Below are 57,671 nucleotides of genomic sequence, written 5' to 3'. Positions count from 1 at the left end.
TATTCAGGAAAGTAAAGCAAAGTATGAGCACGTTCCCGAAACATTGAATGTTACAACCCCAAAGCTGATAGAATCATTTCACAGAGCCTATATTGAAGCAGGCTCTGATATAGTGTACGCCAATACTTTTGGCGCAAATTCATATAAACTTAAGGACAGCGGATATTCGGTTGATGAAATCATAAAATCCGGTGTGGCAATTGCCAAAAATGCGGCAAGCGGAACTTCGGCACTTGTTGCACTTGATATAGGCCCGATAGGCATGCTGCTTGAACCCGCAGGTTCGCTTTCTTTTGAAGACGCATATGAGTATTTTAAAGAGCAGATTGTTGCGGGAATTGATGCGGATATAATAGTTTTTGAAACTATGACGGATTTGTATGAGCTTAAGGCTGCAATTCTTGCCGCCAAAGAGAACTGCAATAAACCAATTATTGCAACAATGACGTTTGAGCGTAACGGCCGTACTTTTACGGGTGTTGCACCTGCTTGTGCTGCTGTAACGCTTTCGGGGCTTGGGGTTGACGCTATCGGAGTGAACTGTTCGCTTGGTCCCGACGAGTTGGAACCTGTTGTGAGCCAAATGACAAAATACACCGATTTGCCGCTTGTTATAAAAGCCAATGCGGGCTTGCCTGACCCGAACAGCAATAAGTATGATGTTATGCCCGACAAATTTGCCGACTGCGTTTTGTCGCTTTTAAAGTATGGCGTAAAATTTATAGGCGGCTGCTGCGGAACCACTCCCGAATACATTAAAGAGATAAAAAAGGTTCTCGCTGACAAAACATATCAGCCATGTGCAAAAAGTGTTGATACTATGGTTTGCAGCTCAAGCATGGCTGTTGAGATAAACGGTCCGAGAATTATCGGTGAACGAATTAATCCGACGGGCAAAAAGCTTTTTAAGCAGGCGCTGGTTGAGAACAATATTGACTATATTCTTACTCAGGCTTTAAGTCAGGTGAGCGGCGGTGCCGAAATTCTTGACGTTAATGTCGGTCATCCCGAGATTGATGAAAAAAAGATGATGGTGCGTGTGCTTAAGGCAATTCAAAGCGTTTGTGACGCACCGCTTCAGATTGACTCAACAAAACCAGATGTTCTTGACGCAGGCTTGAGGTGCTATAACGGCAAACCGATAGTTAACTCGGTAAACGGCGAAGAGAAAAGCCTTTCGTCTGTTTTGCCATTGGTAAAGAAATACGGAGCCTCTGTTGTCGGACTTACACTTGATGAGGGCGGAATACCGAAAACCGCAGAGGGCAGATTTGAAATTGCCAAGCGCATTGTAGAACGTGCTGAAGCAATCGGAATTGACCGCAGAGATGTTTATATTGACTGCCTTACACTGACGGTTTCAGCCGAGCAGGAAGCTTGCAGAGAAACGCTTAAAGCTTTGCATAGGGTGAAAACGGAGCTTGGTTGTAAAACCTGTCTTGGAGTTTCAAATATTTCTTTCGGTTTACCTAACCGAGAACTTGTAAACCGTACATTCCTTACAATGGCACTTGAGGAGGGTCTTGACCTTCCTATTATCAACCCGAACATTGACTCTATGACAGGCGCTGTAAGGGCGTACAGGGTGCTTTCGGGCATTGACAAAAATTCAAATGAATTTATTGAAAAATATAACGACGCTGCGTCTGCGGTAAAAGCGCCTAAGCAAAACTCGGAAATGGATATTCCGACTGCCGTTTATGGCGGCTTGAAAAGCGAAGGTGCGTCGGCGGTGCAAAGGCTTCTTGATGACAATACCGACCCTATGGTAATTGTCAATGAGATGCTTATTCCTGCGCTTGACAGAGTAGGAGAAGATTTTGAAAAGAACAAAATCTTTTTGCCGCAGCTTATTCAGAGCGCAAATGCGGCACAGGAGTGCTTTGAGGTAATAAAAAAGCACATTGCCGCCACAAGCGGTTCCCCTGTCAGCAAAGGCAAAATTATTCTTGCGACCGTAAAGGGCGATATTCATGATATAGGCAAAAACATCGTTAAGGTGCTTTTGGACAATTACGGATATACGGTTGTTGACCTGGGACGTGACGTGCCGCCCGAGCTGATTGTTCAGACGGCAGTTGAACAGGATATAAAAATGATAGGACTTTCGGCTCTTATGACCACTACCCTAAAGAGTATGGAAGATACCATAAAGCTCGTCAGAGCAACAAAAGAATTGCAAAATCCGGACGGCTCAAGCAAATGTGTGGTTTTTGTCGGTGGTGCGGTGCTGACAAAGGAATACGCAATGAAAATCGGTGCGGACTACTATTGCAGAGACGCCAAGGAAAGCGTAGACACAGCCAAAAAAGTGTTAGGGTAAAATTAATTGGAGGACAATATATCATGAAAAACAATTCTGTTAGAAAATCCGGAAAAATAACTAAAGTAAGGGAGAATAATTATGATTTGCTGAGAATTATTTCGACATTTGCTGTTATTTTAATTCATGTTAATGCATTTTATGTTTCAAAAATAACAGATTTTAATTCAAGTTTATATTGGATTGGAAGCGCAATTAATATAGTCACAAGATTTTCAGTTCCGTGCTTTGTTATGCTTTCGGGTGCGTTTTTGCTGTCAAACCCGAAAAACAAGGATTATAAAACTTTTTATAAGAAAACATTCTCAAAGATATTTTTACCGTTTATTGTAATTTCAATTTTGCTGTTCCTTTTTTCGGAAGGTTCCCGAATTATATCGCATGCTTCTTTATGGCCACCTCTTGAAAAAATACTGATTGGCGATTATTACAACCTGTGGTTTATGTTTATGTTATTCGGTCTGTATATTTTTGTTCCGATAATTATAAGGGTAAAAGAATCTGTAACCAATAAGTCCTATTGTATTGCAGCTGTTATTTGGCTTATATTCTCAATTATAAATCAGCTTACTACCGCATATAAACTGTCATATGCATTTGGAGTTGTATTTTCGTACATGGGATACTTTATTGTCGGAAATGTAATATATGAAAATTTAAGAGGCAAAAAAAATGCCATAGTATTTTTTATATTATCAATGGCATGTTTTTCAGTAACTTTTATATATAGATATTTTACAGGAAGCAGTTACTATTCATACAGTAAGTATGCAAGCTTTTTTGTGCCTTTTGTAGCGCTTGGTTCTTTGTGTATATTTATTGCATTCAGCAATATTAAAATAAACAGAAGCTTTGCAAAACTTTCGTCAAGAACATTTTATATTTATATGTTTCATACAGTAATATACTATGCAATACTAAATTTAATTAAAGACAGAATTCCGCTAAATTCGTTGATAATGACGTTGCTTGTCACAGTTGTAACATTTTTGTTGGCGTGGTTTGCTTCGGTAATATTTATGAAAATTTGGAGCTTTTGTGAGAATAAAATAAAGGACAGGGGACGTACTGACTGATTGGTCGATAATTGTACGTAATTAAGTAAATTTGTGTTTTTGTTTTACATAAGCTTTCTCATAACTTATGACCGATTTTAAGTGGGGGAAGTCAGTATGGGAAGTGACGTGAGTACTTTAAGGAGTAAGAACTATAATGCTGTGGATATAGCCAAATTTATTGCGGCTTTTTTGGTAATGACGGTTCATTGTTCGCCGTTTGCTTCATATAACAGCGAATTTAATCTTTTTATTATAAGCACGTTTTCAAGATTTGCTGTTCCGTTTTTCTTTGCCTGTTCGGGTTTTTTCTTTTTTAAAAAACTAAAATGGCAGGACGGCAAAATAGTAAACTGCAAAGAAAACAGAAGTGTATTGTTTAAATACATAAAAAGAGTAACTGCTTTATATGTTTTATGGTCGGCAATATATTTGATTTGGGATGTGTTTGAGTGGCATAAATCGGGCTGGCTTTCTTTACACGCATTTATTGATTTTGGAATAGCGTTTGTTAAAATAGGTTCTTACTATCATTTGTGGTATGTTATCTCTCTGATTTATGCTACAATTTTCGGTTACTTGTTACTGTCTTTTTTAAACAAAAAAGCCGTAGCGGTTTTATCTGTTGTTTTGTACTTAATAGGTATTCTTACATATTCATATAACTGGATAAATATCTTACCGATTAATATTTTAAATTCAACGGAAAATCATCTTGACGTGTTTTGGACATCGGTCTTCAGAGCATTTCCGTTAATATTCATCGGTTATATTGCCGGAACATACAAACCAAAAAGAAAGGTTAAGGTTGATGCTTTTTTATTTGCAATATCGCTTGTTTTTCTGCTGGTTGAGTATTTTCTGCTTCACAGCTTTACAGATAATAACGAAAAATATTCATATATATTGTTCACAATTCCGTGCGAGTTTTACTTATTCAGAATATTGATTAATACAAATGTCAATATTAAAGCAAACACCGGAAAAATGCTGAGGGGAATGAGCACTTTCATTTATTGTGTTCATCCGTTGATTTTGGGTGTTATGGGTCTGGTTTATTCGATTGACAGCTTTAACAGTTCGCTCAATTATTTAATTCTGGCTGTGATTAGTGTCGGCGTATCTTACTGTGCAGTAAGTTTATCTCACAAAAAGGGCTGTCGTTTTCTTGCATACCTTTACTGATATTTGAGTGTTTTTGGATTAATTAATATTTATTACACAAATTTCTGCGCAGTTGTTTATTCTCGGAAGAAAATTTGAATTGCCAAGTCCTGCGGTTATTATCATTTTGGTGTTTTCAAAGTCAAATTCTCCTTTGTCATACTTTGGAAACCATCCTTGATTTGGAGCGTACATACCGCCCACAAAAGGAATCCTGACAAGTCCTCCGTGCGTGTGACCGCAAAATACCAAGTCTATGTTGCTGTCGTTTAGTATGTTTGATATATATTCAGGTTCATGATTAAGCAAAATAGAATAATATTCGTTTGACAGATTGCAAAAATTTTTCCAAAATACTTTTTCGGGAGTATTCTCGTTGCCGTCGTTAAATTCATAATATGGATAATCCGAAAGTCCTCCGATGAGAAATTTTTCGTTATCTTTTTCAAATATCACACTTTCGTTATCAAGCAAGACGGCTCCGGTACCGGTTATGTCATCTTTTATATCAAGTTGGTTTAATAAATTTCGCTCGTGATTGCCGAGACAACAGTATGTGGGTGCGATGTTTACAAGCTTTGTAAGTAAGTTTTTCATTACATCGTCATTGGCGTAGCTGTCCGTTACCATATCTCCGCATACAGCAATAATGTCGGGCTTTTGTTCACTGATTTTTTCGACAAGTCTATTGTCATCTTTGCCGAATTGATGGTTGTGCTGGTCGGAGATTAAAACAATTTTTATGTTTGTTTTAACACTTGAGTTTGTGAGATTGTAATTTTTTGCTTCAAGTACATTATTGCAGTATATTGCATTGACCACAATGAGCAGCAATGTTATGAGTGCAGCCGAAACAATAATTTTTAGTATCTTTTTCATAGAAAATCACTCCGAAAGCAATAGATTATCTTTTATACATATTTTAGAATTTGAAGTTGCAATTGTCAATTTTTATTAATTAATTTACAATACGGTGTTAATATTTGTATTGTAATAAAAAATGCAAATATTGCTTTTAACACGTTAATATGATATAATATATTAAATATGGAATACTGTACGATAAATGAGGGGTATTGATGAAAAAAAGGGAATTGTCTTTTTATAACCGTGTTATAAAAAGGGCTATTGATTTATTCGTAGCTTTGGTAGGTATCATAATTTTATGCATACCGATGCTTATAATATCTGTTTTTATAAAATGTGATTCCAAAGGTCCGGTTTTGTTTAGACAAAAAAGAATCGGCAAAAACGGAAAGGTTTTTGAGATACTCAAATTCAGGAGTATGTGCGTCGGCGCCGAAAAAACCGGAAGCGGAGTTTATTCAGGTAAAGGTGACGCAAGAGTTACAAAGGTTGGAAAAGTACTCAGAGCAACCAGCCTCGATGAGATCCCTCAATTGTTTAACATATTTATCGGTGATATGAGTCTTATAGGTCCCCGTCCTCCTCTTACATATCATCCGTGGCCGTACAGCGAATACACCGATGAGCAAAAGAGAATGTTTAATGTCCGCCCGGGAATTACCGGATGGGCTCAGGTTCACGGTCGCAAAGATGTCGAATGGCATAAAAGAATAGATTTGAATGTTTGGTATGTTGACAACGTGTCGTTTGTTTTGGATGCAAAAATATTTTTTATGACTATTTTTAAGGTTCTTACAAACGCCGATAACGAAAATGTTGGAAAGACAGTAAGTACAGAGAATACAAATGATTGAGTGGGGAATATTATTATGCCGTTGAAGCTGATGTACATAACTAATCAGCCCGAAGTAGCTAAAATTGCAGAAGTTGCCGGTGTTGACAGAATCTTTGTTGATATGGAATACATAGGCAAGGCTGACAGACAAGGCGGAATGGATACCGTTCAGTCAAAGCATACGGTTGAGGATGTGCAAAGGATAAGGGAGTCCATACACAGTTCTGAGCTCTTGGTTAGAGTTAATCCGATTCATGGTGCTACACAGGACTACTGTTCGTCAAAAGATGAAATTGACGAAGTTATTTCAAGGGGAGCAGATATATTGATGCTTCCGTTTTTTAAGAAAGTTGAAGAAGTTCGGGAATTTGTCAAATTGGTTGGCGGAAGGGCAAAAACAATTCCGCTTGTTGAAACCCCTGAGGCTGTTGAGAATATTGACGAAATACTTAAAATTAACGGTATAGATGAGATTTTTATCGGACTTAACGATTTAAGTCTTGGATATAACAAAAAGTTTATGTTTGAGCTACTGGTTGACGGAACGGTTGAAAATCTTTGCTGTAAATTCAGGCAAAAAAATATTCCGTTCGGGTTTGGCGGTATAGCCTCAATCGGAAAGGGCTTGCTTCCCTCCGAGTATGTTATCAGGGAACATTACAGGTTGGGGTCGACCTGCTCGATTCTTTCACGCAGCTTTTGCAATGTGAACAATGTTAAGAGTTTAGATAAAATAAGTGATATATTTGTAAACGGAATTGCTGAAATCAGAAATTTTGAAAAAGAATGTGAAGTTCACAGCAAGTATTTTTTTGATAATTTAAGCGATATTAGAAACATAGTAAAATCGGTAACAGACAAATAATGGGTGAATTTCATGAACATATTGGTAACAGGTGCCTGGCATGACGCAAAAGAGCACATCGGTCAAATTGAGAAATTAGGGCATAGCGTACGGTTTATGCAATACGAAAAAGAAGCACTTCCGTGCGATTATAATTGGGTTGAGGGCGTTATTTGCAACGGTCTGTTCTTGACACACCAAATACAGAATTTTACAAATTTAAAATACATTCAATTGACAAGTGCAGGTCTTGACAGAGTGCCTATGGACTATGTTCAAAAAAAGAATATACACATTTTTAATGCGCGTGGCGTGTACAGCATACCGATGGCTGAATTTGCCGTTGGGGGCGTTTTTCAGCTCTATAAAAGGTACAGCCTTTTTTATTGCAATAAAAATCTGCATAAATGGGAAAAACAAAGAGATTTAATAGAACTTTTCGGCAAGACAGTGTGTATTGCCGGCTGCGGAAGTGTAGGAACAGAATGTGCCAAAAGGTTTAAAGCATTTGGCTGTCGGGTAATCGGAGTTGATGTGGTTAAACAAAACAATGACAATTACGATGAGCTTTTTCTGACAGACAGTTTTGATGACGTTATTAAACAGGCGGATATTGTTGTTTTGACATTGCCGTTGACAAAAGAAACTCACCATATTTTAGACAAAAGTATGATTGATAAATTAAAACCGAATGCGGTTCTCATTAACATATCAAGGGGCGGAGTGGTTGATACACAGGCACTTATTGAGGCTCTTAAAGAAAACAAATTTTTGGGTGCTGTATTAGATGTATTTGAAGAAGAGCCCCTTGCAGAGGACTGTGAATTATGGGATTTGCAAAATGTGGTGATTACTCCGCACAATAGTTTTGTCGGAGACGGAAATAACAACAGACTGAATAACGTTATAATGAAGAATTTGATGTCTATGGGAGAGATTGTTTAATGGCTTATTATTCGGCAGCGGAAATGGAGAAATTGTTAGATAATTATCCGAAGTTCAAGGGAAAATTATATTGTAAAGGCTTTTTGTTAACCGATAAACGTGTAGACAATCTTGCCGACTATCCTTTTTATAACAATTGGAAAGAGAACATTATTGTAAGCGGCGGAATCAGTTATTATATGTATATCAACAAGGAGGCATACTTCTATACATATCAAGCCGATAACGGAAGCATCCTTTTTTTGGTAGGACATGCTTATAATCCGTTTACAATGCAATATGAGGAATCGGAAATTCTTAAAGATTTGTCTTTGGCTCTTGAAAGCGGCGAGGATGCCTTTTGGGACAAAGAGGGCGAACTTACCGGCGTGTTTTGCCTGGGTTATTTTAAAGACGGCGACATTGTTTATACCACTGACTGTGCAGGCATGCAGCTTGTTTATGACGGAGTAATAGAAGGAAACTTGTATGTGGCGTCTCACAGCAAAATAGTTGCCGATTTCTATGACCTTAAACAGCCTGAGTATATAAAAAGACTTATCAGCAATAAATTTTGGCATTATTGGGGAAATTGGCTGCCGGGAGATTTATCGCCGTATAATGAGCTGAAGCGCTTACAGGCAAATTGTAAGGCCGTTTTTTCTAAAGATTTACGAACCGTTAAAGTTACAAGATATTACCCCACAAAGAAAATTGAGGAGACCACTACCGAAGAAGAATATCGCAAAACAATAGAAAAATTAGGCGATATAATGTCTAAAAATATGACTTTGATTGCTAAGAAGTGGCCTGACAAAAAAATCTCAATATCTGTTACAGGCGGCAGAGACAGTATGACTACGCTTGCCTGCACAAACGGAAATTACGATAAATATTCTTATTTCAGTTATATCTCAAACAACGAAGAATCTTATGACGCATATGCTGCAAGGGATATTTTAAAGGCCTTGGGTTTAAAACACGAACTATACACCATTCCGGATGAATGGGAGGGCTATAAAGATATTGACGCATTCAAAAAGGTTATGGAGTGCAATGCAGGTTGTATCGGACCTAACAATCCTAACGATTTGAAAAAGAGACTGTACTTTTGCACCAATCCTCCTTGTGATATTGAAGTGAAATCTTGGGTCAATGAGATAGGAAGAGGAAGATATTTCTCAAGATTTAACAAGAAGTCGTTTCCAAAACGTCCAACGGCAAAATATTGGCGCACATTACACAAAGCATATATTTATGATTTCAAGCTTATGAGACAGACCACAAAGGTTTTTCAGGATTATCTTGATAATTACTACGGAGAAGATGTTTTTGATAAGATATCATGGGTAGAGCTGTATTATTGGGAATTTTCCTGGGGCGGCGGCGAAGGTGTGTTTATGACATCCGAACACAGAATACCGTATGATATAACCGTGCCGTTCAACAATCGTAAGTATGTTGAATTAATGCTTACCGTACCACTTGAAAAGAGAAAGCAGGATGCTATACCAAAAGACCTGACTGCATATATGAATAAGAAAATATCTGATACCAATATTTTGGTAAAGGATGTTGCACATACTGATTTCAGAGCATTTGTTGAGAGGGTTCATCTGGCAATTTATTCAAAAATTTAGAGAGTTTAAAACGGAGTAATGTTTTGCTGTGCTTGCGATTGATTGCAGGCAATGCAATGAGCATTTGCTCCTTGGGGTTTCAGTATGAAATTTAAAGCAGAACCCACCGCCTTAGAGGAGGGAAATATCTGCACATAGATTATAAAAACAGGGAAGATATATGAAAAAAGTATTACTTACGGCTACTGTTCAAAGTCATATTTGTCAATTTCACAAACCGCTTGTTGAGGTTTTACACAACCATAATTGTGAAGTTCATGTTGCGGCAAGAAATAATCTTGCAGAAAAGAACGGTATGAAGCTTGATTTTGTTGACAAGGTGTTTGATGTCCCTTTCTCGCGTTCTCCGAAAAGTTCCGATAATATCAAAGCTTATTCCCAACTGAAAAAAATAATTGACAGCGAACATTATGATATAATCCACTGCAATACTCCTATGGGAGGAATTGTTACAAGATTAGCAGCAAAGGGTGCACGCAAGGGCGGAGCAAAGGTTATCTATACGGCACACGGCTTTCATTTTTATAACGGAGCGTCAAAAAAGAATTGGCTGGTTTTCTATCCGATTGAAAAACATTTTGCAAAGCTTACGGATAAGCTGATTACCATTAACCACGAGGATTATAAACTGGCGAAAGAAAAATTTAAAACCGATATATACTATATTCACGGCGTCGGAGTAGATGAAGCAAGGTATTACCCGGTCAGTCAGGATGAAAAGCTTGAGATTCGCAAAGAATTGGGCTTTAGCCCTAATCAAAAGATTTTGTTGTGTGTGGGTGAATTATTGCCCAATAAAAATCAAAAAATGGCAATAAATGCGGTTAAGAAGCTTGTCAGAGATTTTCCTGACATTGTTTTGCTTATTGCGGGAAACGGACCCGAAAAGGAAGCTATTGAGGAAGAAGTTAATCGACTGAATTTAAATAATAACATTAAAATGTTGGGATACTGCACTTGTCTTGAAAAATACCAAAGAATCACCGATGTTTCGGTTTCTTGCAGTAAAAGAGAGGGATTGCCTTTAAATATAGTTGAAGCTATGCTTTCGGAAAATCCTGTCGTTGCAACTGCAAACAGGGGACACTGTGAACTAATCGAAGAAAATAAAAACGGCTTTATAGTGCAGGTTGATGACGTCGATTCTATGGCGAATCACATCAGAGAGCTGTTAAATGATGACGATATGCGTATGAAGTTTGGCAAGAATGCAAGAGAATTTGCGGTTCAGTACGGATTTACATCTGTAAAAAAGGAATTGGAAAAAATATATTTTAATTGTTAAAAATTATTTTCTGAGAAAGTTTGGAAGTTCAAATGACTTTTGACATTTTTTTATTTGTCTGGGTTCTGATTACCCTGCTGATATCAACTTCACCAAATTTAAAAGTAACCGAGACAGTTTTAGGCAAGCAGGAAATGCGCCACAATATGGGGTTTGCAATAATGATCTTTTTGCCTGTCTTTCTTTGCGTTGTATTCGGAGACCTTAGAGGCGATCTTGGGGTTTATGTAACAGGGTATAAATTATTAAACTCATCAGTTTCCGATGTCCTTGCAAACTGGTCGCAATACAAGGGCGGAGGCTTTGAACTTATAGAGGTTTTTATCAAGCAATTTTTTGGCGATAATATAACCGCTTTCAGAATGATTATTGCACTTATTCAAAGTATTCCGATTGTATTAGTGTATAGAAAGTATTCCGAAGACTATGCATTATCAATCTTTTTGTTTGTTGCCAACGGATATTATGACGGCTGGATGATGAATGGCGTAAGACAGTTTTTAGCGGTTTGTATTATTTTTGCCGCAACACCGCTTATGCTGAAAAAGAAATATCTTCCTTTGGCAGTCGTTGTAATTTTGCTGGCGTATACCGTGCATCAATCTGCAATTATGATGTTAGCCGTAATTATATTAGCGCATTTTAAGCCGTGGAAATATCTTACTCTCTGTTCGTTTGTAGTATTTACCATTGTATTATATCTGTATGTAGAACGTTCCCTGAGCGATGACTTGCTAAGCAGCAGCAGCGGCGCTAACCCCGTGCGTATATTAATAAGTGCTGTTCCGGTTGCTTTGGCGTTTTACGGAAGAAAGAAAATTGAAGAGCAGGATAACCAGCTTATCAATATGTGCATAAATATGTCGGTTATTACAATGCTTATTTATGTAATTGCAACTTTAACCAGCGGTCTGTTGACAGGAAGACTTCCTATTTATACAAGTATGTACAACTTGATTTTGTTGCCGTACCTTGTTAACAGAGTTTTTAATGAGCACGATTCAAAGGTTTTGAGAACCACAATGATAATTGTGTATAGTTTATATTTTATATTGGATATGTTCCTTTTGTAGAGTTGTAGGGTGGATTTTGTGGATATAAAGATTAGCGTGATTATTCCGGTGTATAATGCCGAACAATATTTGAAAGATTGTGTTGACAGTATAATAAATCAGTCATATCAAAATTTTGAACTGATTCTTGTTGACGATGGTTCTTCCGATAATTCTCCGAAAATTTGTGATGATTATGCCGCAAAAGATAACAGAATTATTGTTATCCATAAGTCTAATAACGGTGTTTCTGCGGCGAGAAAAACCGGTCTTGACAATGCTTCCGGCGACTATATTATGTATGTTGACAGCGATGATTGGCTTGACATCAACACAATGGAAAGATGTATCGGTGTTGTACATAAAAATCCGAAAATCGGCTGTGTGATGTTCTCATTTACAAAGGAAGTTAATGATACGTCGCAGGTTATGCATGTGTTTGACGGTAATTGTGAATTTTTGGATTCCGACAAGTTCCAAAAATGTGTTTACAGAAGACTTTTTGGATTATCAAACGAAGAATTGAGTCACCCTGAAAGACTTGAAAATTTAACCACCTGCTGGATGAAGCTGTATCGCAGTGATTTGGCAAAGCAGGGGGATTTTATTGATATTAAAAAGATTGGTTCGTGCGAAGACGGCATTTATAATATGTATGCATTGAGAAATTGCGACAGTGCAGTATATATTGATGAACCGCTGTATCATTATCGTAAAATTAAAGGTTCTTTGTCCGATGTTTACAGAGGTCAACTTATTGAGCAGTGGAAGTGTTTGTTCGGAATTATGCAAAAATTCATTAATGACGAGAAACTTCCCGAAAAATTTCAGGAATCCTTGAATAATAGGATTGCGCTCAGCATAATCGGTATCGGTATGAATGAACTTTGCAATCCCGAAACTGATTTTGGAAAATTAAGAAAGTATATAAAGAAATATATTTCGGATGAAGAGTATAGTAACTCGTACTCAACTTTGAAGTTAGACGCACTTCCGATTGCATGGAAGGTATTAATATTTTGTTGTAAAAAGAGACTATCGTTTATGGTATGCCTGATTTTGCATACGATAAGAGCAATAAAGTGATTCTTGGGGGGGAGTTTATATGCCGCTTATAAGCTTGATAATTCCGGTGTATAATGTTGAAGAGTATTTAAAAAATTGTGTAGACAGCGTAATAAAACAAAATTATGAAGATATGGAAATAATATTGGTTGATGACGGCTCAAAGGATAACAGCCCGAGAATTTGCGATGAGTATTCGGAAAAGTACGACTTTATAAATGTTATTCATCAAAAAAACGGCGGTGCTTCGGTGGCACGCAATACCGGTATTGATGCTGCCACAGGAAAGTATCTTATGTTTATAGACAGTGATGACTGGTGGAATCAAAACGTCAGCCTAAAGAGTATGGTTGACTATGTTTTAAAGCATCCCAAGACAGAGATGTTTTTGTTTACTTCTTTTGATTACGAGGAAGATTTTGGGTATCTTCAAAGAAATGAACACAAGAATTTTGCCGATTTAAAGACCGACTCGGTAGAAAGTTATTATAAATCCCTTTTGGACAACGGAAATATGGAAGTTTCAGCCTGCACTAAAATCCTTAAAAGAGATTTTGTTATAAATGAAAAATTATATTTCAAAAGCGGGCTTGTATGCGAAGATAACGAATGGATGATTCGTATTTTGCGTGTTATAAAAGATGTTGATATTATAAATGAACCTTTGTTTATTTGCAGATCTGACAGAAAAGGTTCGGTTACACACACTATAAAAGAAAAAAATGTTACTGATGTACTCAGTGTTGTACAGGGAAGTATTGATTTTTATAAAAGCAATGATAATCCGGTTAAAAATTACGAACTTTGCTTTGCGTCATATCTTTGGTTTTCAGCTTTAGGATTATGCACATACATTACCAAAGAGGAAAGAAAAAACGTGAAAAAGCATTTTAAGGATACATCCTCCGTGCTAAGTTACAGTAATTCCAAAAAGACAAAACTCAGCAGATTTGTATACAAGATTTTTGGCTTTAATAACACCATTTGCATATTGGGAAGCTATATAAAGTACAAGAGCGGTCATAACATATCAAGAACAAAAGTTTCAGGTAATTAATAAATTCTTTGGGAGAAGCTCCGTATGAAACCAACCTTAACAATTTTTACACCTACTTATAACAGAGCGTATTGTCTGAATAAGGGCTATGAGGCTCTTTGCAGACAGACATTGAAAGATTTTGTTTGGATTGTTGTTGACGACGGTTCAACAGATAACACCAAAGCGCTTGTAAACGGGTGGCAAAAACTGAATAACGGATTTGAAATAAAATATGTTTATAAAGAAAACGGCGGATTGGCTTCAGGTTACAACAAGGCTATTGAAATTGCCGATACCGAGCTTTGTATGTGCGTTGACAGTGACGATTATCTGACTGATGACTCAGTTGAAACAATAGTGTCTTTCTGGAAACAGCATAGAGATGAAGGCTTTGCGGGTATAGTGGGACTGGATTGTGACCCCGAGGGCAAAGTTATCGGAGATTTGCTTCCCGACCAAAAGAGCATAAATCTTATTGATTTGGCTGTCGGCAAGTACCCGATTGTAAATGGCGACCGAAAGGATGTTGTCAGAACAGATTTATATAAGTCGGTTGCACCTATGAAGGAGTTCCCGGGTGAAAAAGATTTTAATCCACATTATCTTCATTTAAAAATCAGCCAAAAATATGATTTTTTGGTGTTGAATAAGAAGCTGTGCCATGTAGATTATCAGTCGGACGGTATGACTACTACCGTGTTTAAACAGTATTTACGCAGTCCGAGAAGCTTTAGGGAAACACGAATGCTTGATATGTCATTTAAGAACGTTCCTTTTAAGTATGTCGTAAAAAAGACCGTTCATTATATATCGTCTTGCAGAATTGCAAAAGAACCTTGCATTTCATGTTCACCCCGCAAGGTGTTGACCGTGTTGCTTTATCCGGCAGGAATGTTGTTTACCGCATATCTTAAACGAAGCAGCAGAGAGCATTTGTGAGGATAACACTATGAAGAAAATTTTATTTTTTATACCAAACCTGTCTGTCGGCGGAGCGGAAAAAGTGCTTGTTAATCTTGTCAACAATATGGACAGGTCAAAATTTGATATTACCGTTCAAACCCTTTTTGCGGGCGGTGTTAACGAGCAGTTTTTAAATGCCGATATAAAATACAAATATTGTTTTAAGAAAACTTTCAGAGGAAACAGCCAAATTTTAAAGATGTTTTCTCCAAAGCACTTATACAAAAAATTTATAAAAGAACATTACGATATAATTGTATCATATCTTGAGGGCCCAACAGCAAGAATTGTGAGCGGTTGCACCGACCTAAACACTAAGCTTGTGTGTTGGATACATATTGAACAGCACAATATTCGTGACGCCTCATATGCTTTCAAAAGCCCCGAAGAGGCAAAGAGCTGTTATAATAAATTTGACAAGATAATCTGCGTTTCGGAATATGTAAAGAAAGATTTTACAGAAATATTTGATTACAAAAAATCGGTTGAAGTATTATACAATACAAACGAGACTAAGCAGATAATCAATCTTTCACAGGAATGTGTTGATGATGTCAAGTTTTCTGATGATGAAATTAAAATATGTGTTGTCGGAAAAGTCGCAAAGAGAAAAGGTTGCGACAGAGTAGTTAATATTCAAAAAAAATTGAAATCCGAGGGATTTAATACTCACATATTCTTTTTGGGCGTTGGTTCCGAGGAGGAAAACATCAGGCTGTTTGCAAAGAACAATGGGCTTGAAAACAGCATTACTTTATTGGGATATCAAACTAATCCGTATAAATATATTGCAAAGTGCGATATGCTTATTTGTGCGTCTTTTGCAGAGGGTTTCAGTACTGCCGCCACAGAAGCATTGATATTGGGAGTTCCGGTTGTAACCGTTGAGGTGTCCGGGATGAAAGAGATGCTTGGGGATAATAATGAGTATGGTATTGTTACCGATAATGATGAAGACGCTTTGTATAACGGAATAAAGAAGATACTGTCTGAAGATGGTATGCTGAAAGAATACGCAGAACGGGCAAAGGAAAGGGGAAAGTTTTTCAGTACGGAAAATACGGTTAAGGCTGCTGAAAAAATGTTCTTGGAGTTGGTTTAATGAAGCATGGTTTTTATTTTAGGTTCAAAAAGATTATAAGCAATGATTTTATCTGCGCTTTTCTTGCCCAACTTGCTTTTTTTCTTTATATGATTAAGTATTGGTATAAAAAACTTTCCAGAAAAAGAGTTTCTGTAAGTATGAGCTGTTCTGAAGCCCATAAGCTTATTGACAGCTGCTATACTCCAGCTGAAACCGAACCTCAGTATATAAACCCGCCGATAAATCAAAATGTGGATTTATCAATTGTTGTGCCGGTATATAATCATAAAGATATATTAGATGAATGTATTTCTACATTAATCAATCAAAAAACACAGTACAATTACGAAGTTATTCTGGTTGACGACGGTTCTACCGACGGCGCTGAAAATATAGTAAAAAAATATGAAAGCAATCCTAAAGTTAAGGCTGTTTATCAAAAAAATGCCGGAATCGGAGCTGCAAGAAATACCGGCATAAATAATGCTGTCGGAGAATACTTGATGTTTGTGGATTGTGATGATACCGTTCACGGGGATATTGTTGAAAAGCTTATGAATAAAGCGTATTCCGGTGATTTTGACATGGTAATGGCAGCACATAATCTTGTTAAAGAAAAAAACGGACAGGTTATAGATGTTATTCCGAATATTTATTCAAAATACAATCTGTCAGGTTTTAAAAACGCCGACAAAATTATGAATTTGGCAGGTTTGCCATGGTGTAAGGTATACAAACGACAGATGTGGAATGAGGTTAGATTTTTCCCGGGATATTGGTATGAAGATACAATAATCCAATTCCTTATTTTTACACAGTGCAGAAATTATTCTTATGTTCCCGAAGTCTTGTATGAATATCGTTGGTTTGAACAAAACTTTTCTCATATACAGGGTGATAAAAATAATTATAAAACAATCGACAGCTATGGTATTTTATTGAAAATTATAAAGCAGTACAAAAAGATGAATTTGCCGATTGACGATGCTTTTTATACCCTTATATTAAGGCACATCAGTGTTTATTACTACCCTATGTTTGTCAATTTTGATGAGGAGCATAAGTCGGCGTTATTTATTGTTGCAAAGGAACTTTTGGAAAAATATAAGCCTAATCACAAGGTTAAGCTTCCGTATATGCTCAGACAAGTTGAAAAAGCATTTGAAAACGATGATGTGGGACTTTGGGAGATTGCAAGCCTATATCAGTAATAAGGTGAGATGTATGAATAAGATAGTTTCCGTAATTATCCCTGCCTATAATGCAGAAATGACAGTTAAAAGATGTGTTGAGAGTATACAGAATCAAACTTATAAAAGTCTTGAGATAATAGTAATCAACGACGGTTCAACCGACAAAACTGCCGAATGTGTTTCCGAGTTGGCAGTCGGTGATAAAAGAATAAAGCTGATAAGTATAGATAACAACGGCGTTTCTCACGCAAGAAATGTCGGTATTGATAATGCGTCAGGAGACTATATTACTTTTGTGGATTCCGATGATACAATAGATGCCGAAATGTATGAATGTCTCGTAGATTTAATGGATAAATATGACGCAGATATAACGCATTGCAGTTATAAGAATATAAATTCCGACGGAAGCATTGTTTGTGTAGGAAACGCAGGAAAGGTAGTTTCGCAGTCTAAAAATGACGCCATCAAGTGCCTTATATCAGGTACGCTGTTTGCGGGCGGAATGTGTAACAAGTTATATAAGTTAAAATTATTAAATAATTTGAGGCTTGACGAAAGCATAGTTATAAACGAAGATTTGTTGATGAATTTTGAACTTTTTCAGCGTGCAAATAAAAATATAGTATATACCGATAAAGCCTTTTATAATTATTACGCCAATGAGGATAGCTCTACACACAGCAGAAGCAGCCTAAGAAAATCAAAAGAGGGATTGTATGTCTCAGAAAAAATATTAAGTATGAGTGCGGATATGCCGTATAAGGCTGAGGCAGAGAATCGTGTGGCCTGTTCTTCGCTTCGATTGCTCAGCGACTATTTTTTTGCTGATGACAAGAGCAAGTACAAAAAAGAACGTCGGAAACTTATGGACAAGGTTTTAAAATATAAAGAACAAAATTTGTATGGCAGAAAAAATGACAGAATTACAATATCTATGTTAAGGTTTGTGCCGGGTTTATACGTGTGCGCATACTCTGTTTATGACAAATTAAGAAAAAAGAAACTTGACCCGGAGCAGAATATATGAAAGATAAAATCAGTGTTGTGGTACCTATATATAAGGTGCAGGATTATTTGGAAAGATGTATTAAAAGTATAATAAATCAGACTTATGATAACCTTGAGATTATTCTTGTTGATGACGGTTCTCCGGATGAATGTCCGAAAATATGTGACGAATATGCCCTGAAAGACGAGCGAATAAAGGTAATCCATAAGGAGAACGGCGGATTGTCCGATGCAAGGAATTTCGGAATAGCCGCTGCAACCGGCAAATATATAAGTTTTATAGATAGTGATGATTGGATATCAAAAGATTTTTTCAGTTTGCTTTATTCCGCTATTATTGAAAATGACTGTCAGATTGCCGAGTGCGGTGTGCAAAAAGTATATGATGATAATATAGCGGAAAGTACCGACCGTGCGCATATGTGCGATGTGTATGACGGAGAAGCGGCTTTGTCAATGTTGATTTGCGAAAATCAGTTTTGTCAGCATGTTTGGAATAAACTTTATTTATATGATACGGCTGCCGAGACCCCGTTTCCAAAGGGAAAATTTCACGAAGATGAATTTTGGACATATCGTGTATTTGCTCAAGCCAAAAAGGTTGCACGTGTATCTGAAACAATGTATTATTATTTTCAGCGACCCGACAGTATTATGGGCAAAACCTTTAGCCTAAAGCGGCTTGACGCTTTGGAGGCAAAGTCAGAAAGACAAAAGTTTATTGAAAACAAGTTTCCTCAGCTTGCTTTAACGGCAAGAAAAGACTTTTTCGGTTCCTGTATTTTTTCCTGTCAATCCGCACTTAAATTTATGCATGGTGATGATAGGAAAAAAGCTAAGAAAATTATAGAGAAATATGCAAATGAATGTAAACTCAATAAAGATGAGCTGACACATGTTGACGGAAACAACCGCTTTTGGTATTCATTTGCCAATAAATGCTTTATGTTATGCTGTAAGGTAAGAAGCGTAAGCGGAATTGGATTTTAGTATGAGTATTTTGAAAATGTTAAAGTTAAGTATGTTTATAAACAGGAAAATCACAAAAAGTGAAATTAAAACTTTTTGTGTGCCTGTGCAGATGTATGGGAGGAATGAATATGCCGAATATAAGCGTAGTAGTTCCTGTATATAAGGTTGAAAATACACTACACTATTGTGTTGACAGTATTCTAAGTCAGACCTATAATGATTTTGAATTGATTTTAGTTGATGACGGTTCGCCTGATAACAGTGGAAAAATTTGTGATGATTATGCTCAAAAAGACAGTCGGGTAGCGGTTATTCATAAGGAAAACGGCGGAGTGTCAAGTGCAAGAAATGTCGGAATCAATAATTCACGTGGCAAATACATATGTTTTGTTGACAGCGACGATTATATTGACAAAAATTTTCTTGAAATCTTGGTGGATATTAAAAGCAAATACAATGAAGCCGACAACTTTTGGTGCTATTTTAGGACCGTGGATGATTACAGCTTTAAGCGCAGTGAAGAAATCAACGAAGCCTTGCCGAATGTTGAAACATACGGTGCCGCCGATATAATGACGCTTCACAATTTATGGCTTGACGCAGGTCCTGTCTGTAAACTTTATGACAGGGAAGTAATTAATAAAAACAAAATTAAATTTGATGAGAATTTGTCGTTTGGCGAAGACCTTATCTTTAATTATCAATATCTTGACAACACAAATAAGAGTATTATTGTTATTAATGATAAATTGTACAACTATGTTCAAGGCGATTTAAGCAGCTTATCAAAAAAGTATTATCCGGATTTGCTGTCGATATATAATCGTATCTATAATGTAATTAAATATTATATGAAAAAGTGGAATTGCGATGAAGAGCAACTAAAAATATTTTATAACTGTTATTTTTACAGTTATGAAACAATATTGAGAAACACATTTCACAAAGATAATAACTCTGAAACAAATAAAATTAAGTTAAATAATTCTATTATGAAAAGTGCTGAATTTAAAAGTATATTGAAAAAAACAAATTGTTTTATACATCCGTTATATCGTTTGGCATACAAAATCGGAAATTACAGGTTGGTACTCTTGGTAGATAAGTTAGTAAATCTTAAATATGGTCATAAATAAATAGAATTTTTATCAGCAAAAGATATAACTTTAAAACAGCGTAAATTAGGGAGAATATATGAAAAAGGTAAAAAATCAGCTTCGCGTTGGTGCGGTTATGTCATACATAAATATGGCGATCGGTTCATTAATTCCGATGTTCTATACGCCTATTATGCTCAGCATTTTGGGACAGGACGAATACGGATTGTACAGACTATCGGCAAGTGTTACAAGTTATTTGTCGTTGATTTCATTTGGTATCGGTTCAGCGATTGTCAGATATCTGACAAAATACCGCTTTGAGGGCGATAAAGAGGGCGAGCAAAATATGTTGGGCCTCTTTAATATAATTTTTGCCGTTATTGCGGCTGTGTCGTTTGTTGTGGGAACGGTTATTGCGATAAATGCAGGTCTTGTATATGCCGATTCGCTTAAGACGGAAGAAAGTTTGCATGAATTACAATTGCTTATTTTTCTTCTTACTATAAACACTTCTATTTCGTTTTTGTTTTCACCGTACAATGCAGTAATAAGTTGTCACGAACGTTTTGTCTTTTTACAGTTTACAAATATTATCATTACAGTTATAACACCGATAGTAAATATCATCATATTATATTTGGGATTTGCCAATGTCGGAATGGTTTGCTCAAGTATTTTTATGAATATAGTTGTTATGATTTTATATTGGATGTATGTAAAACATTCCATAGGTATCAAGGCAAAATACAGGAATATGCCTTTTAATCTGCTTAAAGAGATTTTGTTCTTCTCATTCTGGATTTTTGTCGCAAATATTGTTAACCAGCTTTACAGCACAACAGATACATTAATCATCGGTGCGGTTCCTGCTCTTGCAACAATCGGTGTTGCGGTTTACAATGTCGGTTCTACATTCAATGCGATGATGTCAAACTTTACAATCGGAATTTTAAATGTACTTACGCCGAGCGTAAACAAACTTGTTTTTACAAAAAATGACCCTAAAGAGCTTACAGATATGATGATTAGAATCGGAAGAATACAATGCTATATTGTAGGCTTGGTTTGTTCCGGATTTATTGCCTTTGGACGCCAGTTTTTGACTCTGTGGGTAGGTCAGTCATATTTAGATGCATATTGGGTAGCAATAGCGACAATGGTTCCTGCATGTGTGCCGCTCGTACAGAATGTTGCGATGAATGTTATTGTTGCACAGAACAAACATCGCTTCCGTTCACTTGTTTATTTGTTTATAGCATTGTTAAATGTTGGCGGTACCATGCTTTGCGTTAATCAATTTGGTATTATCGGTGCGGCTGTTGTTACGGGCATAGCCAGCATAATTGGTCAGGGCTTTATTATGAACTGGTATTATTGGAAGAGAATTAACCTTGATATTCCGAGATTTTGGAAGAATATCGGAAAAATGTTTTTGTTCCCCGTAGGCCTATGCGTTGTATTCTTATTGGTATTATCCTTTGCTGATGTGAATAATTGGATTTTACTGTTTGCGGGAATAGCTGCATATACAATATTATTTATTGCAGTTAATTGGAAATTTGTAATGAATGATTATGAGAAAGATATTTTCAGAGTTCCTGTTAAAAAAGTAGCAAGTATTTTTAACAGAAAAAAATAAAGAGAATTATCAACGGATTTAATCAATACTAAATTTAAAGTAAAGATTGATTTAGCCGATTTTTTAAATAAAATGAGTATATTGTATTTATTTTGATATAGTACAGCTAATCAGAAAGGAATGTCTATAAATGGTTAATGTTTCTGTAATTGTACCGGTGTATAATGCTGAAAAACTGCTGGCAAGATGTGTTGACAGTATTCTTAATCAAACGTATACAGATTATGAAATAATATTGGTTGACGACGGTTCAACTGATAAATCTCCGGAAATCTGTGATACTTATGCCAAAAATCATGCAAACATAAGGTGTATTCACAAGCCAAACGGAGGAATAAGTGATGCCAGAAACAAGGGCATAGATATTGCACAGGGAAAATACCTTATGTTTTGTGACAACGACGATTATGTTGAACCGCATTGGATGCAAACTTTGGTTACATACATAGAAAAATATCCGGACAGTTTGGTTAATTGCCAATATACGATTGTTGATGTTGACGGAAACAAAGATTTAGTAAAGATTCCCGGATATGATGAAGTTACAGAAGTTCCTATATCTGAATACTATATTTTTTATAAGTATAATTACTCACCGAACAATTGGATTAGAATTTTTCCAATGGAAAAAATCAAGAAATATAATATCAGATTCAAAAAAATTCCTCATTTGATTGGCGAGGATGTTCCCTTTAATATTGATTTTATGAAGTATTGCAAAAGTTTGGTGTATATTCCTGTAAACGGATATTATTGGGTAGATAACGGCGGAAGTGAGTCAAGAAATTATAATCCTGACAGATATAACAGCATTAAGGTTTTATACAATTACCGCAAACCGTATATTTCTGAAAAGTATATGCAGGAATATTATAATGAATATTTCTTCAGATTTTATAACTGCTTGAAATATGTTATGAGTGATAATAATTCTGAGTCAAAAAAGGATAAGATTAAAAGATGTAACGCTATATTACATGATGAAAGCTTTATTGAAGTATTAAATAAATGTGATGAAGCAACTTGCAATAAAAAGCTTAAGCTGCTTTTGAGTTTTAAGAATTATCGTCTTGTTTTATTATACAACAGGATATATAAGTAAAATTTTATTTGGACAAGAAGGGACAATATGATACATCCTATAAAATCTTTAGAGGCAAGGCACCAAAACTATTTATCCGGGCATTTTGCCAAGAGCAAATACGGCAAAGCAATTGCTGCCCTAAAGGGAATTCATAACGGCGAAAGCTGTTTCATTATCGGTAACGGACCAAGCTTGCGTGCGGAAGATTTGACTATCCTGAAAAATAATAACGTTATAACTTTTGGTGCAAACAGAATTTATAATATGTTTGGCAAAACGGATTGGCGTCCTACTTACTATGCGTGCGAGGATGAATTTATTTGTGAGGACATAAAAGACAAAATAGAAGAATTTCCGATAAAGTATAAATTTATTCCGATACAGCTAAATTGGTATAAGAATATAAAATTAAATTTTGTTACCTATTATAATTCAAAAGTTCCGACCTCTGACGAAAAGGCTTCAGACGATATGGCGGAGTTTTCTATACTCAACGGTACGGTAACAGGTTTCTTTATTCAAATGGCTGTTTATATGGGATTTAAAAACATCTATCTTATCGGTGTGGACCATAATTTCAGTCGTATGACAGATAAAAACGGTAATCTTATTGTTGATAATAATGTAAAAGACCATTTTGGCAACCAAAAAAATGCCGATGAAAACACAAAGGGCATATATAATATTGATTATGCCACACAAACATATATTGACTTAAAAAGATTTTGTGATAAAAAAGGCGTCAAAGTATTTAATGCAACACGCGGAGGAAAACTTGAAGTTTATCCAAGAGTTGATTTTGACAGCTTATTTAACAAGGAGGAGCAAAAATAATGAAAGATTTAAAAATTTTAGGCGTAATACCGTCCAGATACGGTTCAACAAGATTTCCGGCAAAGCCTCTTTCGGATATTTGCGGCAAACCTATGGTTTGGTATGTGTATCAGCAGGCCAAAAAGGTTAAAGGCTTGAGCGACGTTGTTGTTGCCACAGATGATGAGAGAATTGTTGACGTTTGCAAAAAGTACGATATGAATGTTATTATGACGTCAAACCGGCACAAGACTCCGAACGACCGTGTGTGGGAAGTATCTACAAAAATAGACGCAGATATTTATGTTTGCATTAACGGCGATGAGCCGCTTATTGAGCCTAAGGTAATCGAAAGGTCGTTCCCTGAGGAGGGAGATGAATTGGAATATTTCTATTCCAATGTTATCACTACCATTGAAAATCCTGTTGAGGTTGTTGACCCTACAAACATTAAAGCTGTTGTTAATGCAAAGGGTGACGCAATGTGGGCTTCGAGAAGTCCGATTCCGTTTCCAAAGGGAAGTATGCAGTTTAAATACAAAAAGATTGTCGGTGTAGCTGCTTTTTCAAAAAAAGCTTTGCAGTTTTATGTTGATACTCCAAGAAGCCAGCTTGAATTTGCAGAAGAGCTTGACTTGTACAGATTTTTGGAAAACGGCAAGACCGTTAAACTAAAAGAAATTGAGTGCCACACATTGTCGGTAGACACTCCTAAGGATTTGGAAAAGGTAAGAGAAGTTATTGCAAGCAGAAAATAATATGGAATGTTGGGGGCTAATTTATGAATCATGCAATGTTGCTTGACTGCACGCTTCGTGACGGAGCATATTTGATTGATAAAAAATTCGGAAGGAATGCAATAAACGGCATAATAGCAGGCTTGATGGATTCCGGTGTTGATTTGATTGAAATAGGTTTTTTGCAGAATGAAGGATTTGGAGAAGGCAAGACCGTTTACAAAAACTCAAAAGACGCCGAAGAATATGTTCCGAATGATAAAAAAGATACTTTATTTACCGTACTCGCCGATTATAGCAGATATTCTATTGATAATTTGGACGACTATACAGGTAAATCTTTTGACGCAGTCAGAGCTTGCTTTTTCAAAAAAGAAAGGTATGACGTAATTGACTTTTGTAAGTCGATAAAGGCAAAAGGTTATAAGCTGTTTGTACAGCCTGTTGATATTTTGGGTTACTCGGACAGTGAATTAATTGAGTTTATAAATATGATAAACACATTGGAGCCGTATTGCCTGTCAATTGTAGATACCTTTGGTTCTATGTACATTGATGATTTGCAGCGTGTATTCAGCCTTATAGACCATAATTTAATAGGCTCGTGTAAAATCGGCTTCCATTCTCACAACAATATGCAGATGTCAAGCGCACTGTCGCAGGAATTTGTCAGAATGTCTTTTGGAAAGCGCAAAGTAGTTGTTGACGCAACGCTTTCGGGAATGGGCAGGGGTGCCGGAAACACTCCGCTTGAGCTTATAGCGCAGTATATGGTTACAAAATATAATTATAACTATGATATGGACGCAATTCTTGACGTGATTGACGGATATATGGACAATATCCGTTCAAAGTGTGCATGGGGTTATGATACAAACTATTTCATTGCCGGTACTTACAGTGCTCATGTTAATAATATTGCATACCTTAAGAACAAAAGCAGCATCAGATATAAGGATATAAGATATATTCTCAATAAAATCGGTGCGCAGCCAAGAAAAAGGTATAATTATGACTTGCTTGACAGTACATATATGAATTATATAAATTCCGATATAGATGATTCTGAGGTTGTTGCAAGGTTAAAAAGTGAACTTGGCAACAGAAATATATTGGTTATTGCCCCGGGCAAAACCGCAACTGCCGAGGTTGACAGAATAATTGAGTATAAAAATAAGAATAATGCAATTGTCATTACTGTGAACTTTATGTATGATGCGGTAGCCTCAGATTATATGTACTTTAGCAATGTTAAGCGTTATCAGTATTGGAAGAGCGACAGGAAATTTGACAGCGTTAAAAAGATTATTACATCTAATATAACAAATAAACCGGAGCCGAACGAACTTGTTGTTTCATTTGTGGACTTGGTAAAGTGCGGTTGGGAGTGCCTTGACAACTCAACAATACTCTTGTTGAGACTTTTGGACAAGCTTGATGTCAACAGTATTGCAATTGCCGGTTTTGACGGTTATGATATTGCAAAGCCTAACTATGCTGTTGAAGAGCTTGAACTTTCCAATGTAAGGGACACAGAAAAAAGTATTCTGCTTAATAAAGAAATCCGTGAGATGCTGACAGACTACATTGAACTGAGAAAGAGCAACTGCAAAATAAAGTTCATTACCGATTCAAGGTTTGCCGATATAATAGGTGATAACAATGAATAAAGTGAAATTCCTGTTCCTTGATGTGGACGGCACGCTGACGGACGGTAAGATATATATGTCGGACAGTGGCGAACTTTTTAAGGCATTTGATATTAAAGATGGCTGCGGCATAAAAGATATTCTGCCTACTCTTGAAATTATTCCAGTAATAATCACTGCAAGAAGTTCAAAGATACTTCAGAACAGATGTGAAGAACTCAATATTACTCGCTGTTATCAGGGAATAAGGGATAAGACAGGAAAAATGATTGAGGTTATGACAGAATACGGCTGCAAGCCTGACGGCAGCGGAATATATTCCGAGGCTGCGTATATGGGTGATGATATTCTTGATATCCCACCTATGATGATTTGTGGGGTAAGGGCTTGCCCTGCCGACGCTGTTGATGAAGTAAAGAAAATTTGCAGTTTTGTTTCTTCAAAAGACGGAGGCAATGGCGCAGTCAGAGATTTTATCGAGTATATTAAGAGTGAATCAAATTGATTTTGGGTGGAATTTGATATGAGTTTAGCGGGTGCTTTTACGAATGCATACCTTATTATTGGGGCTTCGTTGCTGATACTTCTGGTTTTTTCTGTTCTAGGGGTACGAAAAAATTGTTCTACTGTTAATAGCAGCAACAACTTTTTTTCAAAGGATCAAACAAACTGGCTTAGAGGAATTGCAATTGTCCTAATAATGTATGCTCATTATTATACCGAACTGGGTTCGGCTAAATTAGGCGGAGTTATTTCCCAAATTTCCAATGTCGGATTTTTGGGAGTTGCGATTTTTCTCTTGTTATCCGGATATGCAATTATGATATCCAAGTTGAACAAACCGAATTATTTAAAAAATTATATACCTAACAGGTTAATTCGTTTGTATATTCCGTTTTTTATAACTTTTATACTTGTCTGCATCGCAGATGTTTTGATGGGCGAACAAATTACAGGGCAAAACATTTTGGGTGCTTTGATTTTATCATTACCAAATACTATTAATTGGTATTTGAAAGTTCAGCTCGGTCTTTATATTCTTTTCTTTGTATTTGCGTTATTGTTTAAGGATAACAGAAAACTTGTTATTGCTCTTTATTGCTCATGTTTTGTATATATGGCAATTTGCATATTTGCAAAAGTTGAAAACTATTGGTTTGAAAGCTGTTATATGTTCCCGCTTGGTATGTCAATTGCAATGCATAAGGATAAATTGTTTGCAATTTTAAGAAAGAAAAAGTGGCTGACGTTAATTGCTTCATTTTTGTTCGTTTTTGTTTCATATGCTCCGTATTATTTGCGCGGAGGACTGTGGTTTGAAATTTTACATATTTTTGGATTCACCCAGTTCTTTATTTGCCTTTGCGCAGTTACAAACGGCTCTTCCAAGGTTTTGAAATATTTGGGTACCATTTCGCTTGAACTTTACTTGGTGCATCAAGTACCTATTAAAATGATTTCGTATTTCGGTATTAACAATAATTTCCTTGGGTATGTAGTGCTGATTGCGGTTTCGGTGCCGCTTGCCGTTTTGATAAATAAAGTCTGCACGCCTATTATGAATTTTATAAAACAGAAAATGTTAAAATCCAATAAAAACAATATCTGATAGTTATATATTGCTATTTTGCAGTATTGCAAAACTGTCTGTATTGGGCTTTTTAGTAATATAAACAATTTTACAAAGTGCTGAGTTGCTTTTGTTAAAATTGTTTAGTTGCTTTTATAGGCAAACATTTAGGTTCAAAGTATTAATACATGGATAGATGATTTAGTGATTTTTTAGCACAGCAAAAATAAATATCGACTAATATGCGGATTGTATGTGATTTTTATATAATACAGATAAATTGCAGAGATACTCTTGTTTGACATATAACCGTAAATAAGATATAATTACATTAGAATGTATACGTATATTTTTTAGAGACTGTATTTTATTTTTTAGCTTAGAAAATGAAAAGAGAAAAGGATAATGAGAAAATTTAATTATCGCAAGATTGTTCTTGCCCTTGCGGATATTTTTATTATAGTAGTCAGTGGTATTGTACTTAATTATATCCTTTCACTTATCGGAGTAATCGGCTCAGAAGCAAGCAGAGGTTTGTTGCTGTATATTACGGTTAATCTTATAACCTGTATTCTGGCCATGTTTATTTGTGGTTCTTATTCAAGGTTTTGGCGATACTTTAACATAAAGGACTATGTGACTTGCGGTATTGCAATGCTTATTGGCTTTGCAATAGCGTATTTATTGTTATATGCTTCCGGAAATGCCCCGAGAAGAATTTTTGATTTTTTATATTTTCTGTTTGCAACATTTGGCGTCCTTGCATTTCGCTTTATATTTAAGAGAGCTTTTTTGGACCTTACCGAGGCAGGAAGAACCGAAAAATATGAGCGAACCCTTATTGTCGGTGCCGGCAGAGCGGGAAGAATGATTCTTACGGAAATTCAGAATGCCGAACATGACCCGAATAATCCAATCGGCAATATATTGCCGGTCTGTTTGGTTGACGATGATTTAACAAAACTTCGCAATAAGATAAATGGGGTAGAGGTCGTAGGAACCTGCCCGGAGATTCCGAAAATATGTGCAGATTATCAAGTTGATAATATTATTGTTGCTTTGCCGTCTTGCGAAGGTGAAGCAAAGCGTAAAATACTTGACTATTGTTCGGCAACAGAATGTAAAATTAAGGTAATACCTTATCTCAGCGAGTTGCTTTTTGATGATAAAAATACAAAACTTATTACTCAGGCTAAGGAAATAAAAATTGAAGACCTGCTCGGAAGAAAGCCGATTGAGTTTGATAAAGAGGGTATTCGCAAATTTGTAACCGGCAAAGTCTGTATGGTAACGGGCGGCGGCGGTTCTATCGGCAGCGAACTTGTAAGACAGATTGCAAAATACGAACCTAAACAGATAGTCATAGTAGATATATACGAAAACAATGCGTATGATATACAGCAGGAGCTTGTGCTTGAATACGGCTCAAAGCTCAATCTTGTAACGTTGATTTCATCTGTTAGAGACTATGATAAAATGGATGCTATATTCAAGAAATATCGTCCGCAAATAGTGTTTCACGCTGCGGCGCATAAGCACGTTCCGCTTATGGAAACAGTTCCCGAAGAAGCTGTAAAAAACAACATTTTCGGAACATTTAATGTTGCGACTCTTGCTGAATTTTATAAGGTTGACAAGTTCGTTATGATTTCCACGGACAAGGCTGTTAACCCGACAAATGTTATGGGAGCCACAAAGAGGGCTTGTGAGATGATTATTCAGTATAAAGCCCAGACAAGCACCCATACCGAATTTGTTACAACACGTTTTGGCAACGTGCTTGGCTCAAACGGTTCGGTTATTCCGTTGTTTAGAAGACAAATTGAGAGCGGTTCTCCCGTAACTGTTACTCACCCGGATATAATAAGATATTTTATGACTATTCCCGAGGCAGTGTCTCTTGTGCTTGAGGCGGGAGCAATGGCAAAGGGCGGCGAGATTTTTGTGCTTGATATGGGGGCACCTGTAAAAATCACAACTCTTGCCGAAAATCTTATCAGAATGTACGGCAAGGTTCCGTACAAGGATGTTCCGATTGTGTTTACAGGACTTCGTCCCGGGGAAAAACTTTTTGAGGAACTTCTTATGGACGAAGAAGGTCTAAAATCAACCGCAAACAATAAAATATATATTGGTAACCAAATTAACATAAATTCTGATGAAATGCTTAATAAGCTCGGAGCACTACGCGAGGCTTCACAGGCTAATGACAGCGAAAGAACCGTTGAACTGTTGAGTGATTTGGTACCGACTTTCAATCATAAAACTAATTAGGCGTATTTGAACTGAAAAGGAGCAAAATTATGTGTGGTATAGTTGGATATGTAGGTCCAAGAGATTGCAGCGATGTACTTGTAAGCGCACTTACAAAGCTTGAATACAGAGGCTATGATTCAGCCGGAATAGCTGTTTTTGAAAACAATGAAATTAAAACCGTTAAGACGCAGGGAAGGCTTAAAGACCTTGAAGATAAGCTGAAAAAGGTCGGTAAACCCGAAGGTCACGTCGGTATAGGTCATACAAGATGGGCTACACACGGCGAGCCGTCGGATGTTAATTCTCATCCGCACAGCGGTGCAAGAGTAACCATTGTTCACAATGGTATTATTGAGAATTACATAGAGCTTAAGGAGTTTCTTGTTGCTCAGGGAAGAACATTTCTAAGCGAAACAGATACTGAGGTTGTGGCTCAGCTTCTTGATTATAAATACAACGGAAACCCACTTGAAACTATTGACAGCGTTCTTGCCGAGCTTAAGGGTTCGTTTGCGCTTGGAATTATGTTCAAGGATTTTCCTGATAAAGTTTTTGCTGTGCGCAGAGAAAGTCCGCTTATCGTAGGCGTAGCTGACGGAGAAAGCTTTATAGCTTCTGACGTTCCGGCAATTTTGCAATATACAAGGGATTATTATCTGCTTGACCACGACGAAATTGCAACTCTTTCGAGCGACGGCGTAAGTTTTGTTGACGAGCACTTACAGCCAATTGAAAAAGAGCTCAAAACTGCCGATTGGGATATGGAAGCTGCCGAAAAGGGCGGTTATCCCCACTTTATGATTAAAGAAATCAACGAGCAGCCGACTGCTATAAAAACAACAATTATGCCGCGTATCCGCAACGGATTGCCTTGTCTTGAGGAGTGCGGAATCACGCTTGAAAAGCTCAGAGAATTTAAGAATATCACAATTGTTGCCTGCGGAACGGCAATGCACACAGGAATGGTTGGCAAATATGTAATTGAGGACTTGGCTCGTATACCTGTAACGGTTGATATTGCTTCCGAATATCGTTACAGAAATCCGATTGTTTCGGAGGGCGACCTTGTAATAATAATTTCACAGTCGGGTGAAACCGCCGACAGCCTTGCCGCTATGCGCCTTGCAAAGCAAAAGGGTGCCACAACACTTGCGATTGTTAATGCAAAGGGCAGCTCCATTGCACGTGAAGCAGATATGCTCATATATACTCTTGCAGGACCCGAAATTGCTGTTGCTTCAACAAAGGCATACATCACTCAGCTTTCGGTTGTGTATCTGTTTGCGTTTGAATTGGCTCTTGCCAAGGACTGTGTAAGCGAGGCGGAGTGCAGACGACTTGTTTCGGCTCTCACCAAGATGCCCGAAGCAGTTCAGTACGTTATTGATAATTGCGAAGAAAAGTGCAAGTATATTGCAACAAAGCTTGTTACGGCAGACAGCCTGCTTTATATAGGCAGAGGTCTTGACTACGCACTTTCAATGGAAGGCTCATTAAAATTAAAAGAAGTTTCGTATATCCATTCGGAAAGTTATGCGGCAGGTGAGTTGAAGCACGGCACAATTTCCCTTATTGAGGACGGTATGCCCGTTATTTCGGTTGCAACACAGACAGATGTTATTCCAAAGACAATCAGCAATATTGTTGAGGTTAAATCAAGAGGGGCAAAGATTATCCTTGTTTGCACAGATGCATGTGCAAGGGGCTTAAAGGACGGAGTAGCGGATTATGTAATTGAAATTCCTCATTCCGAGGAGCTTCTTATGCCGATAACCGCGGTGGTTCCGTTACAAATTTTGGCTTATTATACAGCCATTAACAGAGGAAACGACCCGGATAAGCCAAGAAATCTTGCAAAGTCTGTAACGGTTGAATAATATCTTGGTGTGATATTATTGTTTATAAAATTTATTTAGGAATGGTTGGGCGATTATTCTCTCCGGCAAAAACGGAGAGAATAATTTAAATTACTGATTTACAAATCTTATATTTGAGGGTTAGAAAAATGAAAGGCATAATTTTAGCAGGCGGAGCCGGTACCAGACTTTATCCGCTTACAATGGTGACTTCAAAGCAACTTTTGCCGGTATATGATAAGCCGATGATTTTTTATCCGCTTTCTACGCTTATGCTTGCCGGAATAAAGGACATTTTAATAATATCAACTCCGAGCGACACCCCAAGATTTAAGAGCTTGCTTGGCAATGGAGAACAGTTCGGACTTAATCTGAGCTATGTTGTACAGCCTTCTCCGGACGGACTTGCACAGGCTTTTATTTTGGGAAAAGAGTTTATTGGCGACGACGCCTGTGCCATGGTGCTGGGAGATAATATTTTTTACGGCAACGGTTTTTCAAAGGCGCTGAGAGAAGCTGTACATAATGCGGAGAATAATAACAGAGCAACTGTGTTTGGCTACTATGTCAACGATCCCGAGAGATTTGGAATAGTAGAATTTGATGAGGACGGAAAAGTGGTTTCGATTGAGGAAAAGCCGCAGGAACCAAAATCAAATTATGCGGTTACAGGGTTGTATTTTTATCCGTCGGGTGTTTCTAAGATGGCTGAATCGGTAAGACCGTCTGAAAGAGGAGAACTTGAAATTACCACGCTTAATGATATGTATTTGCAGGATAAAAAACTTGATGTTCAGCTTTTAGGCCGCGGATTTGCTTGGCTTGATACAGGTACGGTGGACAGCCTTGTTGACGCGGCTGATTTTGTGCGTATGATTGAAAAACGGCAGGGAATCAAAATTTCTGCGCCCGAAGAGATTGCGTATAAAAACGGTTGGATTACAAAAAAACAGCTTTTAGAAAGTGCACAACAATACGGAAAAAGCCCTTACGGCAAACACTTGAGAAAAGTTGCAGACAATAAGCTAATATATTGAGGAGGGCTTTTTATGAAGATAATTGTAACAGGCGGAGCCGGATTTATCGGCGGAAATTTTGTATATTACGAATTGAAGAATCATCCCGAAGATGAAATCATTTGCCTTGATAAACTTACATATGCAGGTAACCTTGAAACTCTTGAAGAAGCAATGAAAAATCCTAAATTCAAGTTTGTAAAGGGCGACATTGCAGACAGAAAATTTGTTTATGAGCTTTTTGAATCGGAAAAGCCAGATATAGTAATCAATTTTGCAGCAGAAAGCCATGTTGACCGTTCAATTGAAGATCCCGAGATTTTTTTGAAGACAAACGTTATGGGAACCCAGGTTCTTATGGACGCTTGCAGAAAATACGGAATTACAAGGTATCACCAGGTTTCTACCGATGAGGTATACGGTGATTTGCCTCTTGACAGACCTGATTTATTCTTTAATGAAGATACACCGATTCACACTTCAAGTCCTTACTCAGCTTCAAAGGCAAGCGCAGATTTGTTGGTGCTTGCGTATTACAGAACGTATAAGCTGCCGGTTACAATCACAAGATGCAGCAATAACTACGGACCGTATCATTTCCCCGAGAAACTGATTCCGTTGATGATTGCAAACGCTTTGGCAGACAAGCCTCTGCCTGTTTACGGCAAGGGTGAAAATGTGCGTGATTGGCTGTATGTTGAAGACCATTGCGCGGCAATTGACTTGGTTGCAAGAAAAGGCAAGGTCGGCGAAGTTTATAACGTTGGCGGACACAACGAAAAAACAAACCTTGAGGTTGTTAAAACTATTTTAAAACAGCTCGGAAAGCCTGAGAGCCTTATCACGTTTGTTACCGACCGCCCGGGACACGACAGAAGATATGCCATTGACCCGACCAAGATTCACAATGAACTCGGTTGGTTACCTCAGACTAAATTTGATGACGGAATAAAGAAGACTGTACAATGGTATCTTGACAATCGTAACTGGTGGGAATCTATAATAAGTGGCGAATATAAGAATTACTATGAGAAAATGTATGCCAACAGATAAATAAGGAGGCAATAATTTTGAAAATAGGAAATTTTGTTTCTCGTGTACTTAAGACGATTCCATACGGTTCATTTGTAAAAATGTATCCGTCGTTAAGAAATACACAGTTAGTTGATGTTGCCGACGCAGTGTATTATGAAAGATTTTTTAAGGAGTCTAAGTTAATCAGCAACCCCGAAGGCTGCATAAACAAAGCCCTAAAAAACAAAAAATATATTCTGATAAAAGAGGGACTTTGGAAGTATCAGGTTGTTAATTTTTGCTTTGTAAGAGATATGATATCAAACATCATTTGGTCTCTTGATTGCGGATATATACCAATAGTAGATGTCTATCCTAATGATTCCGATTATTATAGCGATAACGGAAGATTGTGGGATATGTTCTTTAAACAGCCTTTGGGTACAACGGAGTTTGACGCAAAGTCGGCACGGATATGTCCTTTAAAAACTTCATCGATAAAACCGTCAATGTATGATGTTAAGGATACCGACAAGTCGAATTTTTGGGGATATATATTAAAATCTTTTGTAAAGTACAATGATTCTGTTTTAAAGTATTTTGATGAAGAATATAAACAGCTGTTGGAAGATAAAAGTGCAATAGGATGTGTAATCAGAAGCACGGATTATACTAAGACCAAGCCCAAGGGACATCCGAAGCAACCGCCGTTAAAGGACGTGTTTTCCAAGTTACATGAAGTAATGCAAAAATATAATGTTGAGTACATTTATTTAGCAACTGAAGATAAAAATATAGCTGATTGCTTTAAGAAAGAATTTCCCGATAAAATAATTGAAAATAAAAGGCATTATTTTAATGAACTGTTTGATTCCGCAGATTTAAACAGGGTATCACAGGTGCATTTCAGCAGACAAAATGATGACTTCTTGAAAATATTGGAGTATTTTTCATCAATAAATCTTGTCAGCCATTGTGATTACTTGGTTACAGGCTTATGTGGCGGAAGTGAAATGGCAATTTATCGCAACGGCAATCAATATAAATATTCATATGTATTCGACAATGGAGTTTATTAAAGAAAATGTATTAGAATAAAAGTCGGAAAATTGTATAGGATTTATACGGCTGATTTTATCATTCCATACTTTTCTTTATTACTTCTGTAATAGGTATGGGTTAGATTTATTGAGGTTAATTTTTCGGGAGGAAAAATGATAGTATTAGTTACAGGCGTTAAAGGACAGCTTGGTTATGACGTAGTAAAAGAACTGAATAACAGAAATTATACGGTAGTCGGTGTGGATATTGAAGACATGGACATTACCGACTATTCAAGTGTTGAGGGCGTGTTGACAAAGGAAAAGCCCGATGTTGTTGTGCATTGCGCTGCTTGGACGGCAGTTGACCTTGCCGAGGACGAAGAAAACAGAGAAAAAGTTCATCTTGTAAATGCAGTCGGAACCGAGAATATTGCAAAAGTGTGCAAAATGATTGACTGCAAGATGATATATATTTCGACCGATTATGTGTTTGACGGTCAGGGAACACGTCCGTGGGAGCCTGATGACGAAAGAAATCCTCTTAATGTTTACGGACAGACAAAATATGAGGGTGAGCTTGCTGTTGAGAGATGGCTTGACAAGTACTTTATTGTCCGTATTTCTTGGGTGTTTGGAATCAACGGCAAGAATTTTGTTAAAACTATGCTCAATCTCGGAAAAACACACGACAAACTTACGGTTGTTGATGACCAGATAGGTTCGCCTACATATACATATGATTTGGCAAAGCTGCTTGCGGATATGGCAGAAACAGACAAGTACGGCAGATATCACGCAACCAACGAGGGAATTTGCAGTTGGTATGATTTTGCCTGTGAAATTTTCAGACAGGCTTCTAAGTATGATTCGGCATACAAAGACATTGTTGTTTCACCTGTTGACAGCAGCGCATATCCCGCAAAGGCAAAACGCCCGTCAAACAGCAGAATGAGCAAGGATAAATTAACCGAAAACGGTTTTGCAAAGCTTCCGACTTGGCAGGATGCAACCGAAAGATATATTAAGGAATTGGAGCGGTAATTATGGGACAAATCAAAGTAACAAAGCTTGATATTGAGGGTCTTTGCGTTATTGAACCTGCGGTTCACGGTGACAGCAGGGGATATTTTATGGAGACATATAATCAGAACGATATGCACGAAAACGGACTTGATATGGTGTTTGTGCAGGACAATCAGAGTATGAGCACAAAGGGCGTTTTGCGCGGATTGCATTATCAAAAGAAATATCCACAGGGAAAACTCGTTCGTGTAATCAAGGGTTCTGTTTTTGACGTGGCTGTTGATTTACGCAAAAACAGCAAAACTTTCGGCAAATGGTTCGGTATTGAACTTACGGAAGAAAACAAAAAGCAGTTTTATATTCCCGAAGGCTTTGCTCACGGATTTTTGGTGCTGAGCGATACGGCAGAGTTTTGTTACAAGGTTACCGATTTTTATCATCCCGGAGATGAAGGCGGAATTATGTGGAACGACCCGGCAATCGGCATAGAATGGCCGCTTGACGGAATTGATGAAATCAAACTGTCGGATAAAGACAAGGTGAATCCTGAGTTTGGTTCATTCGTTTTTTAATTTATTATTATAATCAAAGTGCAGATGTTCTCGCTTATAAGGCGGCGAGTGACATTCAGGGTTCAGCGAAATCAGTAATCTTTCACTTAAGCCCTGAGGAGCTAAGGCTCCTTTGCAATGCTTGAAATCGGTTGCAAGCTCTGCTCTTTGCAGAGAAAACAGAGCGTTGCTCCGATTTAATTTTTATTAGGACATAAATAGTCTGATTACTAATCTAAAAACAGGTATTGTTTTTTTAGAATTAAATAGAATTTTGGCTGTGTTGAATTCATCCAGAATATCAACGGCAGCTTTTTATTGAGCTAAAAGGATAATTATTGTTTACATAAATTTTTTGGGGTTAATTTATGCTGTTTTCAAGTACAACATTTTTGTTCTTTTTTCTTCCGATAGTATTAATACTGTATTATACTGTTTGCAGAAAAAGCAGAATGCTGCAAAACGTATTTTTGTTTTTTGCAAGTCTTCTTTTTTATGCGTGGGGAGAACCTATTTTTGTCTTAGTTATGTTATTGTCAATATTTATGAACTATGTGTTTGGATTGGCAATTAATAAATATAAATATAAAAAATCAACGGCTAAGGTGTTTTTGTTTATCACCGCCGTTTTTAATTTGGGCATACTTTTTATATTTAAATATTTGGCGTTTGTAATTGAGAATATTAATAATTTGTCGGGCGCAGATTTTTATGTTCCTCAAATTGCCCTGCCTTTGGGAATATCGTTTTTCACATTCCAGGCAATGTCATATGTAATTGACGTTTACAGGGGAGAGCAGGTTCAGAAAAATCCGCTTAATGTCGGGTTATACATAGCGTTTTTCCCTCAGTTAATTGCAGGCCCGATTGTAAGATATGAGACCGTTGCATATCAAATTCAATGCAGAAAAGAAACTTTTGACGACTTCTCAAGCGGTGTTTGTCGATTCATCATAGGATTATCCAAAAAGGTGTTGCTTGCAAATACATTGGCAATAGTTGCAGACAGTGCTTTTAACAGCGATGACGGCAATATATCAGTTGCCTTTTCATGGCTTGGTGCAATTGCATACACGTTGCAGATATTCTTTGACTTTAGCGGATACAGTGATATGGCAATAGGCCTTGGAAGAATGTTTGGATTTAAGTTTTTGGAAAACTTTGATTATCCTTACATTTCTTCTTCAATAACCGAGTTTTGGCGCAGATGGCATATTTCTCTCGGAACATGGTTCAGAGACTATGTTTATTTTCCGCTGGGCGGCAGCAGAGTAAAACATAAGTCAAGATTGATACTCAATTTGTTTATTGTATGGATGTTGACAGGTATTTGGCATGGTGCCAATTGGACCTTTATACTTTGGGGCTTTATGTACTTTGTGCTTTTAACGTTTGAAAAACTGACAAACCTGCATAAGAGCGGCAAGCTTGTATGGCTTAGACATATCTATACATTGCTGTTTGTTATATTGGGCTGGGTTTTGTTCAGAGCAGACAACGTAACGGAAGCGTTTTCTTATATTGCCGCTATGTTTGGCGGTACAGGAACATTAATAGACAATGAAGCTTTGTTTTTGCTAAAAGAAAATATAGTTTATTTTGTTTTTGCAATCATAATAAGTACGCCTTTATTAAAATCTTTATACTATAAACATTTTCAGGGCAAAAAGGTTGTTTCTGTGCTGGTGGTTGTAGTGTTGATGGTTTTATTCCTTGTAAGTGTTACTTATTTGGTAAAGGGAGCATATAATCCGTTTATTTACTTTAATTTCTGAGGTGTAAAGTGAAAAAATTTAAATTTACTTATAAAAATATTATTGCGATTTTGTTTGTTGTTTTTATAATGGTTTCTTTTGTGCTCTCGTTTATTACTGCTCCCACAAAAATTTTAGGCGGCTTGGCAAGAGGTTATTTAAATTCACCTGAAGATACCAATGTGTTGTCAAAAATCGGAAACGGTTTTAAAGACTTTGACAGCAGAATGAGTGAATATTATGTATTTCACGATATTTCAATAAACTCATACGGTGCAGTACAAAATTTAATTGACAAAAAACTGATTGATGACGTTGACCCGGAGTATGAGGTGTTAAAGTTAAACAACGGATACTTAACATTTAAGAATACTTCAGACGAGGACCTCACTAATTTGGGAAATTATCTTATTGATATTAAGTCGGTATGTGATAAAAATAATATTAATTTGATGTATATAAATAAGTTGAGCAAAACTACGGACGATAAAGATTTATTGCCTGCAAATTATCCGTATGCACACAAATCAAACTATGGGGAATTAAAAAAACGTCTTCTGCAAAATAATATTGGCGTGTTGGATATTCAAGATATAGTTGATGAACAGAATATAGATAAATATTGTTTGTTTTTTAAAACCGACCACCATTGGACGCCTAAAACAGGTATTTGGGTAAGTCAGTTGATAACGGAAAAGCTGAACAGTCTATATAATTACAATTTAAATTCAGATTTGTACGATATATCAAACTATAATGTTGAAACACACTATAATGCGTTTTTAGGCTCACAGGGAAAAAGAGTCGGCTATCTTTATGCCGGTGCAGATGATTTGGATGTTATTACTCCAAAGTATGATACCGATATGTCGGTAAAGATTGCCGGCAGCGGAGAAATTTTAAAAGGTACTTTTGAGGATACTATTATTCACAGGGAATGTATTACCCCCGATAATCTGCTTAATAAAGATCAAACTGCATACGATACCTATATGCTGGGCAATCACGATCTGGTTGAGATTAAAAATAACAATATCAATAACGGAAAGAGAGCTTTGTTGATTTTGGATTCCTTTGGATGCGTTGTTGCTCCTTATCTGTCTCAGAATTTTCAGCAGTTGGATTGTATTGATTTGAGAAGTTACACAGGTTCTTTAAAAGATTACATAGAAGAGACCTCTCCCGATGTTGTAATATATATGGCTACCGAATATCAGAAAAACTGATTTATAAATAAAACAGAATAAAGAAACTAAAAAGTTGTCGCTTGTTGATTGGCGGCAACTTTTTGTTGTATTATGCACAAGTATAATCTGACGACGGTTTATACATCTTAAGGCTAATTTGAGATTTGTCTTTTATATAACAAATATTAAAAAACAGGTTCGGCTAAGACAGTTTAATAGTTAAATTTTTGTAATAAAAAACTTGTATTTTATACTCGAATTATGTATAATTAAAGCTGTATGTAAATATTTATAACTTTATCAGGAAAAGCGTTAGCTGTATTCCGAAAAAATTCCTACTTTGGAGGCAGTGGTTGATGAGAAAAAACGTACTCAAAAGGAGCGCGGTTGCCGCACTTGCTGTGATTTTGTGCGTGCTTTCTGTATTTGTGTGCAGTGCAGCAGACAATAGTTATGTGATAAGCGAGATAAACGATATGAAAATTTCGCTTCCGGACAATATTACAACGGTCACCCGTTCAAGCAAGGCTGACGATAAGTATTTTTCGGTATTTGGTCTTGATTATGACACAACAATGAAAAATCTTGAAAACGGCAATATTTATCTTCAGGGAATGGACAGTAACTCTGAAATTACAATTACCGTTACAATGACGCAAAGCGAAGAAAGCAAAAGAATCGGTAACTATAACCTTTTGCAGGAAGACAAGCTCAGTGACGTTACCAAAAACTTTTTGAGCCAGAGCGAATATACCGCATGTTCACCCGACAGCGCAGGAAGCATAGTTTGGCTGTACCTTGCCGCAGATGTGAACAGCAACGGAAGCCAAATAAAAACCTATCAGGCAAACACGGTTTTTGACGGAAAGAATGTTAATGTTGTAATACAGCGCAACGGCGACGATGTTAAACCCGAAGATTATGCTACTCTTAATTCAATAGTTTCCACCGTGGTTTTCCAAAAGGCAGACAGTTCAAGCAACATTATTCTCTTTGTAATAATCGGAGCGACGCTGTTAATTATATTGATTATTGTCTTTTTGATTTTGATTGCAAAATTTGCGAGACGTAAGAGGAAAAAGAGAAAGAACTCTAAGATTATTGAGGAACTTTCAGGCAAATATACAAGAAAGAATACTTCGCAAGACGACTATCCGTCATATAATATTGCTGATTTTGAGGAAAGTGATGAACCGAAATATGACGGCGATAACAAACACAGCAATGATGACGATGTTGTTGATATTAATCCCGAGGTTCATACATCCGCGTCAAATGATGATGAAGACTTTGACGATTATTTCTACGGTTTGGGATTAAGCCGCAATTCTGATAAGCAGGAAACAAAGAGGGAATCGGAAAATACGGAATCATACGAGGACGAAATTGACGATATTCTAAATTATCGTGCAAGTGTAAATAAAAAGTCACAGGCAGTAAAAATTTATGAGGCTAAACCCGAAACAGAGGCTGAGGAGAATACTGCCGCCAACGTCACAGATAATAATACAGATAGCAATATTGAAGAGGTTGAACCTGAATCCGTAACGGAAGTAAGCGTTGATGAAATCGACGTTGAGCCAAGCCCGGAAGAGGAAATGATTAATGTTGAGGCGGTTGACGAGGATTCTGACAGCACCGATGAAAACACCGATGACAGTTCAGACGACAGCACTGAAGACAATGATAACGATAATTCAGAAGAAAAGCCTCAGTCCGAACAGCAATCCGATTCATCAGACGATGCCGATTCCGACGATGATTTTAATGAATATACAAACGATGAAGACCTTGTAAGACAGGACGCACGTCGTGCAAAGTTCAAGAACGGTTATGATTTCTTTGAGGAAGCACCCAAAAAGACTATGGGTGTGGTGAGCAGCAAAGAAATTCGTGACGCCGAAGATTACGATGTTATCAATGAGGTCGAAAAGCGTGCAGCCGCAGTTGAAAAGGCAGGCGTTAATGCAGGCAAGTTCGTTCTTAATACATTCAAAGCCATTGGCTCGGGAATAAAGTCGTTCGGAACGCACTGCGGATATTTTGCAACTAATGTAAGTCGAATGATAAAGCATAAACGTGCTGCAAAGAAGCGCAGACAAGCCGAAGAAGAGTGCCGTCGCCGTGCAAAAATGAGAGCGGAAAAGCAGCGTGAGCAAAGGCGTGAGATGCAGAACGGCGGACTTGTTCAGGTTCATAAGCGAACCGACAGACCCAACGGCGGACAAACAAGAAGACCGACAAACAGACCTACTAACAGACCAAACAACAGAAGAAGATAACTATGAAAGAAATACTGATAAAAAATGCAAATGTCGTATCACCTGCCGACGGTATTAACGGAAAATACGATATATTAATTAAGAATGGCAGGATAGAAAATATCGGGGAAAATTTAAGCACCGACGGTGAAGTTGTTGAGGCTTCGGGATTTTATGCAATCCCCGGACTGGTAGATATGCATGTCCATTTGCGTGACCCCGGACAAACACAAAAGGAAGATATAATAACGGGGTGCAGAGCAGCGGCGGCAGGCGGTGTAACAAGCTTGCTTGCAATGCCGAACACAAATCCGACCGTTGACAATGCCGCCACCGTAAAATATGTTTTGGACAAAGCAAAACAGGCTGATGCGAATGTTTATGTTGCGGCAAGTATCACCAAGGGACTAAAAAGCGAAGAACCTACCGACCTTGACGAACTTAAAAAAGCAGGTGCGATTGCACTTTCGGATGACGGCAGACCTGTTGTTAACACAAAGTTTTTGAGTGACGCTATGCAAAGGACACCAAAACTCAAAATGAGCGTTGTTGCACACTGCGAAGATTTGTACCTTGCAGACGGAGGTAAAATAAACGAGGGCAAGGTATCAAAAAAGCTTGGAGTAAAGGGTATTCCAAGAGCTGCGGAAGATTGCGGAACAGCCAGAGAAATTGCTTTGGCAGCGGCACTTAATGTTCCGATTCATATTTGCCACGTAAGCACCGAGACGAGCGTTGAACTTGTACGCGACGCAAAAAGGCGTGGGGTAAAAGTTACCGCCGAAACAGCGCCGCACTATTTTTCACTGACGGAAGAGGAGCTTTTGAAGCGTGACGCAGATTATCGTATGAATCCTCCGCTCAGAACCGCCGAGGACGTCAGGGCAATAATCAGCGGCCTTTGCGACGGAACCCTTGACGCCGTTGCCACCGACCATGCACCGCATACGGTTGAAGAAAAAGCCGATTTTGAAAAGGCTCCCAACGGTTCAATCGGAATGGAGACTTCGTTGGCTGTGGCTGTAACGTATCTTGTAAAAACAGGCTTGTTGAGCTTTGAAGAAATTGTTCGCAAAATGAGCACCAATCCTGCCAAAATTCTCGGCATAAATGCCGGAACTTTAAGCAAAGGTGCGCCTGCCGATATTGCACTTGTTGACCTTGACGAGGAGTGGACGGTTGATGTTGAAAAACTTCACGGCAAAAGCAAAAACACTCCGTTTAAGGGCAAAAAACTGTGCGGCAAGGTCAAGAAAACGTTTTTGGGCGGAAAGCTTGTGTTTGAGGATAATTAATCAGTTAATAATTAAATATTAAATAGCAGGGAGTAAAAACTATGGCACAAAAAGGCGATTTACTGTCGGTAAGACAGGACATAAGAGTGGTTGACGCAACGATTCGTGACGGCGGTCTTTGCAACAATTTTCGTTTTGACGACAAATTCGTAAAGGATTTGTACGAGGCAAACATCAAAGCAGGCGTTGATTATATGGAGTTCGGTTACAAGGCTTCAAAAGAAATTTTCAACGAGGACGATTTTGGCAAGTGGAAGTTCTGTAACGATGCGGATATAAGAAAGATTGTCGGCGACAACAAAAGCGGCTTAAAGGTTGCTGTTATGGCTGATGTCGGCAGAACAGATTTTGAAAAGGACATTATCCCCAAAAAGGACAGCCCGATTGACTTAATCAGAGTTGCAACCTATATCAACGCAATTCCGTCCGCTGTGGAAATGATTGAATACTGTGCAAAAATGGGGTATGAAACCACCATCAACATTATGGCTGTTTCAAAGGCAAGAACAGAGGACATAAAGGCTGCACTTGATATTTTCGGCAAAACACCTGTATCCGCATTTTACATTGTTGACAGCTACGGCGCATTGTATCCCGAAGAGGCAAGAAGACTTGCTGACTTGTACGGTGAAACAGCAGATAAATATAAAAAATCTGTCGGTATTCACGCCCACAACAATCAGCAGCTTGCTTTTGCAAATACAATTGAGGCTATGACATTTGGCGCAAGCTATCTTGATGCTACTGTTGACGGAATGGGCAGAGGTGCAGGCAACTGTGCTCTTGAGCTTTTGCTCGGTTTCCTCAAAAATCCTAAGTATAAGGTTAATCCGATTCTCAAAATAATTGAAAATCACACTCATAAACTTAAAGAAGCAGGCGTAAAATGGGGCTATGACATTCCGTATATGCTTACAGGTCAGTACAATACCCACCCACGTCCGGCAATTCAGTTTGTAAATGAGGAAAGAAAGGATTATTCAAAGTTCGCCAATGAACTTTATGATATAATCAACAGCTGATGAAGCATATAATGAAATTGCAGGCATCACCGTTCGGCATGATTAAGTCGGATAGACTTATGTACAGTATGCCGTCTTTACCGAATATAAAGCAAAAGGAGAATGAATATGTCGCTTGACAGATTGATAGAAAAAATTGCAGAAAAGCAAAACCCGACCGTTGCAGGTCTTGACCCAAAGCTTGACTATGTGCCTGCTTCAATCAAGAAAAAGTGTTTTGAAAAATACGGCAAAACACTTGACGGTGCGGCAGCGGCTCTGTTTGAATTTAACAAGGCTCTTATAGACAGCCTTTATGATATTGTTCCTGCAATCAAGCCGCAGGCGGCATATTATGAAATGTACGGCTGGCAGGGCGTAAAGGCGCTTTGCGACACCATTGCCTATGCAAAGTCAAAGGGTATGTTTGTTATGACCGACGGCAAGCGCAACGACATCGGCACAACAATGGAAGCTTATGCCACCGCTCACCTCGGTACCACCGATGTTGACGGAGAAAAGATTGACGCATTCGGCGCAGACGCACTTACCGTAAACGGCTATCTCGGAACTGACGGAATCAAGCCGCTTGCCAATATTTGCAAAGAAAAAGATAAGGGCATTTTTGTACTTGTAAAAACTTCAAATCCAAGTTCGGGCGAGCTTCAGGATATGAAGCTTGATACAAACGAAACCGTCTATGAGCATATGGGCAAAATGTGCGAGAACTGGGGCAGCGAGCTTATGGGAAAATACGGTTACTCGGCAATCGGTGCGGTTGTCGGCGCAACATATCCCGAACAGCTTTTGGAGATGCGTGCAAAGGCAAAGCATACGTTCTTCCTTGTACCGGGATATGGTGCACAGGGCGGCGGTGCCGAGGACGTTAAGAATGCGTTTGACAAGAACGGACTCGGAGCTGTAATTAACTCAAGCCGAGGAATTATGTGCGCTTGGAAAAAGCAGGGCTTAACCGAAGAAGACTTTGCACAGGCGGCAAGAAACGAAGCTGTGAGAATGAGAGACGAGATTGTCGGCACAATAGGAAAAATTACGCTTGGCTGATGTTTTTTATAAGGCAAAACAGACAAAAAATTGTTAAATTTTTAACCAAAAGAATCTATTCTTATTGACTTTAAACCCCAACAAGCGTATAATTTAAGTGCAGATGTCACCTGCCTCTAAAGCGGAATCTATTCGCAATTTCAGCGGAAGCATAGACTTCAACCGAAATTATGAGGAGCTAAAGCTTTATTGCATTGCTTGCAATCTGTTTTAACCTCTGCTTTTAGCAAGAAAAGCAGAGTATCACTACTATTAAATTTATTTGTCAACTATGGGCGCAGTTGTTAACACAACTGCTTACTTTAAAAAATATAAAGGGAGTTTTTACAATGGCAAGAGTTTATAATTTTTCTGCAGGCCCGTCAATGTTGCCGGAGTCTGTTCTTAAGACAGCAGCGGATGAAATGCTCGATTATCACGGCAGCGGTCAGAGCGTTCTTGAAATGTCACACCGCAGTGCTGTTTTTGATAAAATCATCAAAGACGCCGAAGCACTTCTTCGCGAAATTATGAATATTCCGGATAACTACAAGGTTCTTTTCCTTCAGGGCGGCGGCTCAACACAGTTTGCTATGGTTGCGCTCAACCTTATGAATAAGAACAACAAGGCTGATTACATAATCACAGGTCAGTGGGCTAAGAAGGCTTATCAGGAAGCTGTACGCTACGGCGACGCAAAGGCTGTTGCTTCTTCTGAAGATAAGACATATTCTTATATTCCAAAGACAGACCGCTCAATGTTCAGAGACGATGCAGACTATGTTTACATTTGTATGAACAACACAATTTACGGCACAGTTTACCACGAATTGCCTGATACAGGCGATATTCCGCTTGTTGCAGATATTTCTTCCTGCATTCTTTCAGAGCCGATTGACGTTTCAAAGTTCGGTCTTCTTTTTGCAGGCGCACAGAAGAACGTTTCCGGTGCAGGCGTAACAATTGTAATTGTTCGTGAAGACCTTATCGGCAACGCTATGGACATTACTCCTACAATGCTCAATTATAAAACTCACGCAGACAAGGATTCCCTCTTTAACACACCGCCTTGCTATTCAATCTATGTTGCAAAGCTCGTATTTGAGTGGATTAAGAATGAAATCGGCGGACTTGACAAGATGAAAGAGCTTAATGAAAAGAAAGCTAAGCTCCTTTATGATTTTCTTGATAACTCAAAGCTCTTCAAGGGTACAGTAGTTGCCGAGGACCGTTCACTTATGAACGTACCTTTCGTTACAGGCGACAAAGACCTTGACGCTAAGTTTGTTAAGGAAGCAACAGAAAACGGCCTTGTAAACATCAAGGGTCACCGTTCGGTTGGCGGTATGCGTGCTTCTATCTACAATGCTATGCCTTACGAGGGCGTTGAAAAGCTTGTTGAGTTTATGAAGAAGTTCGAGGCTGAAAATAAATAATTTTAGAGGTTGATTAAAATGTATAACGTACTTACATTAAATAAAATCGCTCCAATCGGCACAGACCGCCTTGGAAGCAATTACAGCTATGGCAACGAAGTTGAAAACCCCGATGCGATTCTTGTAAGAAGCGCAGCAATGCATGATATGGAATTTGCCGACAATCTTCTTGCAATCGCAAGAGCAGGCGCAGGCACAAACAATATTCCAAAGGATAAATGCACAGAAAAGGGTATAGTTGTTTTCAATACTCCCGGCGCAAATGCAAACGCTGTTAAGGAGCTTGTTCTTGCCGGTCTTCTTCTTTCTTCACGTAAGATTGTTGAAGGAATTGAGTGGGAAAAAACAACTTTGAAGGGCAACGGCGACGCTGTCGGAAAAATGGTTGAAAAGGGCAAGAGCCAGTTTGTAGGTCCCGAGCTTAGGGGCAAAACCCTTGGCGTTATCGGACTTGGTGCAATCGGCATACTTGTTGCAAATGCAGCAGCAGCCCTCGGAATGCAGGTAATCGGTTATGACCCGTTTATGTCTGTTCCGAACGCACTTCGTCTTGACCCAAGCATTAAGCTGATGAAGAACAACGAAGAGGTTATGACAAACTGTGATTACCTCACAATTCATGTTCCGCTTACTCCCGACACAAAGGACCTTGTTGATGCAGATATGATGGCTAAGATGAAAGACGGAGTTCGCATCCTCAACTTCAGCCGTGACGGTCTTGTTAATTCAACAGCTGTTCTTGAAGCTCTTAAGAGCGGAAAGGTTGCAAAGTATGTAACAGATTTCGGTACAGATGATATTCTCGGCGAAGAGAACGTAATCTGCCTGCCACACCTTGGCGCTTCAACTCCCGAGAGCGAGGAAAACTGCGCTGTTATGGCTTGTGACCAGGTTAAGGAATACCTTGAAAACGGTAACATTGTAAATTCAGTAAACTATCCTGCAATTTCTCTTCCGAGAAACACAAACGATACACGTTTTTGCGTAATGCACAAGAATGTTCCCGAACTTCTTAAGAAAGTGCTTTCTGAGCTTAACGGCAACATCGAAAATATGCTTTCAAAGAGCCGCGGCGAATATGCTTACACAATTCTTGACGTTGCAGGCGCAGACAAAGCCGACGCAGAGAAAATTGCTGCTGTTGACGGCGTTGTAAGAGTAAGAGTTATCTGATTGATAAAACAGAATATATAATATAAATCAAATGCCTCTCGCCTAATGCGGCGAGGGGCATTCAAAATTTTAGCGGAAGTTATTTATAAGTTCTCATCGTAAAAATGAGCAAATGACGTTTTTGCACTGCCTGCAATTATTTGCAGGCTCTATTATGTGCAGGAAAAGCAGAGTGTTGCTCTGACATACAAGATATAAAATTTACGGCGCAACCGAAATTTAATCGGTTACGCCGTTTTTGTGTTTATGTACCTGAACAGCTTTAGTCTCGCCTTGATTTCAGATAGTTTTCAAATGCTTCTTTGATAACAGAATGTTTTTCGTTTTCGTCTGCGTTACTGTTCCAGTACGTTCCGTACAATGCGTTTTTTGCCATATATGAAGTGTTCCATTCCTTAATATCGTGGTCGTATACGCTATAAGTAATTTGCTCCATTGTACCCTCGTCAATGTTAAGATAATAACCGCGTCCGGAATAGCCTGCGATTGGGTAATTGATGTAAAATGCCATTTTGTCTCCGTTGGCAAATTTATAGAAGCTGATTTTATCAATTGAAAATGTTTTTCCGCTGTCGTTCTGTGTGATGTCCCAATTTTCAATGTTATCATAAACGAGGTCAATATATTCAGTGTCAGTAGCTGTAATCACAACGGAACTTTCGATATTTTCTGTTTTTCCGCAGGCAGAAGTGAGCAAAATAATTGATATGGCTGTTATTAAAACAATAACTTTTTTCATTTTGGTTTTACCTCTCCGCAGCCGCAAGAACCAACGTAGCTTTTGTTTACTTTTCCGCAATTTTTGCACACCCATTCGTCGCTTGAATTATGTTTTGCGGCTTCTCTGCCAAAGGCTGTAACGGACGCCTGATTTTTTAAGTAGTTTTCGTATTCTGACAATCCACGCCTATCAACAGATTTGCTGTAAATTATCAGAACCGTGCCGATTATCCAGAACACCATTCCTAAAACCAACCAAAATACTGTTTGACCTTCACTGTAAATATAACGGTATTTAATCAACGGAATAACATTTGCTAAAATAATAACAGTTCCGATAATATCAAAAATAACAGATAATACAGCCGCAACATACATTCCCGTGTGTTTTGAACGATATTCTTTTAAAAATTCCTCTTTGCTTTTCATATTTTGCCGCCTCCTCAAATCATTTTGTATTTAATCATATAATGTTCAAGCATCTTTGCGAGGTTGTCATAGTAACAGCCGGTTACACTTAAAGACAGTACAATTAATGCCGAACATACAATTATAAATACCGACAAAAATATCCCTGCATATATATTAAGCGAAAATATTTGTCCGCCTAACAAAAACAGACTGATAATTACTGCTACTGAAAAAATAATTGCAATTACATAAAGAAAAACGCAAAAACCTCTCAAAGTGTTCGGTTTGTTGGTTTTGAGTCGGTCTAACATTTGATTTGTCGGATTTTTTACGGAAACAACGTCAAGCAAATCAGAAAATGCATTGTATTTGCAAAAGTATTGTATGTACACCAAAACGGTGCTGAATGTTATTCCAAGCAAGGGGATAACAGGAAGTGCAATAAAAGCCTGTTTAACTATTGAGTATGAAATAATACACACGATGGTTGAGATTAGAGCGATAACCATATTTATATAAAAAATTACAGTGCCGAATTTTCTGTATACATTTGCGGACATAACAAAGTTTTTCTTTTCAAACGGAAAAACAGCGCCGCTTTTTTCATAATCAATCATATCGGCAAAGCAAATCATAGAAGAAAACTCGGTGTATGCAAAGAAAAGTGTCAGCAGAGTTGAAATCAACAAACCAATTTTTATGATAACGGCTGCCGTGTTAATAACGGAACTGAGGCTTCCTAAATTGGGCAGAGTATCAAAAGGAATAAACAGCGTTGCAATACTGCCAAGAAAAGAAAAAATTGAAAAAGCAAATATAATAACAGAATACACCTTGTAAATTATCGGTCTTGTGTACATAAATAAGTCCCCCTTATTGTTTAAAAATCAATTTAGAATACGCTTGAGCAAATTTGCTAAAAAATCATTTGTATCTCCTCCCAAAAAACTACTTTATTTGACAATATTATAAGTCTCGCTACCAATATTGTCAATATAAAAATACAAATATTGTATGTTATATTATTAATAATTACAACTATAATAGTAGTTGGGGTTGATAATATGAATTTAAACGGGCTTGGCAGACGCATAAAAAGAGAAAGGCTGAAAAGGGGGATAACCCAAGAACAGCTTGCCGAAAAGGTTGATATTTCGGTAAATTTTATGAGCCTTATTGAAAACGGCAGGAATATGAGTGTTGAAACTCTTGCCAATATTGCCGTAGCCTTGGGGGTTACGGTTGATTACCTTTTGAGCGACACGGTTAACGTCGGAACCGATGTAATTTCGGAACAAATAGTCCATAACCTTGCAACCCTAAACGAAGACGAAAAATTGTATTTTTTGAATATGATAAAGCAGTATAAAGCCATAAACAGATAAACGACAGCCTTGGTAAGCTATCTTTTTTGCTTTGATATATCCAAAATTCCTGTGTCACCTGCTTTTGAGGCGATGACCTATAAAAACTTTAGTTGAATTTATATAATATTGCGGAAGTCTTGAAGGCTATGTTTTTGCGTTGCTTGCAATCAAGCGCAAGTTCTGATTTTTGCAAACAATCGTAGTTCTCAATTAAATATGTACGGGCAGTCGCTGTAACTGCCCGATTTTCATCAATTCAAAACATTAAAATAACGTTATTCCAAACATATGAAGTATCCACAAAACCGCTCCGTAAATTATTGATGCCGACACACCGTAAACAATTACAGGTCCTGCAATAATGAACAGCTTTGCCCCAAGTCCCGTAACATATCCCTCGGCTTTAAATTCAATTGCAGGAGACGAAACGGCGTTTGCAAAACCTGTAATCGGAACAAGCGTACCTGCGCCGGCATGTTTTGCAATTTTGTCATAAACACCGATTGCCGTCAGAAGAATTCCGAAGAAAATCAGGGTTACCGATGTGAGGGTTTTGCTTGTGTCCTCGTCAAGTCCCCACATTTGGTAAAGCTCCAAAAGTCCCTGACCGACAGTGCAGATTGCTCCGCCAATCAGAAATGCCATAAGGCAGTTTTTAAAAATCGTGCTTTTTGGCGAGTTTTTCTTGACTATTTTATCGTATTCTTTTGGTGAAATCAAAAAATCCCTTCTTTGTCGGTTTACATAATTATTTTAAATTTATCTTATACCGATTTATGATATTTATGTTTAAAAATTTCTTTATTTTTTTAATCTTATGTAGTATAATAGCAATATATATTCATTGGAATGTTTATTGGAGGGAAAGAGTTTGATGCATTATCTTGATAACAGTGCCACAACTGTCGTTTCGGAAAAGGCGGCGCAAAAGGCCTTTGAGATAATGACTCAGACCTACGGCAATCCGTCTTCTCTTCACTTTATGGGTTTGCAAGCCGAGCATGAGCTTGAAGCCGCCAGAAAAAGCGTGGCAAAGCGCCTTGGCGTTCAGACTGACGAATTGTATTTTACAAGCGGCGGCACAGAGTCAAATAACACGGCTTTGTTTGGCACGGCTCAGGCTAAAAAGCGCAGAGGTAACCGAATTGTGGTTTCTGCCGTAGAACACAGCAGCATTGTTGAAGCCGCAAACAAGCTTGAATCTGACGGCTTTGAAGTTGTTCGGATTGCTCCGAGAGCCGACGGCATAATCTACGCCGACGATGTTGCGGCGGCGGTAGACAGCGGCACAATTCTTGTGTCTGTTATGCTTGTCAACAATGAAACCGGAGCAATTATGCCGATTGATAAAATTTTTTCGGCAGTAAGGGCAAAAAATCCTGACGTAGTCTGTCATACGGACGCCGTTCAAGCGTTCGGCAAGATTAAGATAAATGCCAAAAGGCTTGGCGCCGACCTGATAAGCGTAAGCGCACATAAGGTGCACGCCCCAAAAGGCTGCGGCGCATTATACGTCAAAAAAGGCGTAAGAATTGTTCCTCTTCATTACGGCGGCGAGCAGGAAAAGAAGCTGCGTCCCGGCACAGAGGCACTGCCTTTAATTGCGGCTTTCGGCGTTGCCTGCAATGAATTTGATATTGACGGCAATCTTAAAAAAGTCGAAGAACTCAACAATTATGCAAAATCATTGCTGACCGAAATTGACGGCGTTACAATAAATTCACCGCAAAACGCATTGCCGTATGTTTTGAACATTTCGGCAGGCAAGGTAAGAAGCGAAACAATGCTTCATTTTCTTGAAGAACTTGATGTTTATGTTTCGTCGGGAAGCGCCTGTGCAAAGGGCAAGCCGAGTTATGTGCTCAGCGCTATGGGACTTTCAAAGGACAGAGCCGACAGCGCACTGAGAATAAGCTTTTCAAAGTACAGCACAGCTAAGGACGTTGAAGCCCTGTGCGCAGGGATAAAAGCAGGTCTTACGACACTTGCACACAGATGATTATGAATTTTGCCCTAATCTTAAATGATAAATTTGTACGATATTTTCGTGAGTACTTTAAATAATAGTAAATTTGGATATAATATGAAAGAAATTATACTTGTAAAAGACGGCGAAATAGTTTTAAAAGGACTTAATCGCCGTGCTTTTGAGGACATACTTAAAAAGAACGTAAAACATTCGCTTTACCCAATCGGAAAATTTGAGGTAACTTCGGCTCAGTCAACCATTTATGTTAAACCGCTTGACGATGACGCCGACCTTGACGAAGCCTGCGACAGAATTTCAAGGATTTTCGGAATTGCCGCTTTTTCAAGGGCTGTTGTTTGTGACGAAAAAACACTTGAGTCGGTTATGAAAACTGCCCCGTATTATCTTGAAGATGTTTTGAAAAACGCCAAAACATTCAAGGTAGAAGCAAAGCGAAGCGATAAAAAGTTCCCGTATAAATCTCCCGATATTTGCAGGGAAGCAGGCGGAGCAATACTTGAAAAGTTTCCTCATCTTAAAGTTGACGTTCACAATCCCGAGGTTACGGTGTATGTGGAAATCCGTGACTTCGGAGCATATATTCACGCCGACCCGATAAAGGGCGCAGGCGGAATCCCTGTGGGAACAGGCGGAAATGCGGCAATACTCATCAGCGGAGGAATAGATTCTCCAGTTGCGGCATATATGATGGCAAAGCGCGGCATAAGACTGACCGCAATTCACTTTGCAAGTCCGCCGTATACAAGTATGCGTGCCGAAGAAAAGGTTGTGCGCCTTTTGCAAAAGGTTGCCAAATATTCCGGAACTATGACTATGTATACCGTTCCGTTTACAAAAATTCAGGAAAAGATAAAGTCCGATTGTCCCGAGGAACTGTTCACAATCATTATGCGCAGACTTATGATGGAAATATCCGAAAGGATTGCAAAACAAAACGATTGTGCCGCACTTATCACGGGCGAAAGCCTCGGTCAGGTTGCAAGCCAGACCATAGGTGCTTTGCAGTGCACTGACGAAGCTACCGATATGGTGGTTTTCAGACCGCTTATCGGAATGGATAAACAGGAAATCATTGATATTTCCTATAAAATTGATACATACGAAACTTCAATTGAGCCTTATGAGGACTGCTGTACGGTGTTTACACCAAAACATCCACGTACAAAGCCTGTGCTTAAATATGTTAAAGAGGCTCAGGAAAAGGCTGATTTTAACGAACTTGTTGAGGTTGCTCTTGAAAATCTTAAGACAACCTATATCAAGCCGGACAACGACTAAAGCCTACGCATTTTACAGTGTAAACACAATGTGCGTTTTATCAACACGAAAGGAGAAAACCTGCGTGTATATTCAGATTTTGTCTGTCAGCAAAAAGACAGAAACGGATACTCTGCCGGAACAAACCGACAAACTCAGGTCGGAGCTGTATAATTACGGATATTCGCTGACGGAAATCAAAAAAACACTTTTGACGCCTGCAACAATTAACAGTGCGCTCAATTCAATTGCAAAATCGTCCAACAAACCCGACATGGTTATCATTGCCAATGCTTTGGACACAAAGGACAGCAAATCTTTCAAAAAGTATTTTGTTGAAACAGTGGTTGCCGCCGAACGTGCCGAAAGCACCCCCGCTCCGAAAGATTATTGGAAACAGCGCAACCGTGCCTTTGCCCAGGCAAGAAAAAGAAAAGCTTCACAGGATGAACTTGATAAGCTTTCGGAAGAGTTCAGATTAATTCGCAAGAAGGCAAAAGTTTTTCCGCTCGGAGATTTTGGCAACGGTTACAAGGGCTATTGCTTTATGTACATAGGAATACGCGTTGCCACAATCCCAAAAGCAGAGCTTACAGGCGTTGAATTTGGCAAAGTTGCCGCTCTTGCAGCGGTTAGAACAACCGAGGTATTCGAAAATTCCGCCAACGACTTTCCAAACGGATTCAGCGAGCAGGAATATTTGCCGGCAAAGACCGGATTTGTAAATAATTTTATTCCGGTCAGAGGCGACAGCAAAAAGGAAGTAACCAGAAAATGCGTTTTAATAATGGCTTTTTTGGTGTTCCTTGCAGCACTTGCAATGCTGTTTTATAATTTGATATTCCTGAGTGTAAAAAATGCTCAGTTGAATGGAGAAATTCAGCGTGTTGCCCACAGCGAAACAACTGAGGACAACAAAAAGCCCGACGTAAAAGAAGGCATAAACTGGGATGAGTTGAAGTCAATAAACGATGAAATTGTCGGCTGGATTCAAATTAATGATACCCAGATTGATTATCCTGTTTTGTGGCATAAGGAAGACGACAGAAATTACCAGTATTACCTTTCGCATAATTATAAGGGCGGCTATGATTCGTTTGGCAGCATATTCCTTGATTATCGCTGCACAGAGGGAACAGACAGCAAGAATACCGTTATTCACGGACACCATATGAACGACGGCTCTATGTTTGGAAACCTTATGAATTACGGCGGAACAACAGGAAACCTTGACTTTTACAAGGAATCGCCTACAATAGAGTTTGACACGCCTAAGTCAGACGGAACATACAAGATTATTTCCGTGTTCAAGACCAACACGCTTTCAAGCCAGGGCGAGTTCTTCAATTATATGATAGGCAATTTCCAAAATGATAAGGATTTTATGAACTACGTTTACAACGTAAGAATACGTTCGCTCATAAATTGTCCTGTTGATGTAAATGAAGATGATGAGCTTATCACACTTTCGACATGTTCCTATGAGTTTACAAACTTCAGAACAGTTGTTGTTGCAAGAAAAGTAAGGGACGGAGAGTCCGCAAAGGTAGACGTTTCAAAGGCAAGCCTTAACGACAATGCTGTTTGGCCCGAGGTTTACTATTCGGCTTACGGCGGAACAAGGCCCAAGGTTACCGATTTCTGCACGGCATACGATGCAGGCGAGATAGATTGGTACAACGGTGATTATGACTTTAAGGAACAAAAGGTCGTTGAGCCGACCTCGGCAGCACCGTCAACTGCCGCCGACACCGAAGGCAATAAAAAGGAAACCAAGGCTCCCGAGCCTACAACCGAGGCTAAGGTATATCTGACGGTTAAGTTCATAAACTATGACGGTTCGGAGATTAGCTCTCAGCAGGTTGAATACGGCAAAGCGGCAAAAGCTCCGGAAGACCCCGTTAAGCCGAGTGACGATTATTACGACTATGTATTTAAGGGCTGGCAGCTTGACTTTGACAAGGTTGAGTCGGATATGACTATTGCCCCTAATTTTGAACCTGTTCTAAAGGAACAGAATTAAAGGGAGGGGTAACGGTTGGATTGTAGGATAGTGTTTTATTCGGCAAGAAAAACATCTCTTTGCGAAAGAGCACTTAAAAAAAGTTTTTCGGAACTTGGGTTGACGCTTGCAAACACATCGTTTGCAACTGAATGTATGGGACTGGGTGCTGTCTTGATTAACGCATTCAAAAAATACAATCTTGTATTTGTAATCGGAGGCCTTTGCTTTGATAATTACAGAAGCATCAAAAAAATTATTTCAAATGCCGTCGCAGACACCAAGGTTGATGATTGTAAAAAATTGGAAAACAAAATAGGCAGCGACGGTTATGTGCTTCGGGCACAAAATCAGATTTTAGTGTTGCTCCCGGACGAGCCTGAACAGATTGAAAATATAATGCAGGGCAATATTCGCGGATACATTAAGATATATAACAAAGTGGAGGTATAGTGGATATGAATACAGGAACATTTGAGAAATATGAGTCTTCGGTACGTTCTTATTGCAGACATTTTCCCACAGTGTTTACTAACGCCAAGGGAGCTGTTATGACAGATGAGGAAGGAAACGATTACATTGATTTCTTTTGCGGCGCAGGTGCCGTAAACTACGGTCATAACAACGAATATATCAAGAAAAAAATGGTTGATTACCTTTCAACAGACGGTATTATCCATGCTCTTGATATGTACACAATTCCAAAGAGAAACTTCATTGAATCAATGGAGAAGAAAATTATTGAGCCGAGAGGATTAAAGTATAAGATCCAGTTTACGGGTCCTACCGGAACCAACGGCATTGAAGCTGCAATTAAGCTTGCACGCAAAATAAAGCACAGAAGAAACATTTTTGCGTTTATGGGTTGCTTCCACGGAATGACACTGGGCGCATTGTCGCTTACATCAGAGATGTTTGCCCGCAACGGCGCAGGCGCAACCTTTGTTGACTGCACACACATTCCTGCTCCTTATATGTTTGAGGGTTTGAATGTAATTGAATATATGCAAACACTTATTGACGACGACCATTCAGGCGTTGAGAAGCCTGCCGCACTTGTTATGGAAACAGTTCAGGCTGAGGGCGGAATAAGAGTGTTTGACGAGCAGTTCCTTAGAGATGTAAGGGAATTTTGCACAAAGAACGACATCGTGATGATTGTTGACGACGTTCAGGTAGGTTGCTGCCGTACAGGTACTTTCTTCTCATTCGAGCGTGCCGGAATTGCTCCTGACATCGTTGTTATGTCAAAGTCAATCGGCGGACTCGGTATGCCGCTTGCCATTGTTCTTATCAAGGACGAGCTTGACGATTGGAAGCCGGGCGAACACAACGGCACATTCAGAGGTAACCAGCTTTCATTTATTGCAGGTGCAGCTTCGTTTGATTATTTGCTTGAAAACAATGTTGAAGCAGAAACACGCCGCAAGGGTGAGATTGTAAGAAACTTTGTTGAAAAAGAAATACTTCCGCTTGATTCAAGACTTGAATTCAGAGGAATCGGACTTATCTGCGGTATTGATTTCGGTAAAATCAATTCGGCACTGTCTGAAACAGTTGTTGAAAAATGCTTTGAGCACAAGCTTATCTGCGAATGCGCAGGACGTGAGGGTGCAGTGGTTAAGATTATGCCTCCGCTTGTAATTGAGGACGAGCTTCTTCTAAAGGGTCTTAACATTATGAAAGAGGCTATTGCCGAAACTCTTAAATAATCCAAGCATAGCGTTGCTCAGATTGATTTAAATAAAAATAACAAAACCGATTACCGGGATTTTGAACTGCTCCAAATTGTACGGACAGTACAAAAACAGACCAAATGGTAGAAAATATTAAATTTTAAGCAACATACTGACATCGCTTTTCAAGTGGTGTCAGTTTTGTTTTGAGTTGAATTCTATGGTTGTTGTAGAAATGAATATACTCACTTAAGATGAGGCGTGCCTCCTCATAAGTTTTGAGCTTGGTTCTGTAAATACATTCGGTTTTGAGAATTGAAAAGAAATTTTCTGCTAAAGCATTGTCATATGGGTTACCACGTCTTGACATTGAAGGCGTAATGCCGTAAGATTTAGTTAGGTTAAAATATGCTTGTGATGTATATTGAAA

51 protein-coding genes (1 of these 51 running past the window's edge) are annotated in these 57,671 nt (G+C 38.3%); 45 read left to right on the top strand and 6 right to left on the bottom strand.

The features are described 5' to 3' along the window. The 3 genes from BLP46_RS04495 to BLP46_RS04485 all read left to right on the top strand — a co-directional run. Positions 1–2,323: the 3' portion of a homocysteine S-methyltransferase family protein gene (locus BLP46_RS04495; RefSeq protein WP_092976277.1), read on the top strand. Its footprint begins 65 nt before the window's first position; only the last 2,323 of its 2,388 coding nucleotides appear in the window; the start codon falls outside the window, past its left edge; it ends in the stop codon at positions 2,321–2,323. Positions 2,324–2,346: 23 nt separating this feature from the next. Then, positions 2,347–3,399, top strand: coding sequence for an acyltransferase (locus tag BLP46_RS04490; protein ID WP_092976274.1), 1,053 nt, complete (start codon positions 2,347–2,349; stop codon positions 3,397–3,399). Positions 3,400–3,495: 96 nt separating this feature from the next. Continuing rightward, positions 3,496–4,563, top strand: a complete 1,068-nt coding sequence (locus BLP46_RS04485; RefSeq protein ID WP_092976271.1) for an acyltransferase family protein — start codon at positions 3,496–3,498, stop codon at positions 4,561–4,563. An 18-nt stretch (positions 4,564–4,581) separates the two neighbouring features. On the opposite strand, the gene BLP46_RS04480 is transcribed toward BLP46_RS04485, so the two are convergent. Beyond that, the gene (locus BLP46_RS04480) at positions 4,582–5,421 is read right to left on the bottom strand and encodes a metallophosphoesterase (RefSeq protein WP_092976268.1); all 840 of its coding nucleotides are present in this window, start codon (positions 5,419–5,421) and stop codon (positions 4,582–4,584) included. Positions 5,422–5,621: 200 nt separating this feature from the next. On the opposite strand from BLP46_RS04480, the gene BLP46_RS04475 reads away from it, so the two are divergent. The 36 genes from BLP46_RS04475 to BLP46_RS04300 all read left to right on the top strand — a co-directional run bounded on the left by BLP46_RS04475 (position 5,622) and on the right by BLP46_RS04300 (position 47,818). Continuing rightward, positions 5,622–6,263: a sugar transferase gene (locus BLP46_RS04475; protein WP_092976265.1), complete on the top strand. Its 642-nt coding sequence runs from the start codon at positions 5,622–5,624 to the stop codon at positions 6,261–6,263. Positions 6,264–6,278: 15 nt separating this feature from the next. Beyond that, positions 6,279–7,109, top strand: coding sequence for an aldolase/citrate lyase family protein (locus BLP46_RS04470; protein WP_092976262.1), 831 nt, complete (start codon positions 6,279–6,281; stop codon positions 7,107–7,109). A 12-nt stretch (positions 7,110–7,121) separates the two neighbouring features. After that, positions 7,122–8,033, top strand: a complete 912-nt coding sequence (locus BLP46_RS04465; RefSeq protein ID WP_092976259.1) for an NAD(P)-dependent oxidoreductase — start codon at positions 7,122–7,124, stop codon at positions 8,031–8,033. Next, entirely contained in the window at positions 8,033–9,652 is a 1,620-nt protein-coding gene (locus tag BLP46_RS04460; protein ID WP_092976256.1) for a hypothetical protein, read from the top strand. The genes BLP46_RS04465 and BLP46_RS04460 overlap by 1 nt, the downstream gene beginning before the upstream one ends. Positions 9,653–9,812: 160 nt before the next feature. Further along, positions 9,813–10,937, top strand: coding sequence for a glycosyltransferase family 4 protein (locus tag BLP46_RS04455; RefSeq protein ID WP_092976253.1), 1,125 nt, complete (start codon positions 9,813–9,815; stop codon positions 10,935–10,937). Positions 10,938–10,969: 32 nt separating this feature from the next. Continuing rightward, positions 10,970–12,010, top strand: a complete 1,041-nt coding sequence (locus tag BLP46_RS04450) for an EpsG family protein (protein WP_092976250.1) — start codon at positions 10,970–10,972, stop codon at positions 12,008–12,010. Positions 12,011–12,028: 18 nt separating this feature from the next. Beyond that, positions 12,029–13,075, top strand: coding sequence for a glycosyltransferase family 2 protein (locus BLP46_RS04445; protein ID WP_318259465.1), 1,047 nt, complete (start codon positions 12,029–12,031; stop codon positions 13,073–13,075). 19 nt (positions 13,076–13,094) lie between these two features. Beyond that, positions 13,095–14,111 (top strand): glycosyltransferase family 2 protein, encoded by a 1,017-nt coding sequence (locus BLP46_RS04440; RefSeq protein WP_092976244.1) that lies wholly within the window; start codon positions 13,095–13,097, stop codon positions 14,109–14,111. A gap of 24 nt (positions 14,112–14,135) precedes the next feature. Then, positions 14,136–15,032 (top strand): glycosyltransferase family A protein, encoded by an 897-nt coding sequence (locus tag BLP46_RS04435; protein ID WP_092976241.1) that lies wholly within the window; start codon positions 14,136–14,138, stop codon positions 15,030–15,032. Positions 15,033–15,042: 10 nt separating this feature from the next. Further along, positions 15,043–16,158: a glycosyltransferase gene (locus tag BLP46_RS04430; protein WP_092976238.1), complete on the top strand. Its 1,116-nt coding sequence runs from the start codon at positions 15,043–15,045 to the stop codon at positions 16,156–16,158. Next, a complete protein-coding gene (locus BLP46_RS04425) occupies positions 16,158–17,351 on the top strand; it encodes a glycosyltransferase family 2 protein (protein WP_092976235.1) in 1,194 nt (397 codons plus the stop codon). The genes BLP46_RS04430 and BLP46_RS04425 overlap by 1 nt, the downstream gene beginning before the upstream one ends. A 13-nt stretch (positions 17,352–17,364) precedes the next feature. Then, positions 17,365–18,363, top strand: coding sequence for a glycosyltransferase family 2 protein (locus BLP46_RS04420; protein WP_167669174.1), 999 nt, complete (start codon positions 17,365–17,367; stop codon positions 18,361–18,363). Beyond that, on the top strand, positions 18,360–19,334 hold the full coding sequence (locus tag BLP46_RS04415) for a glycosyltransferase (RefSeq protein ID WP_092976230.1): 975 nt from the start codon (positions 18,360–18,362) through the stop codon (positions 19,332–19,334). Before BLP46_RS04420 ends, BLP46_RS04415 begins: the two co-directional genes overlap by 4 nt. A gap of 110 nt (positions 19,335–19,444) precedes the next feature. Then, positions 19,445–20,452: a glycosyltransferase family 2 protein gene (locus tag BLP46_RS04410; protein ID WP_167669173.1), complete on the top strand. Its 1,008-nt coding sequence runs from the start codon at positions 19,445–19,447 to the stop codon at positions 20,450–20,452. Between the two features lie 58 nt (positions 20,453–20,510). Beyond that, on the top strand, positions 20,511–22,055 hold the full coding sequence (locus BLP46_RS04405) for an oligosaccharide flippase family protein (protein ID WP_092976224.1): 1,545 nt from the start codon (positions 20,511–20,513) through the stop codon (positions 22,053–22,055). A gap of 130 nt (positions 22,056–22,185) precedes the next feature. Further along, positions 22,186–23,157, top strand: a complete 972-nt coding sequence (locus tag BLP46_RS04400; RefSeq protein ID WP_092976221.1) for a glycosyltransferase family 2 protein — start codon at positions 22,186–22,188, stop codon at positions 23,155–23,157. Between the two features lie 27 nt (positions 23,158–23,184). Continuing rightward, positions 23,185–23,973, top strand: coding sequence for a 6-hydroxymethylpterin diphosphokinase MptE-like protein (locus BLP46_RS04395; protein ID WP_092976218.1), 789 nt, complete (start codon positions 23,185–23,187; stop codon positions 23,971–23,973). Then, positions 23,973–24,710: a 3-deoxy-manno-octulosonate cytidylyltransferase gene (locus BLP46_RS04390; RefSeq protein WP_092976215.1), complete on the top strand. Its 738-nt coding sequence runs from the start codon at positions 23,973–23,975 to the stop codon at positions 24,708–24,710. Before BLP46_RS04395 ends, BLP46_RS04390 begins: the two co-directional genes overlap by 1 nt. A 23-nt stretch (positions 24,711–24,733) precedes the next feature. Continuing rightward, the gene (locus tag BLP46_RS04385; RefSeq protein WP_092976210.1) at positions 24,734–26,359 is read left to right on the top strand and encodes an aldolase catalytic domain-containing protein; all 1,626 of its coding nucleotides are present in this window, start codon (positions 24,734–24,736) and stop codon (positions 26,357–26,359) included. Further along, positions 26,352–26,843, top strand: coding sequence for a KdsC family phosphatase (locus tag BLP46_RS04380; RefSeq protein ID WP_092976207.1), 492 nt, complete (start codon positions 26,352–26,354; stop codon positions 26,841–26,843). The genes BLP46_RS04385 and BLP46_RS04380 overlap by 8 nt, the downstream gene beginning before the upstream one ends. 18 nt (positions 26,844–26,861) lie before the next feature. Next, positions 26,862–27,947 carry an acyltransferase family protein gene (locus tag BLP46_RS04375; RefSeq protein WP_092976204.1) on the top strand — a complete coding sequence of 362 codons (1,086 nt, stop codon included), beginning with the start codon at positions 26,862–26,864 and terminating at the stop codon, positions 27,945–27,947. Between the two features lie 366 nt (positions 27,948–28,313). After that, on the top strand, positions 28,314–30,182 hold the full coding sequence (locus BLP46_RS04370; protein WP_092976201.1) for a polysaccharide biosynthesis protein: 1,869 nt from the start codon (positions 28,314–28,316) through the stop codon (positions 30,180–30,182). 29 nt (positions 30,183–30,211) lie between these two features. Then, a complete protein-coding gene (gene glmS / locus BLP46_RS04365; RefSeq protein WP_092976198.1) occupies positions 30,212–32,041 on the top strand; it encodes a glutamine--fructose-6-phosphate transaminase (isomerizing) in 1,830 nt (609 codons plus the stop codon). Positions 32,042–32,169: 128 nt separating this feature from the next. Continuing rightward, a complete protein-coding gene (gene rfbA / locus BLP46_RS04360; protein ID WP_092976195.1) occupies positions 32,170–33,057 on the top strand; it encodes a glucose-1-phosphate thymidylyltransferase RfbA in 888 nt (295 codons plus the stop codon). Between the two features lie 12 nt (positions 33,058–33,069). Then, complete coding sequence (gene rfbB / locus BLP46_RS04355) at positions 33,070–34,089, top strand: dTDP-glucose 4,6-dehydratase (protein WP_092976192.1); 1,020 nt, start codon at positions 33,070–33,072, stop codon at positions 34,087–34,089. Positions 34,090–34,106: 17 nt separating this feature from the next. Then, positions 34,107–35,129 (top strand): hypothetical protein, encoded by a 1,023-nt coding sequence (locus BLP46_RS04350; RefSeq protein WP_092976189.1) that lies wholly within the window; start codon positions 34,107–34,109, stop codon positions 35,127–35,129. A 135-nt stretch (positions 35,130–35,264) separates the two neighbouring features. Further along, entirely contained in the window at positions 35,265–36,134 is an 870-nt protein-coding gene (rfbD, locus tag BLP46_RS04345; RefSeq protein ID WP_092976186.1) for a dTDP-4-dehydrorhamnose reductase, read from the top strand. A gap of 2 nt (positions 36,135–36,136) precedes the next feature. Beyond that, on the top strand, positions 36,137–36,688 hold the full coding sequence (gene rfbC, locus BLP46_RS04340) for a dTDP-4-dehydrorhamnose 3,5-epimerase (protein ID WP_092976183.1): 552 nt from the start codon (positions 36,137–36,139) through the stop codon (positions 36,686–36,688). Positions 36,689–37,035: 347 nt separating this feature from the next. After that, on the top strand, positions 37,036–38,442 hold the full coding sequence (locus BLP46_RS04335) for an MBOAT family O-acyltransferase (protein ID WP_092976180.1): 1,407 nt from the start codon (positions 37,036–37,038) through the stop codon (positions 38,440–38,442). A gap of 8 nt (positions 38,443–38,450) precedes the next feature. Continuing rightward, positions 38,451–39,647 (top strand): DHHW family protein, encoded by a 1,197-nt coding sequence (locus BLP46_RS04330; RefSeq protein WP_092976177.1) that lies wholly within the window; start codon positions 38,451–38,453, stop codon positions 39,645–39,647. 317 nt (positions 39,648–39,964) lie between these two features. After that, positions 39,965–41,890, top strand: a complete 1,926-nt coding sequence (locus tag BLP46_RS04325) for a hypothetical protein (RefSeq protein WP_092976174.1) — start codon at positions 39,965–39,967, stop codon at positions 41,888–41,890. A 2-nt stretch (positions 41,891–41,892) separates the two neighbouring features. Then, entirely contained in the window at positions 41,893–43,164 is a 1,272-nt protein-coding gene (locus BLP46_RS04320) for a dihydroorotase (RefSeq protein WP_092976171.1), read from the top strand. Positions 43,165–43,205: 41 nt separating this feature from the next. After that, entirely contained in the window at positions 43,206–44,186 is a 981-nt protein-coding gene (locus tag BLP46_RS04315; RefSeq protein ID WP_092976168.1) for an aldolase catalytic domain-containing protein, read from the top strand. A 108-nt stretch (positions 44,187–44,294) separates the two neighbouring features. After that, entirely contained in the window at positions 44,295–45,230 is a 936-nt protein-coding gene (gene pyrF / locus BLP46_RS04310) for an orotidine-5'-phosphate decarboxylase (RefSeq protein ID WP_092976165.1), read from the top strand. Between the two features lie 329 nt (positions 45,231–45,559). Continuing rightward, positions 45,560–46,645 carry a 3-phosphoserine/phosphohydroxythreonine transaminase gene (serC, locus tag BLP46_RS04305; RefSeq protein ID WP_092976163.1) on the top strand — a complete coding sequence of 362 codons (1,086 nt, stop codon included), beginning with the start codon at positions 45,560–45,562 and terminating at the stop codon, positions 46,643–46,645. A gap of 18 nt (positions 46,646–46,663) precedes the next feature. Continuing rightward, complete coding sequence (locus tag BLP46_RS04300; RefSeq protein WP_092976160.1) at positions 46,664–47,818, top strand: 3-phosphoglycerate dehydrogenase family protein; 1,155 nt, start codon at positions 46,664–46,666, stop codon at positions 47,816–47,818. A gap of 262 nt (positions 47,819–48,080) precedes the next feature. Here the strand turns inward: BLP46_RS04300 and BLP46_RS04295 are convergent, their stop codons facing one another. The 3 genes from BLP46_RS04295 to BLP46_RS04285 are packed head-to-tail and all read right to left on the bottom strand — an operon-like array spanning position 48,081 to position 49,809. Next, positions 48,081–48,557 carry a hypothetical protein gene (locus BLP46_RS04295; RefSeq protein ID WP_092976157.1) on the bottom strand — a complete coding sequence of 159 codons (477 nt, stop codon included), beginning with the start codon at positions 48,555–48,557 and terminating at the stop codon, positions 48,081–48,083. Next, positions 48,554–48,967 (bottom strand): hypothetical protein, encoded by a 414-nt coding sequence (locus BLP46_RS04290; RefSeq protein ID WP_092976154.1) that lies wholly within the window; start codon positions 48,965–48,967, stop codon positions 48,554–48,556. Before BLP46_RS04290 ends, BLP46_RS04295 begins: the two co-directional genes overlap by 4 nt. Before the next feature lie 14 nt (positions 48,968–48,981). Continuing rightward, entirely contained in the window at positions 48,982–49,809 is an 828-nt protein-coding gene (locus BLP46_RS04285) for a hypothetical protein (RefSeq protein WP_092976150.1), read from the bottom strand. Positions 49,810–50,013: 204 nt separating this feature from the next. On the opposite strand from BLP46_RS04285, the gene BLP46_RS04280 reads away from it, so the two are divergent. After that, on the top strand, positions 50,014–50,334 hold the full coding sequence (locus BLP46_RS04280) for a helix-turn-helix domain-containing protein (protein WP_092976147.1): 321 nt from the start codon (positions 50,014–50,016) through the stop codon (positions 50,332–50,334). Positions 50,335–50,580: 246 nt separating this feature from the next. On the opposite strand, the gene spoVAC is transcribed toward BLP46_RS04280, so the two are convergent. After that, complete coding sequence (gene spoVAC, locus BLP46_RS04275) at positions 50,581–51,036, bottom strand: stage V sporulation protein AC (RefSeq protein ID WP_092976144.1); 456 nt, start codon at positions 51,034–51,036, stop codon at positions 50,581–50,583. 154 nt (positions 51,037–51,190) lie between these two features. On the opposite strand from spoVAC, the gene BLP46_RS04270 reads away from it, so the two are divergent. The 5 genes from BLP46_RS04270 (at position 51,191) to BLP46_RS04250 (ending at position 57,277) form a co-directional block, all read left to right on the top strand. Beyond that, a complete protein-coding gene (locus tag BLP46_RS04270) occupies positions 51,191–52,315 on the top strand; it encodes a cysteine desulfurase family protein (protein ID WP_092976307.1) in 1,125 nt (374 codons plus the stop codon). An 84-nt stretch (positions 52,316–52,399) separates the two neighbouring features. Further along, a complete protein-coding gene (gene thiI, locus BLP46_RS04265; RefSeq protein ID WP_092976141.1) occupies positions 52,400–53,584 on the top strand; it encodes a tRNA uracil 4-sulfurtransferase ThiI in 1,185 nt (394 codons plus the stop codon). Between the two features lie 64 nt (positions 53,585–53,648). Then, the gene (gene srtB / locus BLP46_RS04260; RefSeq protein WP_167669172.1) at positions 53,649–55,586 is read left to right on the top strand and encodes a class B sortase; all 1,938 of its coding nucleotides are present in this window, start codon (positions 53,649–53,651) and stop codon (positions 55,584–55,586) included. A 15-nt stretch (positions 55,587–55,601) separates the two neighbouring features. Continuing rightward, positions 55,602–56,018, top strand: coding sequence for a hypothetical protein (locus BLP46_RS04255; protein WP_143000444.1), 417 nt, complete (start codon positions 55,602–55,604; stop codon positions 56,016–56,018). Positions 56,019–56,023: 5 nt separating this feature from the next. Beyond that, positions 56,024–57,277, top strand: a complete 1,254-nt coding sequence (locus BLP46_RS04250; RefSeq protein ID WP_092976304.1) for a diaminobutyrate--2-oxoglutarate transaminase — start codon at positions 56,024–56,026, stop codon at positions 57,275–57,277. A 124-nt stretch (positions 57,278–57,401) separates the two neighbouring features. Here the strand turns inward: BLP46_RS04250 and BLP46_RS04245 are convergent. Then, a partial coding sequence (locus BLP46_RS04245) for an IS3 family transposase (protein WP_143000443.1) occupies positions 57,402–57,671 on the bottom strand: 270 nt, incomplete at its 5' end.

The sequence above is a fragment of the Ruminococcus sp. YE282 genome (genome assembly GCA_900101355.1).
Taxonomy (GTDB): domain Bacteria; phylum Bacillota; class Clostridia; order Oscillospirales; family Acutalibacteraceae; genus Ruminococcoides; species Ruminococcoides bromii_A.
Note: the sequence above shows the minus strand (reverse complement) of the source record. Positions and strands in the feature narration are given on the sequence as shown.

What these genes read in the sequence shown, in the direction of transcription:
- BLP46_RS04490 (WP_092976274.1), top strand. Translation starts at nt 2,347, where the DNA reads ATGAAAAACAATTCTGTTAGAAAATCCGGAAAAATAACTAAAGTAAGG.
- BLP46_RS04485 (WP_092976271.1), top strand. Translation starts at nt 3,496, where the DNA reads ATGGGAAGTGACGTGAGTACTTTAAGGAGTAAGAACTATAATGCTGTG.
- BLP46_RS04480 (WP_092976268.1), bottom strand. Translation starts at nt 5,421, where the DNA reads ATGAAAAAGATACTAAAAATTATTGTTTCGGCTGCACTCATAACATTG.
- BLP46_RS04475 (WP_092976265.1), top strand. Translation starts at nt 5,622, where the DNA reads ATGAAAAAAAGGGAATTGTCTTTTTATAACCGTGTTATAAAAAGGGCT.
- BLP46_RS04470 (WP_092976262.1), top strand. Translation starts at nt 6,279, where the DNA reads ATGCCGTTGAAGCTGATGTACATAACTAATCAGCCCGAAGTAGCTAAA.
- BLP46_RS04465 (WP_092976259.1), top strand. Translation starts at nt 7,122, where the DNA reads ATGAACATATTGGTAACAGGTGCCTGGCATGACGCAAAAGAGCACATC.
- BLP46_RS04460 (WP_092976256.1), top strand. Translation starts at nt 8,033, where the DNA reads ATGGCTTATTATTCGGCAGCGGAAATGGAGAAATTGTTAGATAATTAT.
- BLP46_RS04455 (WP_092976253.1), top strand. Translation starts at nt 9,813, where the DNA reads ATGAAAAAAGTATTACTTACGGCTACTGTTCAAAGTCATATTTGTCAA.
- BLP46_RS04450 (WP_092976250.1), top strand. Translation starts at nt 10,970, where the DNA reads ATGACTTTTGACATTTTTTTATTTGTCTGGGTTCTGATTACCCTGCTG.
- BLP46_RS04440 (WP_092976244.1), top strand. Translation starts at nt 13,095, where the DNA reads ATGCCGCTTATAAGCTTGATAATTCCGGTGTATAATGTTGAAGAGTAT.
- BLP46_RS04435 (WP_092976241.1), top strand. Translation starts at nt 14,136, where the DNA reads ATGAAACCAACCTTAACAATTTTTACACCTACTTATAACAGAGCGTAT.
- BLP46_RS04430 (WP_092976238.1), top strand. Translation starts at nt 15,043, where the DNA reads ATGAAGAAAATTTTATTTTTTATACCAAACCTGTCTGTCGGCGGAGCG.
- BLP46_RS04425 (WP_092976235.1), top strand. Translation starts at nt 16,158, where the DNA reads ATGAAGCATGGTTTTTATTTTAGGTTCAAAAAGATTATAAGCAATGAT.
- BLP46_RS04420 (WP_167669174.1), top strand. Translation starts at nt 17,365, where the DNA reads ATGAATAAGATAGTTTCCGTAATTATCCCTGCCTATAATGCAGAAATG.
- BLP46_RS04415 (WP_092976230.1), top strand. Translation starts at nt 18,360, where the DNA reads ATGAAAGATAAAATCAGTGTTGTGGTACCTATATATAAGGTGCAGGAT.
- BLP46_RS04410 (WP_167669173.1), top strand. Translation starts at nt 19,445, where the DNA reads ATGCCGAATATAAGCGTAGTAGTTCCTGTATATAAGGTTGAAAATACA.
- BLP46_RS04405 (WP_092976224.1), top strand. Translation starts at nt 20,511, where the DNA reads ATGAAAAAGGTAAAAAATCAGCTTCGCGTTGGTGCGGTTATGTCATAC.
- BLP46_RS04400 (WP_092976221.1), top strand. Translation starts at nt 22,186, where the DNA reads ATGGTTAATGTTTCTGTAATTGTACCGGTGTATAATGCTGAAAAACTG.
- BLP46_RS04395 (WP_092976218.1), top strand. Translation starts at nt 23,185, where the DNA reads ATGATACATCCTATAAAATCTTTAGAGGCAAGGCACCAAAACTATTTA.
- BLP46_RS04390 (WP_092976215.1), top strand. Translation starts at nt 23,973, where the DNA reads ATGAAAGATTTAAAAATTTTAGGCGTAATACCGTCCAGATACGGTTCA.
- BLP46_RS04385 (WP_092976210.1), top strand. Translation starts at nt 24,734, where the DNA reads ATGAATCATGCAATGTTGCTTGACTGCACGCTTCGTGACGGAGCATAT.
- BLP46_RS04380 (WP_092976207.1), top strand. Translation starts at nt 26,352, where the DNA reads ATGAATAAAGTGAAATTCCTGTTCCTTGATGTGGACGGCACGCTGACG.
- BLP46_RS04375 (WP_092976204.1), top strand. Translation starts at nt 26,862, where the DNA reads ATGAGTTTAGCGGGTGCTTTTACGAATGCATACCTTATTATTGGGGCT.
- BLP46_RS04370 (WP_092976201.1), top strand. Translation starts at nt 28,314, where the DNA reads ATGAGAAAATTTAATTATCGCAAGATTGTTCTTGCCCTTGCGGATATT.
- glmS (WP_092976198.1), top strand. Translation starts at nt 30,212, where the DNA reads ATGTGTGGTATAGTTGGATATGTAGGTCCAAGAGATTGCAGCGATGTA.
- rfbA (WP_092976195.1), top strand. Translation starts at nt 32,170, where the DNA reads ATGAAAGGCATAATTTTAGCAGGCGGAGCCGGTACCAGACTTTATCCG.
- rfbB (WP_092976192.1), top strand. Translation starts at nt 33,070, where the DNA reads ATGAAGATAATTGTAACAGGCGGAGCCGGATTTATCGGCGGAAATTTT.
- rfbD (WP_092976186.1), top strand. Translation starts at nt 35,265, where the DNA reads ATGATAGTATTAGTTACAGGCGTTAAAGGACAGCTTGGTTATGACGTA.
- rfbC (WP_092976183.1), top strand. Translation starts at nt 36,137, where the DNA reads ATGGGACAAATCAAAGTAACAAAGCTTGATATTGAGGGTCTTTGCGTT.
- BLP46_RS04335 (WP_092976180.1), top strand. Translation starts at nt 37,036, where the DNA reads ATGCTGTTTTCAAGTACAACATTTTTGTTCTTTTTTCTTCCGATAGTA.
- BLP46_RS04325 (WP_092976174.1), top strand. Translation starts at nt 39,965, where the DNA reads ATGAGAAAAAACGTACTCAAAAGGAGCGCGGTTGCCGCACTTGCTGTG.
- BLP46_RS04320 (WP_092976171.1), top strand. Translation starts at nt 41,893, where the DNA reads ATGAAAGAAATACTGATAAAAAATGCAAATGTCGTATCACCTGCCGAC.
- BLP46_RS04315 (WP_092976168.1), top strand. Translation starts at nt 43,206, where the DNA reads ATGGCACAAAAAGGCGATTTACTGTCGGTAAGACAGGACATAAGAGTG.
- pyrF (WP_092976165.1), top strand. Translation starts at nt 44,295, where the DNA reads ATGTCGCTTGACAGATTGATAGAAAAAATTGCAGAAAAGCAAAACCCG.
- serC (WP_092976163.1), top strand. Translation starts at nt 45,560, where the DNA reads ATGGCAAGAGTTTATAATTTTTCTGCAGGCCCGTCAATGTTGCCGGAG.
- BLP46_RS04300 (WP_092976160.1), top strand. Translation starts at nt 46,664, where the DNA reads ATGTATAACGTACTTACATTAAATAAAATCGCTCCAATCGGCACAGAC.
- BLP46_RS04295 (WP_092976157.1), bottom strand. Translation starts at nt 48,557, where the DNA reads ATGAAAAAAGTTATTGTTTTAATAACAGCCATATCAATTATTTTGCTC.
- BLP46_RS04290 (WP_092976154.1), bottom strand. Translation starts at nt 48,967, where the DNA reads ATGAAAAGCAAAGAGGAATTTTTAAAAGAATATCGTTCAAAACACACG.
- BLP46_RS04285 (WP_092976150.1), bottom strand. Translation starts at nt 49,809, where the DNA reads ATGTACACAAGACCGATAATTTACAAGGTGTATTCTGTTATTATATTT.
- BLP46_RS04280 (WP_092976147.1), top strand. Translation starts at nt 50,014, where the DNA reads ATGAATTTAAACGGGCTTGGCAGACGCATAAAAAGAGAAAGGCTGAAA.
- BLP46_RS04270 (WP_092976307.1), top strand. Translation starts at nt 51,191, where the DNA reads ATGCATTATCTTGATAACAGTGCCACAACTGTCGTTTCGGAAAAGGCG.
- thiI (WP_092976141.1), top strand. Translation starts at nt 52,400, where the DNA reads ATGAAAGAAATTATACTTGTAAAAGACGGCGAAATAGTTTTAAAAGGA.
- BLP46_RS04250 (WP_092976304.1), top strand. Translation starts at nt 56,024, where the DNA reads ATGAATACAGGAACATTTGAGAAATATGAGTCTTCGGTACGTTCTTAT.